The sequence below is a fragment of the Paenibacillus sp. 01L418 genome, from assembly GCF_056400045.1.
Genome location: NZ_JBFTSN010000006.1, coordinates 1 through 57,671 on the forward strand (window position 1 = coordinate 1; position 57,671 = coordinate 57,671).

A 57,671-nucleotide genomic window follows, 5' to 3' on the forward strand; every position below is an offset into this window, starting at 1 on the left:
CCATGTTGCCTACAAAGTGATTGAAACGGTTAATCACATCACTCATATCAAAAACTTTTAATTCTTCGCTGCGGCCTATGTAGCCGGCCATTTTTTGTTTTTCATTGGAGTCGACGGAACCGTCTGCTGCTGCTACAATCGCACAGCCAGCTACTACCGCATCTAGGAATTCTTTATTTTTAAATTTTTTGACCTGATCGGTTAGTCCTTGCTTACTTGTTTGCAGCCATGATTTGAAAGAGCTCATTTAGCTCAGCCTCCTAGAGTGAATTTAAATCTTATTATTCTATTGTAGATTTAATTGGGGTCATTTAGCAAATTTTGCGGTAAATTGTCTGTTTATGCTGTTAGATTAGATCGTTGAATGAAAAGGAAATAGGATGAACTATAGAATGAGAGACGATGTATTTTTGAAATCGATTATATTATACAAAAAACAACGCACATCATCTTAAAAATGACTCATATTATGAAATCGTTTTCAATTTTATACTTGTAAGTAATCTCGTCTACAGCTGTCCATTTCAATTAAGAAGGGATATGCCGTGAGACGACAATTATAGTTATGGGGAGGGTTTGGTTTGAAAAGAAAAATGTCGATGATGACGGCGATGCTGCTGGTCATATCGCTAATGACGAGCTTGCTTTCAGTAGGAGCAGCGCCTTTGGCGCAGTCAAATGGGGGATTGCCGACGTACTTGGACCCATCAAAAAGCGTGGATGCAAAGGCGGCGGATCTGCTTGCCCGGATGACACTAGAAGAGCGCGCAGGACAAATGATACAGCCAGAGAAATCGAATATTACGCCTGAGGAAGTGAAGCAATATTTTATCGGCTCGGTGCTTAGCGGCGGCGGTTCGTTCCCGAACGGCAAGCAGCAGGACAGCACGCGTGAAAATTGGCAGACGCTTATAGACGGCTATCAGAATGGCGCGCTTTCTACGCGTCTCGGGATTCCGCTGTTGTATGGCGTGGATGGAGTACACGGACATAACAATGTGAAGGGAGCAACCTTGTTCCCGCATAATATCGGTTTGGGTGCAGCGAATAATGCTGAGCTGGTGAAACAAATCGGCGCCGCGACAGCAAAGGAAATACGCGCAACCGGAGCAAATTGGGATTTTGCGCCGACGATTGCAGCCCCGCAGGATATTCGATGGGGCCGGACCTATGAAGGATACAGCGGCAATCAAGCGATATCCAAGGTGCTTGGTGCAGCATACATTCAAGGGCTGCAAGGAGAAACACCTGCGGAGCGCAGTCAGACGAAACATGTCGTTGGCGCTGCGAAGCATTTTTTAGGTGAAGGCTATACGGATAACGGCGTTAACCAAGGGAATGTAACGAAGTACACAGAGGATCAGCTTATTGCAAGTGATTTAGAGATGTACAAAGCTGCCGTTGATGCAGGTGTACAAACGGTAATGGCATCTTACCACAGCATTCAAGGCCTTAAGATGCATGCGAATAAGCGGCTTCTTACGGATGTGCTGAAGGGTGAGCTTGGATTTAAAGGTTTTGTTATTTCGGATTATAACGCGATTCAGCAAATCACGCGTGATCAAGACGGCAAAGCAGTCAGCGGCTTGAAAGATCAGCTGAAAGCGTCCGTTAATGCAGGCGTAGATATGTTCATGCTGACGGGTGACTGGAGAGCCAGCCTTGAGCATTTAATTAGTCTTGTTAAGGATGGCAGCATTACGGAAGAGCGTATCAATGATGCAGTCCTCCGTATTTTGAAGGTAAAAATTTCATCTGGCCTATTTGAGAATCCAAAGACAGATATGGATTTGGCAGGCTACTTCGGTGCATCTGAGCATCGTGCGCTTGCGCGTCAAGCTGCGGCGGAGTCGCTCGTTCTTCTGAAGAACGATGAGGTGAACGGTTCACCGATTATGTCTCAGCTGAAGGATATGGACAAAATCTTCGTAGCAGGTAAAAATGCGAACGATATCGGCAACCAATCTGGCGGCTGGTCGATTACTTGGCAGGGAGCATCCGGGGCGATTACGACCGGAACGACAATCTATGAAGGACTTAAAGAGGTTGCAGGAGCCGCGAAGACGGTAACGTACAACAAGCATGGCCGCGGCGCTGCTGGTTATGACGTAGCTATTGCTGTTGTAGGCGAAACGCCTTATGCAGAAACGAATGGAGATCGTACGAGCCTGAATCTCGACGAAGAGGATCTCGCAACGATTGCAAATATTCGTGCAGCTGATCCGAACATTCCACTCGTTGTTGTTCTTGTATCCGGACGCCCGCTTACGATAGCGGATCAACTGGGTGACTGGGATGCGCTTGTCGCAGCATGGCTTCCAGGTACGGAAGGTCAAGGCGTCGCTGATGTACTGATTGGGGGCAAACCGTTTAAAGGGAAAAACCCGATTAAATGGCCATTTTATGTAACGAATAATTATCCAATTATGACCGATGTCAGTCCGAATTTGCTGTTTCCTATCGGTTACGGCTTGACGAGCGGGCAGGCTACGCCTGATCTGCCGAGCAAACCTGTAGAACCAGAGAAGCCTTCACTGCCTATCCCGGGCAAGGTCGAGGCGGAAGCGTTCGATGCGAAGAGCAGCGGATTGAATACAGAGGACACGCAGGACATTGGCGGCGGCAAAAATATTGGCTGGACGTCCGGCGGCGCATGGCTGGATTATAGGGTGAAAGTGAGCGAACCCGGTACCTATAAAGCCGATTTCCGCTATGCTGGCAACGGCGGTGCAACGGGGATTAAGATTAAGAGCGAAGCGGGAGCGACGCTTGGTACGTTGAGCGTAGGCTCCACAGGAGGCTGGCAAAGCTGGCAAACGGCCACCGTCGAGAATATCGTGCTAAGCCAAGCAGGCATTCAAAAGCTGAGGCTTGAGTTTATTGCCGGAGACATTAATTTTAACTGGGTAGAGTTTACGCGTACAGGCGATGTTCCAGCTGGCGGCGGTGGCGGCACTGATCCAGGTAATGGAGGCGGCGAACAGCCAGTCCTTATTAGCGGAGCTGTTGAGGCATGGATCTCCAGTGAACGTGATGCGGGTGACCGCAAATGGTATTATGCGGATCGTTATCAAGCTGGCGATAAGAAGCTGGAGCAGCAGACGAATTTAGATATTACCCTTCCAGATAACAGCAAAGCGACAACGATTACGATAAATCCGGATAAAAAATATCAAACGATGCTAGGAATCGGTTCGTCCATGGAAGAAGCGACGATTCATAATCTTGTGAAAATGTCTCCGGAGAAGCAGACAGAGCTGCTTCGCCAATTGATCGACAAGGATAACGGCATCGGCATGAGCTTGATTCGCCTAACGATCGGAACCTCCGATTTTACAGCGCAAAAGTTTTATTCGTACGATGATTTGCCTGCCGGTGAAACGGACGTTGAGCTTAAGAAATTTTCCATTCAGAAGGATATTGATTTTGGCATTATTCCAACCGTCAAAAAGATACAAGCGATTAATCCCGATGTACAGTTTTTTGCATCGCCTTGGAGCCCTCCAGGCTGGATGAAAACAACGGGCAGCATGGTAAGAGGTCAAGTGAAGGAAGAATATCTTCCTGTGCTTGCAGATTATTATGTGAAATTTTTAGAGGCATACGCTGAGCATGGCATCTACTTTGAAGGCATGACGCTGCAAAATGAGCCGCTGCTCGAAATTGATTATCCAAGTACAGCGATGTCATGGCAGCAAGCGTCACGTCTAGCCAAGCTGCTGCGGGCAAAGCTAGATCAGAATAGCAATGCAAAAATCAAAAGTGTAAAGCTATGGATGTTCGACCACAATCCTGGCGATACGATGGCTTATCCAGCACAAATTCTGGGTAATTCCGTAGAAGGGGCTTACGATGCCATAGAAGGGACGGCGTTCCACGATTATGGCGGCGAGCTGTCCATGATGACGGAGCTTCAAAAGCTGTTCCCGCAGAAAAGCGTGTATTTAACGGAGCGTGCGGTATGGGGGACAACGGGCGCTGACCGAATCGCACAATATTTCCGCAACTATGCTAAAAGCTATAACAGCTGGGTTACGATGCTGGACAGCGATATTTCATCCCATCAATGGGTAGGTATTCCTGATCCGACCCCAGTCGTTCAGGATTCCTCGAATCCAGATCACTACTGGCTGCTGCCGGAGTATTATTTGATGGGGCAGTTTACGAAATTCGTGAAGCCTGGTTATGTGCGAATCGATAGCAATTACGGCTCGGCTGCGACAGTAACCAACGTTGCATTTGCAAGCCCAGACGGCAAAGAAATTGTAACGGTTGTCATCAACCAAACGAGTGACCCGCAGCCATTTAAAATTATAGTTGATGGACTTCAAATTGAACCGGTCATTCCAGCCAAATCAGCAGCAACCTATCGCTGGAATCGTACGCAAATAACAAACGTTCCAGCAACGATTGACGCTACGCGCTTCGCTTCAGCAGAAGGCGAGTTCCAGGTTAATCCGAACGGATACTTAGGTTCATTTGCACCAAATGGAACAGCTTCGTTCGATTATGTTGTAAATGTAGCAGAAGCAGGCGAGTATGAACTCGATCTGGCGATTGCAGGTTTCCAAACGGATGGTCTGGTTAGCTTTGAACTGGATGGCCAGCCGCTTGTGTCACTGCCGATCAATCAGACGACGTACCAGTGGGAGTACTTCGCTAATCGCCGCGAGCGCGTTATGCTTCCAGAGGGTGCGCATAAATTAACGATGAAAGTGAGTAAAAACGACTTCAATGTTAGAAGTATTGCGTTCACGAAGGCGGATAAGGCAGCTATTTCACTTCCCGCATCTATAGAGGCGAGTAAATTCACATCTGCCTTTAATGTACTCGTAAACGGCTCAGCGGTCAGCTATGCCGATCCGAATGATTGGATGGAATATGAGGTGCAGGTTCCAGCGGATGGAAACTACGGTATAACGTATCAATATTCCACGACCTATGACGGAGCGAAAGCAGAGCTTTCACTAGGAGGAAATGTACTGAAAATGACTGAGCTACCAAACAGCGAGAGCTGGGATGCTTGGGCAATGGCTTCAGATACAGTTGCTCTGACTGAAGGTGTTCATACGCTAAGAGTTCGAATCGTTGATCAAGGCTTCAACTTGAATGCCATTGCGGTTGGGCCTGCTATTATCGCAGATGCCTCAGCCGTAACAGAAGGTGCAGAGGCTGGAAGCCATATTTTTGTCCAGCTGCTTAACGACACGTATAAAGAGGAGCTGACTTCCTCCAATTGGTCCATCGACGGGTATGTCGGAACGGTTGTAGATAGCGTTTATCGTGTTGATGACCATATGGCTAAGCTTACCTTAGGAGGAGGGGCGACTAGAGACTATGACTCTGATCGTACCGTCACAGTAACAGCCAGCACATATGAAGCTGCTTCTGGAAGCACCGGTAAGACGATGAGCTCTAAAGTTATCATTAAGGCTATTGATGATGCGGAGTCGTTATCCTTGTCAGAGAGTCAGATTGCTTATGACGTAAATGGCAAAGAACTAATCGTTACCCTTGCTGGCGGTACATTCGTGCAGAGTCAACTTGGAGCGATAACCGTGTCGGGAGCGGCGACCTCGCAAGGAGGCGTATCACTGCGCTCGGCGGAGCTTCTCAGCCCTAATCGAGTGAAGCTTACGCTGAACTGGAGCGGAACCGTTTACTATAATGAATTGGAATTGCAGGTTAACGTTCCACTGCAAGCCTACGATGATTCAACAGGAGGTATGGCGTTAAACGCTAAGGCAGTGCTGCTTGGAACCGAAAATGTGAAGGAGCCAGTAAATCTTTTGTCCCTTGATTCATTGGATCAGTTCAATCGATTAAAAGGATTCGCAGTGTCTGGAACAGGAAGCGCGAGCAGGCTAACCCAAATTGATGCGGGCGATTATGCCGATTATTTGGTACACGTGCCAGCTACTGGTTCCTATGTTGCAACCTTTAAGGCTACATCTGGCGGCCAAGCTGTGAATGGCATCGTGCTGGAGGCGCAAGATGGCGCAGTTCGGAAAACGATTAACGTACCAAACCTTTACAACCAGGTCGTTGAAATGCGAATTGTCATTGATCTCGTTGAAGGCGACCAAAAGCTTCGTATTCTGGCTGGAGCATCCGGCTACGAGCTTAGAGGCATTAAATTCGAGCCTTATGTTGTACAGGTAATGGATCAGAGCGGTGTTATGAAAATTGAAGCGGAAAGCTACACCCATGCGGATGCGGCTGCTGTTCAAAGCAATATGGACGGACAAACGCTGTTATTCAAAAACGTAGGTTTTATCGCGGCAGCAGGCTCGCTTTATTTTGACGTTAATATCGCAAAATCGAGCTTCTACAAAGTGACCTACCGTTATGCAACGCCGCAAGCAGGCGTGAGTGGAACGTTGTCCGTGAATGGGCAAAAGTTGTCTACTACACCGCTAGGAGCAAGTGGTGGATGGGATAAATATGCAGAGGCTTCTGGCATTGTAGAGCTTGCAGAAGGCGTGCAAACGATTCAATTTACTAGCAATAATGATGGGGCAAACCTTGATTGGATCACGCTTGAGCAGACTGAAGCGGTTACGCAAATTACAGGTACCACAGCGCTTCCGACTGCTTCGCTGAAAGCTGGAGCCTACAAAGGAACCAAAACGGTTGCTTTAACGACTGCTACAGAAGGAGCAGCCATTTACTATACAACAGATGGATCGCTGCCTACCAGTACAAATGGGCAATTGTACAAAGGAGAGTTTAAGCTCTCGGAGCTGACAGTGCTCCGCACGATCGCGATTAAAGCAGGAATGAAGGACAGCTTTGTTGCACCATTTACGTATATCATTACACCAGGGGAAGAGCCAACAACAACACCAACGCCAACACCAACGCCAACACCAACGCCGACGTCACCAACGGGGCCAGCTGTAACGCCAGCTCCTACGACGCCTCCGAGTGGAAAGGGCACAATACCGGCACCAACTCCGGTCATTGACACGGCTAGCGGACTTGGTAAAACTGCGATAAGCCAGACGCTTATCGACGAAGCTTTGAAATCAGTAGAAGGAAATAATGGTACCGTTCAAACCATTACAATTAAAGTACCGAGTGTAAATGGAGCTAATGGCTACGAGGTGCAATTGCCTAAAGGGACAATTAGCGTGGCTAAGCTATCGGTACAGTATGAAATTCAGACAGGTACGGGTACGATTGTTGTACCAAGCCATATGTTGAAATCACTGCCTTCGGATGCGAAAAACGTGTCCATTGTGATTGCGAACATCGATAAAACAAAGCTTAGCGAAGATGCGAGAGCAGCCATCGGCAGCCGTCCTGCGATTGAGCTGAATCTCTTCGTTGACGGCGTTAAAGTGGTATGGAGCAATACAGAAGCTGCTGTAAACGTATCGCTTAGTTATACTCCAACAGCTGATGAGCTGGCGAGCAGCGAGCAAATTACAGTGTGGTATTTCGACGCAGCAGGTAAAGTGATTGCAGTGCCAAGCGGCAAGTATGATAAATCGCAAGGTGCTGTGCTTTTCACAGTAAATCATTTCAGTACGTATGGCGTAGTATTCGTAAGCAAAACGTTTGACGATCTTGGCAAATATCCTTGGGCGCAACAAGCGATTAAGGTTATGTCGGCAAAAGGCGTCATCAACGGCATATCGGATAAAGCATACGCTCCAGCTCAAAATGTGAAGCGGGCAGATTTTATTACCCTGCTCGTGAAAACTTTAGGTCTTAATGCTGCGTATGATAGTCAGTTTACCGATGTGGCAAAAGGTTCTTATTATTATGATGCGGTTGCCATTGCGAAGAAGCTTGGCGTAGTAACTGGCCGTGCGGACGGTGCATTTGATCCGAATGCCTCCATTACAAGGCAAGAAATGATCGCGATGACAGCAAGAGCGTTAAATATTTCTGGCAAGAAGCTGCAAGCAGGAAGCTCGGAGCAATTGCAATCGTTCACCGATTTGAAGCAGTTAGCAGCTTATGCAACGGACAGTGCTGCTCTTCTCGTAGCGAACGGCATTGTGAAGGGCGACGGCGCTAAGCTTAACCCGCTTGGTTATACAACCCGTGCGGAAGCAGCAGTTATTATGTATACCATTTACAACAAGTAATAAGATTGGGATGAGCGATGCGGCTCATTGAATGACAAGGAAGAAGCCTTCGAACTCACTGATAAAGTGGGAAAGAGGGCTTCTCTTTTTTTTGCCTATTCTATGAAATTTTTTTCAAAATAGTCGTATGCCGTTCTCACTATTAATCTAGCGAATAGGATGAGGGTATCAAACGGTAGGAGTTGATTATGTGTCATTTTATTTTAAGCTGCGCACGTACCTAGGGAGAGATGTAGAAGTTATTCTCTCTAATGGGGATGTGGTTGCGGGTGTGCTGCTGACGGTAGGCTTCTCATACATTGTGGTTCGAACCTTGAGTGTACCTGGATACGGTGGGACGGAAGATGTGTTGATACGTTTACGGGTCATCGAATATGTCCGGATTTTATAGGAATGGCTGTACGGATGATGGAAGAAGGCGTGACTATGTCGAGCGATTGACCGCGGATAAGGAAGTGCTGCCTCCTTTACAAAAAGGAAGAGATTTCTCCCAAACAGGCAATCGGCGCGGGGTTCACCAGCGCTTGTCAGTGATTATACCCGCTCAAAATGAGGAGCGGACAATAGGACGTGTCATCCAAGAAATAATATTGCTGTCGCCAGCTGAAATTATCGTAGTTGTTAATGGCTGCAATGATCGTACAGAGAGTATTGCTAGAGAGCTTGGCGCGTCGATCATTGTTTTTCAGGAGCCGCTCGGAACGGATGTAGGCAGAGCTATTGGCGCATATGCAGCCACTGGCGATGCGCTGCTGTTTGTGGATAGTGATTTTAATATCCCTTGGAAGGAGCTTGCTCCTTTTCCTAATGCGCTGCTAAGCGAATGTGATCTGGCTGTTAATAAGCTGGATCACCACCTCAGCATGCGCATGCCTTGGAGTGCCGTGACAACGCTGAAAATAGCACTGAATATGGCAGTTGGCCGCGAGGATCTGGCGAATGCTTCACTTGTACATGTTCCATTTGCGCTGAATAGGCGGGCGCTTAATGTTATTCATTGGTCCAATTTATTATGTCCGCCGAAAGCTTATGCGCTGGGACTGCTCGGGGGGTTAACCGTCAAGGCTGTTCACTGCGTAGAAGTTGATCGCTTAAACCGTTATCGTCCGAGCAAACACAGCAATGCCGGAGGAGACCATTCCATTGCAACGATGCAAATAATAGGGGATCATTTTGAGGCTCTGCATGCCATTCATAGGAGAGAGGGCAAGAAAGGAGAGATAGGGTGCAGCGGGAATTTGGAAAAGTAAGTATCGTTATTGCAAATTATAATCGTGCAGCATATCTCATTGAATGTTTGGACAGCTTGATGAGTCAAACGTATTTGAATAAAGAAATCATCATTGTAGATGACGCATCGACCGATAGGTCGCTGGATGTTATCGAGGCTTGGTGCGAAGCGAACGGAGTAGCGGGCACAGAATCTATCGTACTCGTTAGACTTCCTAGAAATATTGGGTTTTCTGGAGCTATTACGGCGGGTTTCTTCCACGCTCGCGGACAATATATCGCGGTACAGGATGCGGATGATTTCTCCCATCCGCAGCGTTTAGAGAAACAAGTAGCTTATCTTCAAAGCCATGCAGAGGTTGCACTGGTAGGAACGAGCTACGCTAGCTTTGATGAAGCCGAGAAGAGGCAGTATGTTCAGGAAAAATGGCTGCGTTTCGGTGATGATATTCATGATGTTTACCGCAGCGGCGGTCACTGTGTTTGCCATGGGACGATCATGTTTCGCGGCGATGCTTTTGACCAGATTGGCGGATTGAGCCGCCGAATTGTCGGGGCGGAGGATTATGAGTTCATCGTTAAATTTTTGAATAATAAAGCTCGTATTGCAAATATTCCTGAAATTCTTTATTACTATCGTCTGCATGCGAGCCAACGATCATTGGCTTTTTATGCGAAAAAGGAGTGAGGTGAAATGGCAGGCTCGCCGTTATCCGTCTTAATGGCTCTGGACAGTATGGATGCCGGTGGTACGGAAACACATGTATTAAGTCTAGCAAAAGCACTAATAAAAATAGGTCAAAGAGTGAGTATCATTGCCGCGGACGGCCCTATGCGGTTTCGGTTTGAGGATGCCGGGTGCCATGTATATTTGTTTGAATTCCAGCCAGCTGGAGCGTCAGTTCAAACGGAGCGAATCGTCAGGCTGCAGGAAATTATGCGAAGCGAGAAAGTGGATTGCGTTCATGTGCATCAGACTCCATCAGGTTTGTTTACGGCAAAGGCAGCTAATTTATTAGGAATTCCGTCTATATTTACCGTTCATGGCACCTATTATCCGCAGACTGCTCTAAAATCGCTGCTTGTTTACTCGGAATCGGTCATATGTGTAAGTGCTCCTCTTCAAAGCTGTATCACGCGGTTTGGATTTCCGTCTATCGTTGTCCCGAATGGCATCGATCTAGCGGAGTTTTATCCATCCAGCGGCGCAAAGCTTCGCTCAGACTTAGGTATTTCTGAAGATGCAATTGTACTTATGTATGCTAGCCGCTTGGCTTGGGGAAAGGCAACCGCATGTGATGTCCTGCTGCGGGCGATGAAGGATCTTTATCGTTATGGGTGGGATAAGCTTGAGCTTATCGTTGTCGGGGATGGCCCTAAATATAATGCAATTTCAGAACTTGCGGAATTTATTCAGGCGGAAAGCGGAAGACGGTTCATTCATATGGTTGGAAAACAATCTCAAATGCGAGAGTATTACAATGCTTCAGATATCGTTGTCGGTACGGGACGCGTTGCGCTGGAGGCAATGGCTTGCGAGAAGCCAGTGCTTGCCATTGGCAACCATGGCTATTTTGGCTGGGTAGAGCCGGGTAATTATGAGCAGGCTTGGCTTAACTATTTTGGAGACCACGGTTCGTCTGCCGCTTATTCCCGTTATTTGTTTGCAAGCGAGATTGCAGATGGATGCCGCAGGCTGGAGGGGCTGCGCGCTAATGGAATAGAGGGAAGACGTTGGGTGGAACGTGAGTTTCATATCGATCAATCCATTGATCAAATTATGAGCGTGTATCGTTCAGCAATTGGGGAGATTTAATGAAGGGCGGTACGGAATGAAAAGAATTTTGTATGTAGGCTGGTTAGGGTTTAACAATGTTGGTGATGAGTTAATGTGGCTATTGTTTCGCGACTTGTGTAGAGCTTATCTGCCTGAGAAAAAATATGATGTCATTCCGTCAATACCGGGCGTAGATATTCGGAATTCGGGTCCGTATGATGTTGTCGTGCTCGGCGGCGGCTCGCTGCTCATTCCAGGTTATATCGATGTTGCTTACCAAGCGGCTCGGAACCATAAAAAAGTAATGATTTGGGGCAGCGGTCATGATAGACAGGAGTTTCCTGTAATTGATGCCTCGGGAAAGGTCGCAGCCCATTTGGCCTACACCGGTGAGAACCTAGCAACGAATGAGAAATTAGCTGAGCTAGTGAAGATGTCAAAATATTGCGGTGTCCGAGGTCCGTTGTCCTATCAGTTTCTCGAGGATTCTGGCGTCCGAATGGAGCAGGCGATCATAAGCGGTGACCCGGCATTTCTGCTGCCTGCACCGTCGCCACGCAAGAATGGGCAGGCTAGCAGAACGATTGGTGTGAACTGGGGAACAGCTTATAATCGAATATTCGGTGGCAACGAGGAAAAGGTAGAGCAGCAATTGGTAGAGGCGCTGCGTATATTAATATCGCAGGGTTATCGCGTTAATATTTTCTCCGTTTGGGGTCCTGATAGAGAAGCTTGCAAGCGTCTATATTCGAAGCTGGGAAACCAGACGAATGTGGATCTTGATTTGGAGCTGTACCATCATGAGGATTTGATGGAGAAGCTTAAGTCCTATGCGCTGACGATCAATTTCAAATTGCATGCTAGTTACCTGTCAGCAGCGGCAGGCGTGCCGTTCGTAAGCCTTGGATATCGATTCAAATGCATAGACTTTGGCTGCTCGGTGGATCTTCAGGATTATGTGCTCTCCACCGGCGATACGGCACTTGGCAAAAGCATTCTGGACAGAGTAGCCAAAATTGAAAAAGAAACGGATATGATTCGCGAAAAGTTTTATTCACATCAGAGCCGTTATCGCGAGCTGCTGAAAAAGCCATTTCAAGAAGAACTGTTTTAAGGAAATAGCTGCAACAGCGTAAGAGGAGCTGCCCGAAGGTTTATTAACTTTCGGGGCAGCTCTTTTTTTAATAGACAAAGGATGGATATTATAGGAAGAAGGTTGACATCGAAAAATAGTTTATGATATATAAAAAGAAGGATTGGCACTCAAAGAGTTTGAGTGCTAAAATATAAGGTAGCGGTTTAATAAACGTTGAACAAGCCTTCCTGTTGCGTTACCTTTAGGCTTACTAATTATTGATGAATGGAAAGGGGATCTATCCATGTCCAAAAAACAGTTCAAAGCAGAATCGAAACGATTGCTGGAAATGATGATTAATTCCATTTATACGCAGCGCGAGATTTTTTTGAGAGAGCTTATCTCGAATGCCAGCGATGCGATCGACAAGCTATATTACAGAGCGCTAACTGACGACCAAATGGTATTTAACAAAGAGGATTATTATGTTAAAGTCGTTGCCGACAAGGCAAACCGAACATTAACGATCACCGATACAGGGATTGGCATGACGAAGGAAGAGCTGGAGAATAACCTTGGCGTTATTGCGAAGAGCGGATCTTTTGCCTTTAAGAAGGAAAATGAGCTTAAGGATGGACATAACATTATCGGCCAATTCGGGGTGGGCTTCTACTCTGCATTTATGGTGGCGGATGTGGTTACCGTTGTGACCAAAGCTCTTGGCAGCGATGAGGCGTTCAAATGGGAATCAACTGGCGCCGACGGCTACACGATTGAGTCATGCGAGAAGGACTCCGTTGGTACGGAAATTGTACTTAATATTAAGGAAAATACCGAAGATGATCAATACGATGAGTACTTGGAAGAGTACCGTTTGAAGTCGATCATCAAAAAATATTCGGATTTCATTCGCTACCCAATTAAGATGGATGTGAAGGGCCAACGGCCTAAAGCAGATGCAGAAAACGAGTTTGAGGAATATCAAGAAGAGCAAACCGTTAACAGCATGGTGCCGATCTGGCGTAAAAACAAAAATGAGCTGACATCGGAAGATTATGATCAGTTTTATTTTGAAAAACGTTACGGCTTCGACAAACCGATCAAGCATCTTCATATTAGTGCGGATGGCGCTGTTGTGTACAATGCGATTTTGTATATTCCGGAGAGCACACCTTTCGATTATTATACAAAAGAATATGAGAAGGGGCTGGAGCTTTATTCAAATGGCGTTCTAATTATGGATAAATGCTCAGACCTGCTGCCTGATTATTTCAGCTTCGTTAAAGGTATGGTTGATTCGGAGGATCTATCGCTCAACATTTCTCGTGAAATGCTGCAGCATGACCGTCAGCTGAAGCTGATTGCGAAGAACATCAACAGCAAGATCAAGAGCGCGCTGCTTGGCATATTGAAGGATGACAGAGAGAAGTATGAGTCATTCTACAAAGCATTCGGCAGACAGCTGAAATTCGGCGTATATAACGATTACGGCGTGAACAAAGAAGTGCTGCAAGACCTGCTTATGTTCCACTCCTCGAAAGAGAAGAAGCTAGTTACACTGGACGAGTATGTGTCAAGAATGAGCGAGGATCAAAAGTACATTTATTATGCTTCCGGTGAATCTATTGAGCGAATTGATAGACTTCCGCAAACCGAGCTGGTAACGGATAAAGGCTTTGAAATCTTGTACTTCACGGACGATATTGATGAATTTGCCATCAAGATGGTTGCGAAGTATAAGGATAAAGAATTCAAGTCGGTATCAAGCGGCGATCTTGGTATTGAAGAGGACGAGAAGGACAAGGAAACGGCCGAAGAGCAGGATGCCAATAAAGAGCTTTTCGAGCAGATGAAAGAAATTCTTAACGATAAAGTAAAAAGCGTAAAAGCTTCAAAACGCCTTAAAACACACCCTGTGTGCTTATCCACTGAAGGCGAAGTAACGATTGAAATGGAAAAAATATTGAATTCGATGCCGAACAATCAAGATGTAAAAGCAGACAAGGTGCTCGAAATTAACGTGAACCATGAAATTTTCCAATCGTTGAAGGATGCTGCTGGGCAGGATAAAGTGAAGCTGGCTCTTTATACAAGCCTGCTTTACAACCAAGCGCTTCTCATCGAAGGTTTGCCAATTCAAGATCCAGTTGCGTTTACGAACGATATTTGCAAAGTAATGGTTTAATAGAGCAAGCGACAAGCAAGCGTAAAAAGCCCGCACTGGATCATACCAGTACGGGCTTTTTTTTCTACGACAGCACGATTATCTAACGGAGTTTTCATTCCGTCTATCGAATTCATAAGGGAGACGAAGCTGATTTTAGAAATGGTGCTGCGCGATGTTGGATAAAGGGAGCACTGCCCCTGGCCCACATACTTTAGAATTAGGAAATTAAAGTCCTTGAAACAAAAAACTGCTAAGACCGCTGCCGAATGAGGCTGTGCGATCTTGCAGTTTTTTGTTTTTGTATATTGCTTAATTGATAGCTTATTTTTGCGGAGCCACATGAAATGGTAATCGCCTTCCGCGTATTGGAATTCCAACGAGGCGCGTGGTTTGCTTACGCAAAATATAATAAATCATGGTATTGATTATTATTCCGGATATAATAGCACTACAAGATAAGAAATAATTGAATAAGAATGCAGAAACAAATAAATAAACAAATAAATAAACAATATTCATTGCATGAATCAATGTGAAGCCGCAGAGGAGGGTTTATAGATGATACGGATAAAACGCCGGCTAAACTTAATTACGCTTATTTTGCTGCTCATGTGTATTATTATTGTTCCGGTTCTTATCCAAGGTTATATGTTGGGCAAAGGAGCGGTTAAGCAAGTGGAAACGTTATACGACAAATCGGTTTCGAGCAATATGGAGTCGCTCTCCATCAGCTTGGACTTTTATGTGAACCATATCGAGGATTATATTCGCACCTTGTCGCAGGATCAGGAATTACAGAGGCTGTTAAGTCGAAATAATAACGCTCCCATAAATGAACAGGCGGTCAGAGACCGGCTGAAGTCGTTCACTGCTGCGTATCGGTTAAGAGTGCCCTTATACGTACAAATTATTAACGATCAAGGGGAAGTATTCAGCAATAACGTTTTGCATGATACCGAGGTTGAGCGGTTGAAGCAAGTCGTGCAGCAGTTTAATTGGCCTTCGGAGAGGATACCTTATGATAATAACGTCATGTATCGCAATGTGGGCCCCAACTTTCACGATCTCTCGGAGGGGCAGAACGCTTTTTATTTCACTAAAAATATTGTACAAGGCAATTCGGTGCTAGGCCTCTTAAACGTAGAGGTCAACGAGAGCTTATTTCAGCGGCTGCTGCGCAAAATTCAACTGAACAGCTCAACCCTTGCATTCATAAGTCAGGAAGACGGCGAATTGCTCATTTCTAGCGAAGATGATGACGACCGCCTGAAGGAGCTATCCAGACAGGCGATATCGAAGGCGAAGGTGGACGGTGGGGGATATGAAAGCTTTCTGATTCAGTGGAACGGCCAAAGCTACTTTTGCTCCATCCAAAACATTCCCTTCTTAAGATGGTATTTAATTGCGCTAACGCCGGAAGAGCTTTTGGCAAGTCCCACTAAGCAATTGTGGAGCCATACGCTCACGGTAACCGTGTCGTCCATTCTTTTGATTTCACTTATCCTGTATATATTCACAAGAAAAGCGATGATACCTGTGCTGAATTTATCGAGGATGGTTCGGAAAATACGCTTTAATGATGCTGGGCAGGGGCAGGATGTCATTGGAAATTTCCAATACAAAGGCTTGGAGGAAATCGAAATTTTATTCTCGGGCATTCAGCAAATGCTAAGCCGGATTAATGAACAGATTGAGCGAATTAAAACGGATGAACGGGAAAAGTCGAGCCTGGAGCTCAATCTCTTGCTGTCCCAGATCAAGCCTCATTTCCTGCATAATTCGATTAATTCGATCCGTTGGATGGCGGAAATGAAGGGCGAGAAGATGATTGCCCAGACCCTTGTTAATTTAAGCAGCATGCTGAACTATACACTAAGCAAATCAAGAACCATATGGAGCACGGTCGGCGAGGAAATGGATTATGTCAAAAGCTATATTGCGTTTCAGGAAAAACGGATGTTCATCAAAATTGAAACGATATGGGATGTGCCGCATGAGGTGCAGGGTGCAAGAATATTGAAGCTGACGCTGCAGCCGATTGTCGAGAATGCAATCATGCATGGATTTACTAATCTTGATGGAATTACGCCACAGCTGACAATTACTTGCGCGATGGAAGCGGAGCAGGTACGGGTGGAGGTTATAGATAACGGAGTCGGAATTGAAGAAGGCTCCATTGCCGGTATGCTGATAACGGATTCCAATGAGTACGAGGATGAGGAACGAACCTCGGGGATCGGGCTTAAAAATGTGCATCGTCGCTTGCAGCTGGAGTATGGCGAGAGGTATGGCATCGAAATTCGAAGTGTAGTGGGTAAAGGGACGAACGTAACGCTTACCTTTCCCTATATCGATCATAATGGAGGAGATTCGGAATGAAAGTGATGATTATTGAAGACGATATGCTAGTTAGAATGGGGATCAAATCATTAATTCCTTGGTCTGAGATGGGGCTGGAGGTCGTCTGCGAAGCCAGAGACGGAGTTGAAGCTGTTGAGTTGTACGAGAGATTTCTGCCGGACATCGCACTTGTGGATATTTTGCTTCCCAGAATGAATGGGCTTGATTTTATTGAGAAGGTAAAGCCTTTAAATCCTGACGGGGAATTTGTTATTTTGACCTGCAACCAAGATTTCGAAACGGTTCGCAAATCGCTGCGCCTGGGCGTTCATGACTTTATTGTAAAATCCACAATGGAAATTGAGGAGCTTCAGCTCATTTTGAAGCAACTGACAGCCAAGATGAAAGCCAAGCTGCTGGAGCATCATTTTCAGGAGGAAGGGACGCCGGAAGCGGGTTCAAGATTCGTTCGTAAAGCCAGCTTATTAAGAGATTGGCTGCACGGCTTGTATAACAGTGAAGAGACAGAAGCGTTTGCCGAGAAGCTGGGAGAGTATAAATATTTTCTGCAAAAGGGAGAATATGAGGCATGGGTTGTGGCGTTAGATCCTTCTCAGGATGAATCCAAATTAACTTCTCAAGAAATCGTTAAAATAGGCCATTCGATTGACCATATGGCTGTTGAACTTTATCGCAGCAGGCTAATTGGGTTCGTGGAAAACATAAATGATAACCGATGGCATGTATTGGTAAGCAGCACGAATAGCTCGGATATCGACCCGAAGCTGTTGATCGACTCGGTTTCGCAGTATATGGGCCATACTCTATCCATTGCTGTGAGTAAAAGGTTTACAGACTGGCGGGAGTGGACCGTGTATGATCGTTTTGCTAGCGACCTGCTAAGCCTCAAATATTTTTGTGAAAATGACCACCTGTTTCAGGGCGAGCTGCCTGAAGCAACGCTTTCCGATGCCGTGTTTATTTGGAAAAAGGCGATAATGAACAAACTGTCCAGCTTTCAATACGAGCAGGCAGGAGATCTGCTGGCAAACCTCAAGCAGGTCGTCGGCCCGCCATATCCCAAACCAAACCTGCTGCACAATGTACTGGAGGATATTTTATTTCAGCTGAAGCAAATCTGCGAAATGTCGGGACGGCATCCATCGGAGACTTATTTCCAAAGATCTGAGCTGCTGGACTGCGTTTCATTAACGCAAGCGGTGCATTTGTTATACAACGCTATCCATGTGCTGCAGGAACCGGCATTCAAAGAGAAGAACGGCCATGAAAGAAAGAAGTTTGTTGAAGCCACCGAGATGTTTATTCAAGAGCACAGGTTTGATGAAATTAGTTTAAATGCCATCGCGATGCATCTTAAAGTAAGCCCTGTATATCTCAGCAGAATATATAAGGAAGAGAAAGGGATTTCTTTCAGCACCGCTGTTTTGACAGCCAAGGTGGAGCAGGCCGAAACGATGATCCGCAGCGGAATGACCTTAACTGAGGTTTCGGACAAGCTGGGCTACTTAAACTTAAGCTCGTTTACCCGCATGTTTAAGAAAATTAAGGGGATTGCACCCTCACACTATGCAGATGCTGAAAAGAATTAAAAGATGTTAACTGCGGCTTGAAAAATGATAAATGGTATCCTCTTCGGATATAAAGTGATAAATCAAATGGTTGGCTTAGGAGATTCATCTGCTTATGGAAAGCTTCTATACTAGGAAGCAAGACATCAACTAACGAAAGAAGGAAGGTTTCCATGAGAATGAGAAGATGGTCTGTTTTAAGTATAGCTTTAATGATGCTGGTTACAATGTCGCTTTCTGCATGTTCCAAGAATGAAAATGAAAGCGCTTCTACAGGTGGAGAAGGACAGGAGAAAGTCAACATTGTTTTCTGGAATTCAGGGTTTGCGACCATTGATGAAAATAACAAAGCGAAGAAAAAAGAAGACTTCTACATTTCTCAGGCTGTTGCCCGATATGAGAAGGCCCATCCCAATGTGAAGATTGATGTGCAGGACGTACCTTCCGGAGATGAGCTGTTTGCTAAATTCCAAACGGCCAGCATTGCCAAGAACGGTCCTGATTTAACGGTACTCTGGTCAGGTTCCTATATGCTTCGGTTTAAGCAATTTTTAGAGCCGATGGATAGTTACTTTTCAGGTGAAGAAAGATCCAGAATCGTGGGATGGAGCGCCACAACGGAAGACTTTACGGCCGATGGAAAAGCCTATGGCGTTCCATTTGGGACAGACGGAACTTTTCTTCTAGCGTATAACAAGAAAATTTTTGCGGATGCCGGAATCGATCCCATTGCCCAGCGCCCGAAAAATTTTCAACAATTTGTAGCTATGCTGGAGAAAGTGAAGACGAAGGATATTACACCGCTTGGTTTATTTAAAGACAGCTTCCTTCATGTACCGGACTATTGGATTGCTCAAACGGTGGATATTCCAGGCCTCGACAGCTTGGTCAAAGGCACAACCAATTTCTCCGATCCTAAGCTGGTGAATGTCATGAAGGGCTGGCGCGAGCTGTTCGAGAAAAACTTGGTCATTGCCGATGATTCAGTTCGACAACTGTTTATTCAAGAGCAGCTCGGCATGACGGTTGGAGCAAATGCGGACATCTTGAACTTCAGCAAGGAGATGGGCGACAAGGTCGGCTTTATGAAAATTCCAGACTTCAGCGAGGATGTCAAAATCCACGATGGCGGTCCTGGCGGGGTGGGCGCTGCGTTTGTGGTGACGAACTACTCGGAGCACAAGAAAGAAACGGCTGATTTCGTCAAATTCCTGATGAGCAAGGAAGAGCAAATCAATAAAATTAAGTCGGGCGAAGCACGTATTACAGTCGTCAACGATGTGGATGTGAACGAGTACGTATCCGATCCGCTAGTGAAAACGATGCAGGATATGGCCAATGAACCTAGCACTATTTTCTGGCCGGACAATGTTTACCCAGCGGAGCTGACAAGCGAGATGATGTCGCTGCAATCCCTGGTTTCCAGCGGGAAAATGACAGCAGAGGAATTTATGAAAAAAATCGACCAGAAACGCGATTCGCTTCTAAAAAATAAATAGGCGGTTAAGGAGCGGCCTTCATAGGAAAGGAGGTCGCTTCTACCAAAAGGCAAGGAGGAATAGAAGGATGGGTCTCAAGCAAGAACGATGGGTAGGTTTGTTCTCCTTGCTGCCGGCTTTTCTGTTACTAGCTGTATTCGTAGGTTATCCCATGTTTAACACGTTTTTTCATAGCTTTACGGAATGGGATGGAGTCACTTCTACGTTTGTTGGCTGGGATAATTTTAAGACGATCCTTAGTAATGGCGATTTGCCGCTTATGCTGCGTAACAATCTGATCTTTTTACTATCGGTACCTGGCATCTTGTTCATATCGCTTACGGTGTCGGTTCTGCTGCATGAGGAGGTTCCGGGGTGGCGCTTGTTTCGTTCGGTGTATTACTTGCCGGCGATCCTCTCCTCGGTCGTTATCGGTTTTTTGGCAAAATCAATGTTTACGAACAAAGGGATCGTGAATACGCTTCTGGAAAATGCCGGACTTGGCGCGTTTACGACGGATTGGCTGAATACGGTGCCGACCGAATTTATGATCTTGATTCTATGTTTTTACTGGCAGACGCTAGGCCAAGGAACGCTCATTTTTTTATCGGGGCTATCTTCGATCTCCAATGAATTGTTTGATGCGGCCAAAATAGACGGAGCCAATTGGCGTCAGCGATTAATGTACATCGTCATACCGTCGTTATATCCAGCGATATTTTACTTTACGATCGTCAATGTTATTTACGTTTTTGTCGGGCTGTTTGGCCTTGTTTATTCGATCACAGGCGGTGGGCCCGGTTACGAGACAACACCAATCGATTATATGATTTATATTCAAGCTTTCCGAAGCGGAAATATGGGCTATGCGAGCGCGCTGTCGGTTTTCTTGTTCTTCATTGTTATGTTCATTACCTGGATTCAGTTGAAAATATCCAAGCGCTTGGAGCAATAGGAGGACATTATGAAAACAGCCTCTAGAAGAATGGTTAGATTTCTGATTTTTATCGTGCTCGCTGTCATTGCCTTCATGGCGATGTATCCGTTGTTCTACATGGCTATCAGCAGTATGAAGCCGACGATAGAATATATCAAACATCCGATGGGTCTTCCAAAAACCTGGTATTTTGATAACTTCATCGCACTCATTTATCGCTTCTCTCTCGTTCGGTTGTTTGGCAATACGCTCGTCTACGTGGGACTTAGCTTAGTTGCTTCCCTAGCCTTGTCTATTCCGGCAGCCTATGCTTTTGCCAAATTAAAATTCAAATACCGCAACGGGTTTTATATTATTATGATCGCAACGATGACCATACCGGGTATTACTTTTATCATTCCAAACTATTTGTTGATGTCAAAGATCGGCTGGACCGACCATATCATATCCGTGGTGACCATCTGGTCTGTCTCGGCTATTCCGAGCACGGTCTTCTTACTCACTTCACTGATGAGAGCAATGCCCGATGAAGTGCTCGAAGCGATAAAAATAGACGGTGCCAAATATCATCAGGCGATGTTCAAAGTGATTTTGCCCATGAGCTTGCCGGGCGTGGTCACGGTATCGATCTTTAATGCGACGAACTGGTGGAACGATTTGTTAACCCCGCTGATCTATTTGCAATCGGATGGCTTAAAGACCGTAACCGTTGCGGTGGCGACTGTGCTCAATCGGTTCAGCTCAGACTACCCACTGTTATTGTCAGGGCTGTTGCTTGCTTCGCTGCCGCCCATTGCGATTTATATTATTTTTCAAAGCTATATTCGTAAAGGGCTGGTTATTGGAGCTGTTAAATAAACGATATCGAATGAGGATAGGAAAGGATGTCATCACATGAGTACGAAGCAAGGACGCCTCTTTTCAAAAGTAGCGATTATTACAGGAGCGGCATCAGGAATCGGTAAAGGAACGGCACTGCTCTTTGCTGAAGAAGGCGCGAGTCTTATCCTGGTCGACATCAACGAGGAGAAATTAAACGAGGTAGCTGCCGAAATTCGCCAAATGGGCGGAAGCTGCGAGATCGTATGCGGCAGCGTGGGCCTGATGAAGACGGCTGAAGATGCTGTGGCAAGCGCGGTCAACGCTTACGGCGGGCTTGATATCGTTTTTAACAATGCGGGCATTATGCCTGTTGGCGATATTTTGGATTATGAGGAAGAAACATGGGACGAAGTGCTGCAAGTTAACCTGAAGTCGATGTTCTTAATGTGTAAAAAAGCAATCCCTGAGATGCTCAAGCGAAATGGCGGCTCTATTATTAATACATCTTCAGTCATGGCCTCTTTAACGGAGCCTGGCTATACCGCTTACTCTGCTTCCAAGGCAGGCATTATTGGATTAACCAAAGAGATCGCCGTCTCCTATGCCGAGAAGGGCATCCGCTGCAATTCCATTTCGCCAGGCTGGGTGGAGACGGATATGAACGTCCGTCTCGCCGAAAGCATGGGCGGAATGGATAAATTGTACCCGATCATTAAACAGCAGCAGCCGCTCGGAAGAATGGCAACGACGCGCGAGGTTGCGTATGCCGTGTTATTCCTAGCTTCCGACGAATCTGTCGTCGTTAGCGGCTCTAATTTAAGTATTGACGGAGCAGCATCGGCTGCGATTTGATAACAAGCCCTCATTCAAAATCATTCACTCTCATATGGAGGTTATACCTATGGCTAAAATTAGTATTATCGGAGCAGGATCTGCCATGTTCTCTCTCAGCCTAATCAAGGACATCTGCTTGACCCCTTCTCTTGAAGGCAGTGTCGTCAGCTTTATGGATATCGATGAGCAGAGATTGGAAAGCGCATATTCCCTTTGCGAACGCTACGCTAAAGAAGCTAATATCCATCTGGTGCTGGAAAAAACGACGGACCGGAGAGAATCGCTAAGTGGAGCCGACTTCGTGGTGCTTGCTGCGCTGGTCGGAGGCCATCAGCGCTTGAAGGACGGATGGGATATAGCCCAGAAGCACGGTTATCGGTTTGGCGGAAGCCTGCATGTGATGCATGACGAAGGCTTTTGGATTAATTTCGATCAGCTGCGCCTGATGGAATCGGTTATGCTGGACATTTTGGAGATTTGTCCGGACGCTTGGTATATGCTCGTGTCCAACCCGGTCATGGCGGGCGTAACCTACTTGCAGCGCAAGTATCCGCAGGCCAAGCTGGCAGGCTTCTGCCATGGTTCTAACGGGGTAAAAGCTGTTGCTGAGGTCATTGGACTCGACCCGAATCATATTACGTATGAGATTCCAGGCGTGAATCACTTTATTTGGCTGACCGAGTTCCGATACAAAGGGGAAAATGCATTCCCTATTTTGGATCGTTGGATCGAAGAAAAATCGGCTGCTTACATCGAGAGCTGCGCTACCTGCGACTGGTTAGGTCCCAAAGCACTTGATCTCTATAAGAAATTTGGCGTTTTTCCGATTGGCGATACGGGAAATCCGGGCGGCGGCTCTTGGCCGGCTTGGCACCATGCGGATCAAGAAACGGAGCATCTCTATAAGGAAGACCCACAGGCTTGGTGGCGGGATCTTTACTTTGCGGGAGGTGCAGCTGGCGTAGAGAGAATCCGGAAGGTTTCTGAAAATACGACAGAAGCAGTTATGGATCATTTCCCGCCGGTGCATTCGTCAGAACCGATGATTCCTTTTATTGAAGCGATAGCATGTGATGTGCCTAGAGTGATGATCCTTAATATATTGAATGACAGCAACTACGTGCCGGGCATCCCGCTCGATTTTCAGGTGGAAATCCCTTGTTACGTCAGTGGAATCGGCGTTCAAGGCATTAAGACCAAAGGCTTGCCTAAGCCTCTGATTAACTTTGCGCTTCGCGATCGTGTCGCACCCGTAGAGATTGAGCTGCAGGCCTATGATAGCGGGAATTTTGAAGATCTTGTCCAGTTAATTATGATGGATCCGTGGACCCGTTCCGAGAAACAGGCTCGTGCGCTGCTGGATGATATTCTTGAACTGCCCAGCCTTGCTGCGATGAGACAGCACTTTAATTAAGGAGGCAGGCAGAATTGGCTATCGAACAGTTTGAGCTTTATGGGGAAACGGCAATAAGGGTACAAAATGAGGAGCTGGCGTTCACGCTGGTACCGGCTTGGGGAAGCAACCTATTATCTTTGCGATTAAAAAATAAAGATCTTGAATTGCTGCGATTTCCAGAAAGTCAGGAGATGTACAAGGCAGATCCTATCTTGTATGGCCTGCCGATCCTCTTTCCTCCCAATCGCATTGCCGATGGCAAGTTTGCATTTAATGGCAGGGACTATCAGTTTGATATTAATGATGCTGCTGAACACAATCACACCCATGGCTTATTATTTGATGCGCCATGGAAGATTTTACGGGCAGAGGCAGAAGGAGAGAGGATCGTACTGGAGACGATCATTCATTCCGATGAGCATGAAGCGATTTTAGCTCGGTTTCCACATTCATTTAGTGTTCAAATGAGTTACATCTTGGAGCGGGCAACGCTCACGATTAAAGCGACAATCAGCAGCCGGGATGCCGCGCCATTTCCTTGGGGACTCGGCTACCATACGACGTTTAATTATCCGTTTGATCCCTCAGGGGATCTGGCGCAGTGCCGATTTTCTCTGAATGCGGATAAGCAGTGGGTGCTGGACGAACGTTTCTTGCCAACCGGCGAACTAGTGGATATTCCTTATTTGGAGGAGCTGCGCGAGGGGAAAAGCTTAGTCGAGCACGCGCTGGACGATGCGTTTCAGACAGCGGGAACGGGAGCCAATGAAGCGGTGCTAACCGATCTGAATTCCGGCATTCGCGTTGTGTACAGCGCGGACGAGCAATTTAAGCATTGGGTGGTCTACAACCATGATGCATGGCAGGGTTATTTGTGCCCAGAGCCTTATACTTGGATAACGAATGCACCAAACTTGCAGCTTCCGCAGGAGCTGACGGGCTTCCGTGTTCTTCAGCCTGGCGAGCAAGTGACAACAACAACACGAATTCGGATTGAAGAGGTGATTTGAGCATGTCTTTGCGCAGTGACCGATGGTTTAAACACCCGTCAAAGGAAACGCGATTCCAGCATCTGTCGGCCATGAGGGCTAATGGGCATGTTCCCGAATCATTTGTAGGCAAGCCGATTATTGGCATCTTCAACTCATGGAGTGATTTAAATAGCTGTAATGCGCCCCATAAAGAATTAGTCGAATTTGTCAAACGTGGAGTGCTGCTTGCAGGAGGATACCCGCTTGAGATGCATACAATCACGACGCCTGCTGATTTTATGAAGCCTTCGGATCTGCCTTATCGCAATTTGATGGCGATGGACGTTGAAGAATCTATTCGGGCATTGCCAATTGACGGTGCAGTGCTGCTTTGCGAATGCGATAAGACAACACCCGCCCAGCTTATGGGTGCAGCCAGCAGCAATATTCCTTCGCTGCAGCTTGCTGCCGGACACCGGGCATCGGGTTCCTTTCGCGGGAAGAAAGTGAATTATGGGACGGATCTTTGGAAGCTGATGGATGATTACAATGCGGGCCTTATGACAGACGAGGAATGGAGCGAGCTGGAAAAATGCATTTCATGCACGCAGGGAGGATGTCCCGTCATGGGCACATCCTCTACCATGAAATGCCTATCGGAGATTCTCGGCATGATGCTGCCGGGCACTTCCACGATTCCGGCCACGCATGCCAGCCGTAAATGGGCAGCCGAAGAAACGGGCAAACGAATTGTTGCGATGGTTAGGGAAGAATTGACTCCGGCTCGTCTAATGACGGAAGCTGCATTCGATAATGCCATCAAGCTGCTGGCAGCGCTTGGCGGCTCTACCAATGCGGTTATCCACTTAACTGCGATTGCAGGGCGGCTCGGGATCCATATTCCCTTAAAGAGATATGAAGAAAGATCAAGTGAAATTCCGCTTTTGGTCAATCTTCAACCAAGTGGAGAGCACAGTATGGATGACTTTTTTGAAGCAGGCGGACTTGGCGCTGTGATCAGCAGGCTGCTGCCCCAGCTCGATGCGACCTGTCTGAGTGCACTGGGAACTACGATTGAAGAATGTTATCGCGATTATCTCGCTTACCGGGATGATGTTATTTATTCTCTGGCCGAACCTTATAAAGTGGAAGCGGGCATTGCTGTACTAACAGGTAATTTGGCGCCTTCGGGAGCTATTCTGAAACGAGCAGCTAGTTCCTTAATTAATCATCAACATAGAGGCCAAGCCATAGTATTCGATAGCTATGAAGAGATGTATGAAACCATTGATAGCGAGGAGTTGGAGGTCGATGAGACCTCCGTGTTAGTTCTGCGAAACTGCGGACCGGTGGGAGCAGGGATGCCCGAATGGGGAGCGCTGCCGATTCCGAAGAAGCTGTTAAAGCAGGGAATTCGGGATATGGTAAGGATCAGCGACGCCCGAATGAGTGGAACAAGCTTTGGTACGAATATTTTGCATGTTTCGCCGGAAGCCCAGCTTGGAGGGCCTATCGCTGCCATTCGAAGCGGGGACTGGATTGTGGTTGATCTGGATCACGGTACGATTAGCGTAGAGCTGACGGATGTGGAAATACGTGAGCGTCTGCGTGATTGGTCGCCTGTTCGTACGCATAAGCGAGGGTTTATGAAGCTGCATGCGGATCATGTATTGCAAGCCGACCAAGGCTGCGACCTTGATTTTTTGCGTCCAAATTCCAAAGAGGAAGTTAGTTTTATAGAACCAATCGTCGGAAGAGGCTAGTGGGAGTTAGTCATTCACATACATGGAATGCTTCGAGGGGGAAACAACGATGAACAAAGCTCAAGCCTTTGCGGCTAGTCTGGGCCTGCCGGACAAAGAGCAGTATCAGCTCGCGACAAGTGCTAAAAGATTTGAAGATGGAGCCCATTACCGTGTGGAAATCCCTTCGGTAGAGGGTCCTGCAATAATGGAGAGCGTTATTGCAGAAGCCAAACAATATGGACTAACGGTCAACCGCGTCTCTCAGGGCAGCGGAATTATGCTGTTAAGTGATTCAGAAATTGGTGATATGGTCCAAATAGGCATGGCGGAAGGGATGGAGGTATGCCTCTTCGTTGGGCCTCGCATGAGCTTTGATATCGGAGCCATGTCTCTTAGCAGCAGTGGAAAGCTGCTTGGCGGGCGGCATGCAGGAATGGATCAGCTGCTCTATGGATTGGAAGAAATATTTCGTGCGGCTGAATTAGGCATTCGAAGCGTTCTTGTGGCGGATGAAGGCTTATTATGGCTGATCAATCAAGCGAAAATCAAGGGTCAGCTGCCAGCTGATTTGGTCGTTAAAATTTCAGCGCTGATGAGTCCGACCAATCCGGTAAATGCTCGGATTTTTACGGAGCTTGGCGGCACTACCTTGAATTTGCCGGGTGATATTACTCTGCCGCAGCTGTCATCGATTCGAACCGTGGTTGATGCTCCGATTGATCTCTATATTGAGTCGCCGGATGATTTAGGAGGTTTTATCCGCAACTATGAAATCCCGGAAATTGTAAGAATCGCTTCGCCGGTTTATCTGAAATTCGGTCTTCGAAATGCAGCTAGCGTGTATCCAGCGGGTATTCACAACAAGGAGCTGGCCATCGCCCAGTGCAGGGAGAAAGTGCGCAGAGCTCATTTGGGCATTCAAGTTCTCGACAGGTATCATTCGTCTGCCATTCAATCCGACAGTTTTGCCGAGGGGTTGGGAATTCCTTCAGTGAGCTAAAGCGATAACCCTAGGGATGGAGTGAATAGAGAAATGACTATAGAGCAGACTTATTTGAATTTTATTGATGGAAAATGGAGCGTATCCGCAACCGGAAGGTTGACGGAAAGCATTAATCCTGCGAATTCGTCTGAGATCGTCGGATATGTGCAAGATTCCAACGAAGCGGATCTTGAGCTTGCGGTGAGCGCCGCTAATCGTGCCAAAGAAGCATGGCGCAGGCTTTCGGGCGCGGCCCGGGGCGATTATCTGTTCAAGGCTGCTAACCATCTAGAGGCAAGACTGGAAGAGATAGCTGAAACCATGATGCGCGAGATGGGCAAGACCCTTGCGGAATGTAAAGGTGAAACGGCTCGTGGAGTTGCTATTCTTCGTTATTATGCGGGGGAAGGCATGCGGAAGACAGGTGACGTTATACCTTCAACTGACCCTGAGGCGATCATGTTCACAACTAGAGTGCCTCTAGGCGTTGTGGGTGTTATAACGCCGTGGAATTTTCCGGTTGCGATCCCGATGTGGAAAATGGCACCGGCGCTTATTTATGGCAATACGATTGTCATAAAGCCAGCCATTGAAACGTCGATTACGGCGGCAAAGCTGCTTGCATGCTTTGAGGAAGCAGGCTTTCCGTCTGGCGTTGTCAATATGGTCACAGGTGACGGTGCTCTAATTGGTGGCGGTATTGCCAATCATTCCAATATTCAAGGTATTACCTTTACGGGTTCCAATAAAGTAGGGAAGCAGATTGGCCAAGCGGCTCTTTCGCGTGGAGCCAAGTATCAATTGGAGATGGGCGGGAAAAATCCGCTTATCGTCGCTGAAGATGCTAACCTCGATCTTGCGGTAGAAGCAGCGATTAGCGGTGGTTTGAAATCCACGGGACAAAAATGTACGGCTACGAGCAGGATCCTCGTGCAAGCCTCGATTTATGAAGCTTTCCGGGCGAAGCTGCTGGATCAAGTCAAACAATTGAAGCTGGGAAATGGGAAGGATTCCACCACATGGATGGGGCCTTGTGCCAATGAAAAGCAGCGTAATACCGTTCTTTCCTACATTAATAAGGGAATCGCGGAAGGGGCTAGCCTCCTCTATGGCGGAAGCATACCGGAGGATGAGGAATTGTCGAATGGCTATTACGTGCAACCGACCGTCTTCGAAAAGGTAACCGTGGATATGACGATAGCCAAGGAGGAAATTTTTGGTCCGGTACTGGCGCTCATACCTTTTGTGGACTTGAAGGAAGCGTTAGCGCTGGCCAATGACGTGAAATATGGACTGAGTGCCTCTATTTATACACAAAATATTAGCCATATTCTGACCTTTATCTCTGATATGGATGCAGGCTTGGTACGCATAAATGCGGAAACGGCAGGTGTGGAGCTGCAGGCACCATTTGGCGGAATGAAGCAATCCAGCTCGCATTCGAGAGAGCAGGGACAAGCGGCAATCGAATTTTTCACCTCAATTAAAACCGTTTTTTTGAAAGCTTAATGTAAATAGGAAAACAAGAAAGTCCCAGTGAAGCAAGAGCTCACTGGGACTTTTTAACTCAACTTTCGCAGCTTGAAATCAGTAGTAGCGGAGAAGGTTGCTATAAGCTGACGTCGTAGTTTTTTTGTTATGCGGCACACGGCTTGAGTCAACCCGCATTGTAGTTTTTTTGATATTGCCGAGGCGTAAGCCCGGTCCACTTCTTAAAAGTTGAGCTAAAGTGACGTTCCTCCTGATAGCCGACCAGCTTGGAAACCGCATAAATTTTATAGCTTTGACGCAACAGCTCCTTCGATTGCTCTACGCGGTATTGATGCAAATAATCAAGAAAGTTAACGCCAAGCTCTTGCTTGAACAATGAGCTTAAATAGGAATTGCTGACGAAGGTTTCCTTGGCAGCAAGCTCTAGTGTGAGATTTGTATTGTACTTTTGCTTAATCAGCTCAATGGTAGCATGCACGGTACGATGCAGTGACTTCTGGTTCGATACAGCCTCGACGATGCTTTGCACGATTTTTTGCAGGACGACGGAGCAATCATCAAGCGTCTCCATGTTAGGGATTTGCTCGATCCAGTTCACGAAGCTGTCCTGCCATTCGATAGAGGCAACTTTGCGCTCTTGGGCGAATTTTTGCAGCTCTAGAATAAGACTTGTGGAGCGCAGATGAACCTCAGCTTTGGAATAGCTCGAATTGTTCCGAATATGAGACATGCTCGCTTCAATGGCATCAACTGCCTGCTCATAATGCTCATTCTGCAAAGCGAGAAGCAGGTCTTTCTCGAGTCGATACAAATAGGCATCGTCTAGAATGGAGCTTTTGGCAGCGGTTTGCTTACCAGCCTCGGCATGAAAAAATATACCGCCTCTTCCTTGATAGAATCTGGCTTCCATCGCTTCAATCGCTTGCTGGTAACCAATATGCGCATAATCAACCGAAGCAGCAGCAGAGCTGATTGATATGCTGATCGAGAGCTTCAGATAAGCTTCAAGATTAAGCTGGAGCTCCTTCATAGCACCTTCAATCGCCTCGTTGGTCGTGTTTTCTGGATAATTTCCGATCCATAACATCTCGTCGCCATGCCGAAATACCTCAAGCTTGCCATCGTACAACGGCCGAAGGGTTTCACCTGCAATATTCAGCAGCGCATAACGTATAAGCTCTAAATCACGTTTGGATGCGGTGACGTTCTGCGCCTTGTTGGAGTCAATGCGGATCAGACCGACTTGAATGGGGCCGCACGAGAGCGTCATGTCCACTTCACTCATTACGCTGAATCGATCCTCCAGAGGCATGAGCGGATGCTGAACCCATTGCGATAAAATCTGATTTTTGAGCAGATGAAGGTTGCGATTCCAGCTGCGGTTAAGGGCATTTAAAGCTTTATCTTCATTTTCGGATTGTTCAATTTTTTGCTTTAAGTCCATAATTACACGAATAATATCATGCGGCATACAAGGCTTTAAGAGGTAGTCGGAAACGCCAAGCTTGATCGCTTCCTTGGCATATTCAAACTCATTGTAGCCGGTCAGCAGCACAGAATGAAATTCATGGCCGGCTGCTTTGGCTTCACGAATAAGGTCAAGACCGTTTAGAAAAGGCATACGGATATCGGTCAGCAGCAAATCAGGGGGATTGTTATGAATCATTTCCAAAGCCTGTTTGCCATTCTCCGCTTCTCCGGCAATCTCAATGCCATACAGCTTCCAGTCGACAAGTGTAAGAATGCCTTCTCGGAACGATTGCTCATCCTCTGCAACGATCATTTTAAGCACCATTTCCATTGCCTCCTTGTTTAATTCGCAGTTGCACCCTCGTGCCTAAGCCTTCCTTGCTTACGATCTCGAATTCTGCCTGTTCATAAAATAAAGCGAGCCTTTCCTTGATGTTAGCCAGTGCCATCCCAGAGTGAGCGTCATCCGTTTGCAAGTTGCGCATTGGCTCCTCTACGGTTGGTTGATTAAGAAGGTATACCTGTTTCTCCGGCATGCCTGGTCCGTTATCGGTGACTTCTAGAATAATAAGAGAGTCCTCTGTATAAGCCTTGATGTGAATATGTCCATTTCCGCCTGAGGGCTCGATGGCATGGATAATCGCATTCTCGACGAGCGGCTGCAGGAGCAGCTTAGGCATACGAAAGTGCTCAATTGAGGGCTCCAAATCAATCTCAAAATTAAACCTCGTCGTAAATCGTTTCTTTTGCAAAAATAAATAGTTTCGTACCAGCTCGATCTCGTGCTTCAGCTCTACAAAATCGTTGCCGCTATTCAGGCTTAGTCGGAACACTTGGGAGAGTGAGAGGACCATCTCGGATATTTCTTTATCCCCCTTCTGCACGGCGCTCCAGTTTATCATATTTAAAGTGTTGTATAGAAAATGTGGATTAATTTGCGATTGCAGCGCCTTCAGCTCGGCTTCCTTCTGCTTCAGTCGCGAAGCATATACGTCATCAATTAAGGTTTTAATTCGTCCAACCATCGTATTGTACAAATGGCCGAGTCTGCCGATCTCATCGTTACCGTTGAAGTGTACCCTCTGCGTAAAATCCCCCGTTTGGAGCGCCCTCATGGAGAACATCAGCTTTTTCATCGGATTCGTAATAATGCGGGCAATGACCCAAGAGACAATAATCGTGATGAGCGTAACGATCGCCATGATCGAGAAGGTGACGGAACCAATATGCTTCAATTCGAGCACCAGCTTGCTGCGATCTTGGATAACGACAGTTCGCCAGCCGGTAATATCCGATAAGGAATCTGAAACGATATAATGATCGTTTTCCTTAAGCAGCGCTAATCCTTCTGCGGGTTCGATGGCAGCTGTATCCATCTGATCGAATACGGGCAGCATTGTTATCGGTTTGCCAATCATGCGCAAATCAGTTGAGGCGAGTATGGTGCCTTGATCGTTCATTACAAACTGTGTAGCTTCCTCATCGTCATGATATAAGGATTTGCTTAGCTTATCTGCGTCCATCCCTATAATTAAAAGGCCGCTTCGAACATAGTTGTAAAAGTTTTTGTACGGCTTCACTAAAACGATCTTATGATGGGTGTCACCAAGCAGAATGCCATCCGAAGGGTAAAACATATCCCAAATTTGTCCTGATTCTGTATTTGCGAGCCTCTCATAGTAACGCGTTTTCATAAAACGCTCAAGGCTGATAGCGCTTGCAATACCGGTCTGTGTAATCGCAAACGGCTGAGCGGGCACATCATCCTTCGTAGAGGGATAAAGCACTAGCGATTGGATCGTTTCGCCGGTAACCATAAGCGGCAGCAAATTTTTGAACACTTGATCACGGCGCTGCTGCGTGTCGCCATTCATAACCATGCTTTGAACGGTCGGATTTAGAAACAAGTAATTAGAGAAGCTTAACGTGTTTTTGGCAAAATAGTCGAGTTGATCCTTTGTCTTGATCGCCATGTTCATTTGAGATTGATGAAGCTTATCTACCACTTCTCCCGAGGCAATGTAATATGAATACAGCCCGGTAATCCCAACGGTTGCAATCAGAAGGGGAATGACTAAGGTAAGCAGTTTCCGTTGCAGCGTAATATGTCGAAAGGGAGTAAAAAAGGATCGCATCATGTTCACCTGTAGCATTCAGATTTGTGACTTCAGTATACCAAGAAATAAATCCAGTTAGGCTGATTTTGGGAATGATCCAAAAAATGAGGCATCTATTCTTAAATTTGGATCATATTTTGTCGCAGATATAACACGTTATAATGGGGACAGAACAGGGAACGCCTGCTCAAATAAAAAAAGGTGGGGTAGCGATGAGAAAAATATGGATTTCGCTAGTAGCAATAATGATGGTTTTTACAGTAGCGGCATGCTCCGGCAATAATGGAAAAAACGGAAGCAGCGAAGCGACGAATAGTCCAACTAATGCAGCAAAAGAAACGGAAGCGCCGAAAGAGAAGGAGCCGGAGCAGGTAACGCTTAAGTTTTTCACAGCGCTGGCTGACCGCTCTAACGGAGCAGGTAAAATCGAGCAAGCAATCATTGATAGTTATATGGCAGAAAATCCAAATGTGAAAATAGAAGTAGAAGCGCTTCAAGATGAGCCTTATAAAGCGAAAATTAAAGTATATGCATCAACAGATGCAGTACCTGACATTATCCAGGCGTGGGGCCAAACTTCTTTTATTAAACCTTTGATCGATAACAACATGCTGCTTGAGTTAAATGAAGCGGATTTTGAGAGCAGCAACTTTGTACCAGGTGCAAAAGATGGATTCTCCCAAGACGGCAAGCTATACGGATTGCCGCGCGGTACAGATTTCTTGGTTATCTACTATAACAAGAAAATTTTTGACGACAATAACTTAACGGTTCCAACAACAACGGCAGAATTGCTTGAAGTATCCAAGCAGCTGAGAGCAAAAGGCATTAACCCGCTTGCAACGAACGCAATGGAAGGCTGGTCACTGCCAATCTGGTTTGAGTATGCAGCACAGCGCCACACAGGCAATTTTGACAAAATGGATGCGGTATTGAAGGGTGAAGCTAAATTCTCCGGCGACGCTGACTTCCTTGCAGCAGCACAAGACATCGCTGCACTGGCAGAGAACAAAGCACTTGCAGATGGCTTCATGACAGCAGATTACGGTACTTCCCGCAACTTGTTCGGGCAAGGCCAAGCGGCAATGTTCGTGATGGGTAACTGGGAAGCAGGTCTTGCAACAGACGAGAACTTCCCTGAAGATTTCCGCAATAACGTAGGAGCGATCTCTTACCCGGCTTCTGATAAAGGTAAAGCAACAGATGTAGCTGCATGGTATGGCGGCGGTTACTCCGTATCGAAAACATCGAAGCACCCTGAAGCAGCAGTCGCTTTCTTGCAATATTTCTTCAAGCCTGAGAACTGGGCGAAGCAAGTATGGCAAACAGGATCAGGCACTCCGGCTCAGAAGTTTGATCAATTCCTGACAGGCAACGAAACAGCGCTTCAAAAACAATTGGTTGGCATTTTCAGCGCAATGACTTCTTCCAGCGGTACACCGGTACATGATAACGGTACGGATGAATTCAAGACAAAAGTAATGGAAGCTCACCAAAAGCTGTTTGGAAAACAAATTACACCTGAGCAGTTCTTAACAGAAATGGACGCAGCTGTCGGTGTTCTGAAGTAAACAAATGAGCTAGTTAGCTGATGGGGCAGCCGAATTCATTCGGTCTGCCCCGCCTTCTACCAAAGAGAGAGCGGGGAGAACCATGCACAAACTGATGAGCAATCGCATCACCATTTTTTGGCTAGTCGCACCGGGTTTTATGCTGTTTCTCTTCATGGTTTGCTTTCCTATCACTATGAGTGCATATTACGGTACGACGAATTGGACAGGAATCGGTGCTTACGAGTTCGTTGGACTCGAGAATTACCAAAAGATTTTGTTTCATGACAGCGTTTTTTGGCGTTCATTGCTTAATGCCCTACTGCTGCTTGCAGCTACGCTTCTGATTCAACACCCGATTGCGCTTTTGTTCTCCATATTTGTGATGCATGCAGGAAAGCTAGAGAAATGGTTTCGGGCTATCTTTTTTATACCAGCAGTGATTTCAATCGTTGTTACTTCGAAAATGTGGGTAAGCGTATTTCATCCGAACTTTGGGATGTTAAATAAATTGCTTGAAGGCGTTGGTCTAAGCACCTGGAAACAGGATTGGCTGGGCGATTCAAATATTGCCATTTGGTGCATTATCGTTGTGGTCATGTGGCAAGGCTTTGGTTATGCGCTTCTGCTTTATTACGCCGGTCTTCAAGGCATACCAAAGGATCTTTATGAGGCGGCAGAGCTTGATGGAGCTGGAAGAGTGAAGCTGTATACGCGCGTTATCATTCCACTTCTCTCGCCAATGGTTCGAGTTGCAGTCGTCATCGCGGTTACGGCTTGCTTGAAGCAGATGGAAACCGTATTCCTCATGACGAATGGAGGACCTGCCAATACGACACAGTTTATTGGTAATTACCTTTATAAAACGGCGTTTTCCTCGTCGCTGTACGGCTATGGAAACGCAATATCCGTTGTGTTCGTTATCATTTGTCTCATTATTACGGTAGCGATGAACAAAGCGTTCAAAAAAGATGTTGGTGAGTTTTAATACACACCCTTGTATATGCACATTTGGTATATGAATTATTTTAGGAGGCATGCCCGTGGAAGCTCTTGCAGCTAAGACCAATCGCCAAGCGAAAAACGGCAAGAAGAAGGACGCCGCATCGCCCGCATTAAAGGTCATTCTTCATCTCGTTTTATGGGTCGTAGCGCTTCTGCAAATTTTTCCGCTCATTTGGCTCATCAATTATTCCTTTCTGAAGAGCGGAGATTTTTTTGGCAGCGGTATATTAAAATGGCCCAAAACATTTGAATGGAATAACTATGTGAATGCATTCAATTACGGGAGCGTTCCAAAGTTTCTATTAAACAGTGTTTTTATTACGACTGTAACGATCTTGGTTGCTGCTTTTCTGGCGCTTATGCTCGGGTACGCGTTCACGCGGATGGAATGGAAGCTGCGCGGTCCTGCGATGGCGTTCATTATGCTCGGTATGATCGTACCGATTCATGCGACCTTGCTGCCGAACTTTATTTTGTTCGACAAGCTGAATCTCATTGATAATCCTTTGTCCTTGATCCTTCCTTACATTGCTTTTTCGCTGCCAATAAGTTTGCTCATTATTTCGGGTTTTCTTGAAACCATTCCGAAGAGCATAGAGGAGTCGGCGGTTATGGATGGCTGTTCGGTCTATGGCGTTATTTTCCGAATTATTATGCCGATGACGAAACCTGCCATTGCGACGGTTTGTATTATGAACTTCATCAGCTGGTGGAATGAATTCATTATGGCCAATACGTTTCTAACATCCGAGACTTTCAAGACGCTGCCATTTTCCATTATGAAGTTTACCGGTCAGTACTCATCCAATTATGGCGCACAGTTCGCGGTAATGACCATCATCGCTTTGCCGACAGTTATTATCTATTTATTGTTTACAGAGCAAATGTCACGCGGAATTACGGCTGGTGCAGTTAAGGGTTAAATGAGGAGAGTATAAGGAGGCTGAGGAAGCGTGCAAACACCTGTTACGGCAAATGCAGCAGTAAAGAGCTCGCGAAGAGAGAAACCGCTGTGGCGGCGGTTTCTTGCGCAATGGCAAGTACAGCTCATGATATTTCCAGCACTGATCTTTATACTCGTTTTTAATTATTTTCCGATGTACGGTGTCTTGATGGCATTTCAGGACTACAGCTTATTTAAAGGTTTTTTTGGCAGCACATGGGCGGGTTTTAAACATTTCGAAATGTTTTTTAACTCGCCGGATTTTTATAGAGTCATTCGGAATACGATTGTGATCAGCTTGCTTAAGCTGGTCATTAACTTTCCGGCTCCGATTCTGCTTGCCCTGATGCTAAACGAAGTAAGAAACATGGCTTTCAAAAGAATCATTCAAACGATTAGTTATTTGCCTCACTTCTTGTCATGGGTTATCGTGTCTGGCTTTACGATCTCCATATTGTCCGTGGATAACGGCAGCTTAAATATTTCACTGCAAGCGCTTGGTCTTATTGATAAGCCGATTAATTTCTTGTCGTTGCCCGAATATTTCTGGGGAATTATCGTGACGACGAATTTGTGGAAGGAAATCGGATTTGCAACGATTGTTTATCTAGCAGCTATCGCTGGCGTGAATCCCAGCTTGTATGAAGCGGCTTCTATTGATGGTGCCAGCAAATTTAAACAAATATTTTTAATAACGCTTCCATCGATTACTCCTGTTATTATTATTTTTCTAATTCTGAACATCGGAAGTTTATTGAATGCAGGGTTTGATGATTTGCTCTTGCTCGGCAGGAGTGCAATGCTTCGAGACGTGGCGGACGTCATCGATACGTATGCTTACCGGGTAGGCATTATTAATAATCGCTTCTCGTATGCGGCGGCAGTTGGTCTGTTTAAAGCGATTATAAGTGTAGGCTTGCTGACGATGGCAAACTACATGGCTAGGAGAGCAGGTTCAAGCCTATGGTAATTCAGCGAACTTCTATTAATATTCAGAAAAGTGGTGAAGCCTAGTGAAGCTGAGCAGCAGCGATAAAGTATTGCAGGTTTGGATTTATATTTTACTAGTGCTACTTGGACTCGCTACGCTGTACCCGTTCTGGAACTCCGCGGTGATCTCCTTTAACGAAGGGCTCGACACGGCAAAAGGCGGAATAACGTTATGGCCAAGGGTGTTCACGATTGATAATTATAGAATCGTATTTCAAAATAACCGGATTATTGATGCGTTCCTAATCTCGGTGTCCCGTACCGTTGTCGGCACGTTGATCTCTATTTTCTTAACGGCCATCTTCGCTTATGGCTTGTCCGTTAAAGGCGTTATCGGCAAAAAGTATTATATGATCTTTGCGATTATTACGATGTATTTCAGCGGGGGGCTTATTCCCTTTTACCTGCTGAACCGCGAGCTTGGCTTAATGGATACGTTCTGGGTTATGGTCATTCCGACAGCGGTAAGCGTGTGGAATATGATTATATTCCGTACCTTCTTTATGGGGCTGCCTGATGGACTAGAGGAATCTGCGAAGATCGATGGAGCCAGTACGTTTGGGATCTTTTTCAAAATCGTATTGCCTTTATCTGGACCTGTATTGGCAACGCTTTCACTATTTACGGCTGTCTATCACTGGAATGACTGGTTTACAGCTACGATTTTTATTAATGACGCTAAGCTATATCCGATTCAAACTTTACTGCAGCAAATTATGAACTCCAACACGATGAGCGAGCAGCTCTCGATCGCTTCACAAGGAAGCGGCGCTGCCTCAGATGCGTTAAGCAGAATGCAGAGTGTGACGAGCAAATCCTTAACGATGGCTACGATGATGGTAGCGACGATCCCTATCGTTTTGGTGTATCCGTTCGTACAGCGTTTTTTCGTAAAAGGCGTAATGATCGGCTCCTTAAAGGAGTAATGCGGGTATTCGACCTTAGCGCTTTGGTGTTGGGTATGAGTATGTATAAAAATTGGGAGGTTTACGAACATGAAAGGAAAAAAGCTGTTAACTGTGCTTATGACCGCTGGTCTTGCCGGTACTGTGCTTCTAGCTGGCTGCTCCAGCAACGACGGCGGAAAATCAAGCAATTCGGGCAATACAGGTAAGGAAGGGACGAATAAAACAGAGACTAGCAATGGATTTGTTTTGGGAGAAACACCGGTAAACTTTTCTTATTATGTTCATTATGATTGGTGGACTACGGAGCCGTGGGGTGCTAATCCGAATAGTAAATGGGTACAAGATAATCTAAAAGTAACCGTAGAGCCTATTCAATCCGGCGGCGCTGCAGCGCAAAAGCTGAGCACGATGATTGCGTCGAAGGAGCTTCCAGGTGCAATTATGATGGATCGGGGACCTGAAGTAGAACGATTGAGAGCTGCGGGAGCACTTGTTCCGCTGGATGATTATATCGACAAATATCCGAACCTGAAGAAATGGGCAGGCGAAGAGACGCTAAACATGCTCCGCTCGAGCGACGGCAAAATCTATCAATTCCCGAACTGGTATACAGCAGCGCCTACGGGCAACGGCGGCTGGTTTGTGAACAAGAAAATTTATGCAGACCTTGGCTCACCGAAGCTTGAAACAATCGATGATTTGTATGCTTACTTAAAGCAGGTCAAAGATAAATATCCGGACGTGATTCCATTAGAGGTAGGCGGCAACGGCTCGGGCGTTGAGGTCATGTTCCCTAGCTTCCAGGAGGGTGCAAACGGTGCGTTCCATTCCATGAAAGCATATCCTAACGGAGATAAGTTTGATACGATTTACAACAACGAAGCTTGGAAAGAAACGATGCTGTTCGCAAGCAAACTATTTAGAGAAGGACTTATGACACAGGATGCGATGACTCAAAAGGATGATCAGGTAAAAGAGAAGCTTGCAACGGGCAGAGTAGCTGTATTTGTTGGCGGTAATGCGACTAATGTGGGACGCGAAGGCCATAACGCATTAAAAGCAAAAGATCCAAATGCAGGTTATGAATTTATTTGGCCAATTGCTAAATCAGGATTGGATAAAAACAAAATTTATCCAAACGGTTATAACGCACTAGGCTGGAACGTTAACGTCATTACAACAAGCGCTAAAAATCCAGAAGGTATTTTTGCGTATTTGGATTGGATGACGGGCGAGGAAGGCACTCGTATCATGTTCTTCGGGCCAAAAGGCTTGTATTGGGATGAATTTGATGCGGATGGCGCACCGATCCCGAACGACAAATGGTTCAGCACGTCGCAAGAAGAGAAGGACAAAGATAAGCTGGAAGCCTATGTATGGGCAGGAAACGCAACCTTTGTAGATACGAGCAAGCAAAAGATCGAGCAAACGCTGCCGGAAGAACAACGCAACTGGGGTTCATTGGCACAGCTTAACATTGCATGGAAAACATCGATGAATATGACGCAATTCAATAACATTGATCCGGCTCCAGAAACGGATGAAGGAATCATTAATCAGCAAGTGACGGAAACAGCTAACGAGTATTTCGGAAAAATTCTGTTCGCGAAAAGCGATGCAGAGGTGCTTAGCTTGATCGAGGAAGCGAAAAAGACTACAACCTCGCTTGGCTTCGATAAAGTTAACGAATACCGTACAGCAAGATGGCAAGAAAACCTTGCTTTGATTAACGGCAAGTAATTGTTGTAAATGAGCGTGCTCCGGTGGGCTGCTCCTAGGTAGGATTCTACCTAGGAGCGGCCTTCTTTTTGTTGTTGTAAGAACGAATGGGTTTCTACAACAGTATTTCACACGTTCGCCTCCACCGAAATGAAGCTGTAAGCACGTATACGTTCTTACACCGGACAAACTGAGGTTACTTTGTGACTGTAAGCACACATAGGTTCCTATAGCAGTGTTTCGCACGTTCGCCAACGCCGAAAAGAAGCTGTAAGCACGTATACGGTCTTACACCGGACAAACTGAGGTTACTTTGCAGCTGTAAGCGCAAATAGGTTCTTACAGCAGTGTTTCGCACGTTCGCCGACGCCGAAAAGAAGCTGTAAGCACGTATATGTTCTTACAGCGGACAAACTGAGGTTACTTTGTGACTGTAAGCGCAAATAGGTTCTTACAGCAGTGGTTTGCACGTTCGCCGACGCCGGAATGAAGCTGTAAGCACGCATACGTTCTTACACCGGACAAACTAAGGTTACTTTGCAGCTGTATGCGCAAATAGGTTCCTATAGCAGTGTTTCGCACGTTCGCCTACGCCGGAATGAAGCTGTAAGCACGCATACGTTCTTAAACTAGACAAACTAAGGTTACTTTGTGACTGTAAGCACAAATAGGTTCTTACAGCAGTGTTTCGCACGTTCGCTAACGCCGAAAAGAAGCTGAAAGCACGCATACGTTCTTACAGCGGACAAACTGAGGTTACTTTGTGGCTGTAAGCACAAATAGGTTCTTACAGCAGTGGCTCGCACGTTCGCCTACGCCGAAAAGAAGCAGTAAGCACGTATACGTTCTTACACCGGACAAACTGAGGTTACTTTGCAGCTGTAAGCGCAAATAGGTTTTTACAGCAATGGTTCGCACGTTCGCCTACGCCGAAATGAAGCTGTAAGCACGTATACGTTCTTACACCGGGCAAACTGAGGTTACTTTGCAGCTGTAAGCGCAAATAGGTTCTTACAGCAGTGGTTTGCATGTTCGCCAACGCCGAAAAGAAGCTGTAAGCACGTATACGTTCTTACAGCGGACAAACTGAGGTTACTTTGTGACTGTAAGCACACATAGGTTCTTACAGCAGTGGTTCGCACGTTCGCCGACGCCGAAAAGAAGCTGTAAGCACGTATACGTTCTTACACCGGACAAACTGAGGTTACTTTGCAGCTGTAAGCACACATAGGTTCTTACAGCAATGGTTCGCACGTTCGCCGACGCCGAAAAGAAGCTGTAAGCACGCATTGATGCTTACAATTCACAAATATAATTCACATGCAATAGCCCTTTCGAGTCATGTTTTTACCCTCCCTATCGAGGGAGAATAGGAGATAGAAAAAAAGTAATATAACCTATGGAAGCCGAGGCGAATGATGTGGAAGAGGATTTGGCTAAGAAAAAATCATTTTGGTTGTTTGTGGCTTGGGCTACAGCAGTTTTGGCGACGGCGGGAAGCTTGTATTTGAGTGAGGTTATGCATTTTGCACCATGCAGCTTATGCTGGTTCCAGCGAATATTCATGTATCCATTGGCACTCATACTAGGCATAGCCTACTCTAAGGGAGATGAAGGCATCGTATCGTACGCACTGCCTTTAGTTGTAATTGGTGGGGGCTTCTCGCTTTATCATACGGTGCTGCAAAAGCTGCCGCATGATTCTCCGCTTGCTGCGTGCGGCCCCGTTTCTTGTCAGGGAGACTATTTGAACTGGTTTGGATTTATTACCATTCCAATGCTGGCTCTCGTGGCGTTTTTGATCATTTTGACGGCGCTGCTTCGCTTGAAGAAGCTTAATAAACAGTCATAATTTCATGGAAAAGGCAGCTGAGCAGCTCAAAAAAATTGAGTGCACAGCTGCCTTTATTGCCATTGTTTATAAAGCTAAGCGCATATCGTCGCAGGATCATTTCTCTAACGAACTGTATTATGCTTATTATGATGAAAACTACTTTTCTTTCATTTTAACGAACCGTATTAGCACTATAGGCTGATTTATAGGGTGTCATGAGTCAATTTTCTCAAAATAAAGATTCTGGTATTCGTTACAATTTTAATTCATAACAAATGGTTTAATTAAGACCTACTAGGTTCGTTAGCTATACGGATGATAAGGGGAGAACATCGTTCTGCCCAAGCTCCATCAGAAAAAAAGCAGGAGCTGTTCCAAGCGTAGATCAATCTACGCCTAGAACAGCTCCGTTTATGCCTCGGCTTAAAGTTGTTTCAAAAACTCAACAATCGTCAGAAGTCCCTTGTCAAAGTTCTCAAGGTTGAAATGCTCATTAGGAGCATGCAGATTTTCGTCTGGAAGTCCGAAGCCCATCATGACGACAGGAGCGCCTAATACACGGGAGAATGTCTCGACAATTGGAATCGAGCCGCCATCCTTCGTGAAGAGCGCGCGAGTGCCATATACTTTTTCGTAAGCATCGGCTGCCTTTTGGAGCATTGGATTTGATGGGTCCATGTCGAAGGCACGAGCTTTTTCGCCGCGTTTTATAATTAGCTTTGCACCGGACTGAACATGCGATTCCAGATGAGTTACAATACGCTCTAGTATTTGAGCCGGGTCCTGATCGCCAACTAGACGACAAGTGATTTTGGCGTGAGCTTCTTTTGGAATGACCGTTTTCGAACCTTCGCCTTGAAACCCGCCATAAACGCCATTTAGTTCAAGAGTTGGCCTTGCACCTGTTCGCTCAACAAAGGAATATCCTTCTTCCCCGTATAAGGCGTCAAGTTCGAGATTTTTTCTTAATTCTTCTTCATTATGATTTTGCTTTAGGAACTCTTCACGCATAGCAGCGGAAAGCTCTGGCACACCTTCATAGAAACCTTCGATTGAAACTCTGCCTTGATCATCATGCAATGAGCTCAGCAAGGAAATCATGGCGTGAAGGGCGTTCGGAACACCGCCGCCGAATGAACCCGAATGCAGATCGGTATTGGCAGTAAGTATCGTTACTTCAAGGGAGCACAGTCCGCGCAGCCCAGTAGAAATAGCAGGTTTTCCTTTTTCAAGAAGCGATGTATCTGAGATGACAATGACGTCAGCCTTCAGCTTATCTGCATTCGTCTCCATAAAGGTCGGCAGATTAGGGCTTGAAATTTCTTCCTCGCCTTCAATACAAAACTTAACGTTGACTGGAAGCGCATTTTCTTGGTTCAGAAGCGCCTCAACCGCCTTTACATGCAGGAAAAGCTGGCCTTTATCATCGGTTGCACCACGAGCATATAATTTGCCATCGCGGATGGTTGGCTCAAAAGGAGGAGTCTCCCAAAGGTTAAGAGGATCTACAGGCTGCACGTCATAATGGCCATAGATAAGTACTGTCGGTTTGCCTGGTGCATGGATATGCTCGGCGTACACGATGGGATGCCCAGCTGTAGGATGGATCTCCACATTCTCAAGACCAGCCTTCTCTAATTTGGCTGCAACCCATTTGGCTGCTTCGTTCATGTTGTTTTTATGAGTGGATAAAGCTGAAATACTCGGGATCGTCAAAAACTGCTTCAGCTCATCCAAATGTTGTTCTCTTAGGTTCTGAAAATAGGATTCATAGCTCATTGGATAGTTGCTCCTTACATTTGGTATAGACTAAGTATACGTCTACAAGTGAATAAGTAAAACAGCTGCAAAATTTAATTCGTGTATTGCGGGCAGCAATCTGCAGAAATAGTGGAAAGCAATCCGATATCTGCGTTTATAAATAATTAGTATCCAGCAAAGAAATAAATTGTTTGGCCGCAGGGGAAAGATGCTTATTCCTATGATAGACATAACTAATTCCTCTATTGAATTTTACTCCTTTAATGTTCACCTTCACCAATAAGCCGCTTTTGATCTCCTGTTGAATAGCAAAGCTAGAAACAATAGATACCCCAAGCTCATGAATAACCCCTTGTTTAATTCCTTCTAAATTGCTAATTTCCATTTGTGTAGGAAACTCAAGCCCGTACTCAGCAAATTTTTTCTCTAAGTAAATGCGTGTTGCTGATTTATCGGGTTTAATAATTAACGTTTCGTTGACCAAATCTTCGAGTGTGCACTCTTGTTTATGAGCAAGCGGGTGCAAGGGGTTCACAATTAAGACAAGCTCATCCTCGTAAAAGGTTTTACGCTGAAAACGGGATTCATCGATTTCAATACGATCAGAAATAATTAAAAACTCTACTTTATTGGATTCCAACATATGAACAAGGTGATTTGAAGCTGTAATGTTCATGTTTATTTTAATCTGCGGAAATTTTTTGGTATAACCTCTAAGGATCATAGGAAGCAAATAAACGCCTACAAAATTGCTCGCACCAAACGATAAAGTTCCGTATGACAAGTCTTCCAGCTGCTTAATATGGTCTTTGGCTGTATGAAGCAGGTTAATAATTTGCTCTGCGTATGGCTTGAAATTTTCTCCCTGTTTCGTTAAATAAAGCTTCTTGCCAATTCGATCAAATAGAGGAACGCCAAGCTCTTCTTCTATACTTTGAATTTGCATGCTTACCGATGGTTGTGAGCAGTAGAGAAGTTCCGCTGCTTCTGTAAAGTTTAAGCATTCTGTTAGCGTAATAAAGGTCTGAAGTTTATTGATATTCATTTCCACGACACCTTTCGACTTATCATTTAAAAATAATCTATAACGAAACGTTATGGTTATTCAAAGTTAATCAAATTGTATTATATTTTCTGGTTTTATAAAATGAAAACGGTAACATTATTAGTTTGAGGAGGATGCAAGATGAGTGAAGTCTCGCGAGATGTAGAGAATGAGACTAAAAAGCCGCCTATGAAGAAAAAAGGGAAGCTTGAAGAAGGGATGCAAAGATTTGGTATTCCACTTGCACTTATTGTGGGGCTGCTTTTGTTCTTTATGCCTACACCGGAAGGCATGAGCTTAGAAGCCCAAAGAGCAATTGCAATATTTACAGGAGCATTGATTTTATGGATTACGACTCCGCTGCCTATTTACTTAACATCTATCATCGCTATTTTGCTTCTTCCATTAGTAGGAGCAGTTGAAGATCAAGAAGTGGCATTCGGTACGTTAGGATTTGATGTGATCTGGCTGATGGTTTCCGCATTCATCCTCACTTCCGCCATGATAAAATCAAATTTGGGTAGACGCTTATCCTTATGGATGGTCACGCAGTTTGGTAAAACGCCAAAAAAGACATTGTTTTTATTAATCGTTATTAATTTTATTTTAGCTTTTTTTGTTCCTTCAACTACAGCAAGAGCTACGCTCATGGTGCCAATATGCTTGATTTTATTAGAGGTGTATAAAGTGCTGCCGGGTGAGAGCAATCTTGGAAAAGTAATGATGCTTCAAGGCGTGCAAGCAGATGCGCTTGCTACCTCAGGTGTTATGACAGCTACTTCTGGCAATATCATAGCTGTTGGTTTCATTAATGAACAAGCGGGCGGCGATATTGGTTATATGGATTGGCTTCTCGCCTCTATGCCAACTGCAATTATTACGATGATGATTACTTTCTTCATTGGTTTAAAGCTCTTCTCCATCAAAAGTGAATCCCACTTCGATCATGCGAGGGATACGTTAAAAAATGAGTTGTTAAAATTAGGTTCCTTCTCTTTAGATGAGAAAAAGGCAGTAACGATATTCCTCCTTACGGTGGCATTATGGGCTACAGGAGATTACCATAGCGCTTGGTTTGGCTTTGAACTCAGTACGGAACAGACAGCTGTACTCGCTGCACTTCTCTGTTTGCTTCCAAGGGTAGGTTTGTTGACCTGGAAAGAAACGAACATCAAATGGGAGCTCATGATTTTTGCAGCAGGCGCTTATGCAGTAGGGAATGCATTGGATAAATCCGGCGGCGCAGAATGGATTATTGGAAAAGTAGTCGCTGCGCTCGGATTGGAGAGCATGAATCATGTTTGGGTATATGTCGTTGTCGTATTCCTTAGCATGTACAGTCATCTTATATTTACGAGTAAAACAGTGAGGGTCACTATATTAATACCAGCATTCATCGCTTTAGCGAAAACGCTCGGCATGGACCCTGTGCCTCTTGCATTAGCAGCAGCTATGACCATGACCTATACCATTACACTTCCGCCGCATTCGAAGGTAAATACGATCTATTTTGGAACAGGGTACTTCTCCGTGTTGGATCAAGTGAAATATGCGGTAGTTACTTGTTTTGTCGGAGCATGCGTAATTAGCTTGGCGATCTTTACTTGGTTTAAAGTAATCGGAATATAGAGAGAGCAGGAGGGAGCCATATTGAACAGAAAAGTTATTTTAGCTATTGCAGATGGAATAGGGGATCTTCCACATCCTTTGCTTGAAAACAAAACGCCATTGGAATATGCAGATACACCTAATCTAGATAGATTAGCTTCTACGGGGGTTACAGGCATCATGGATTTGATTAGCCCTGGCATTCCAGTAGGCACCGATATGGGGCATCTAATTTTGTTTGGCTATCAGCCTCATCATTATCCGGGACGCGGGCCAATTGAGGCTTTAGGAATTAACATGAATGTTCTTCCGGGCGATATCGTGCTGAGGTGCAACTTTGCTGCAGTGGATGAGAATGGGATTGTCGTTGATCGCAGGGCAGGACGGATACGCAATGGAACAGAAGATCTTGCTGACGCGATTAACGGGTTAGAAATAATGGGAGTGAGCATATATTTCAAACCGGCTACAGAGCATCGTGCTGTACTTATATTAAGAGGAACTGGGCTCAGTGATCAAATCAGCGATTCAGATCCGAAAGCGCCAAACGATGGCTGCCCATATCATACTATAGTCTCTCTTGATTCCTCGGCGGAGTCCAAACGAACAGCTATGGTTCTAAATTTGTTTCTTCATAAAGCGCATGTCATCTTATCCAATCATTCTGTTAATGTAGAGCGTATGAAACAAGGGGAATTAGCAGCTAATTTTATTCTCACGCGTGGAGCTGGACAGATGATTCAGCTTGATCCCATAACCGATGCTCTTCATATGAAGGGAAGCTGTATTGCTGGAGAGAGTACCGTACTTGGCGTTGCCAAATTGGCTGGCTTTAAACCGGTAACAGATAGTAGAATGACAGGAAATATGGATACGGACGTTGTACTAAAAGCTAAGCTGGCACTTGAAGAAATTTCTGAAAATGATTTTGTATTAGTGCATCTAAAAGCACCCGACGTTAAGGGGCATGATAATAAACCGTTTGAAAAAGCAAAAGCGATTGAATTGTTTGATCAAATGGTAGGAATTATAGCGCAGGGAATATCTGAAGATGTATATTTGGCTGTGGCGGCTGATCATTCTACCCCTTGTGAAATCGGTGAGCATACCGGCGATCCCGTGCCTATTTTAATCAATGGCCCTAGTATTCGAATAGATCGAACCAAACAATATAATGAATTAGATTGTGCGTATGGAGGATTAGGGCGTCTAACTGGACATGGGTTTATTCAAACATTGCACGGATTAATTGGACGAGTGAAAAAGCAGGGTAATTAGGGTAGGAAGAGAAGATCAATCTTGTTCACAAAAGCAAGGCGAAGCGATAGTTATAATTTAATCATAAAGGTCAAGCCACGTTTCCGAAACGTGGCTTTCTTTTTCTTTTAATGGGTTGATGTCGATATTTGACAAATGAAAGACGATTTTGTCACTACATGGTAATATTAGGCTTAAGAACGATAAGGAGGTAACTATTCGTAATATAGCAACTTATTTTTTTGAGATTTCGGACTTGTTAAGGGGTGAGTGGTATGTATATACTGCGCAAAATTACAGAGAAAAAGAAAAATAAAATCAGTTTGGCTACGCTTTTAATCGGATTAGTATCGATTTCAGTTCTACTTACGTTATCGATATTGCTTTTTGTATCTTATGAATACAAGAAACAATCATTATATGAAACAACGCTAACTCTAAATCTTTCAACCGCTTCTAAGATGAGTCAAACGATGGATTCTCTCTTTATATCCATGCGCAGCAGCCTCAAAAATGCTGCTTCTTTTTATTCAGTGGTTAATGCGGCAGATGCGGACTATCTTGATCTCATCCGTAAAAGCAGCAACTATTTTAACTCGATTATGGTCGTAGATGAATCAGGCGTGATTAGGAATATTTCTCCTTCTTCTATTGGGGCTAAAGGGGAGAACATTGTTACGGATGCAGCGATTGAGGCATTTAAAGGTAAAAAACCATATATATCAAAACCATTCATGAGCCCATCTACGAAACAGCTTATCGTATTTATCAGTGAGCCTTTATATGACGAAAAAGGAATCTATCGCGGTTTTATTGGCGGGAGCATCTATTTGCAAAAAGATAATGTCCTAAACATGATTTTTGGAAATTACGGTCTTAATGAAAGCGGATCGAGCTTATATGTTGTAGGCTCTGATGGAAGTCTTCTTTACGATCCTAATATCATTCAAATTGGCAAAAATATTAGCTCCTATCCGATTGTTCAGCAGCTCAAGCAAGGAAAAAGCGGGTATACACTTACGAAAACAGATGGGATTTCTTTATTGGCTGGGTATTCCTATGTGCCGGAAAATGAATGGGGAATTGTAGTATATTCCGAAATGAGTACGATTAAAGCACAACTTAATATCCAAATCCGACAGATTTTGCTTTATTCGCTTTTACCATTTATTCTATTAATGCTCGCTACGATTTGGTTTGCTCACCGACTAGCAAGGCCATTTGTTATGCTTGCCAATATCGTGGGCAACATGGGGAACAAGGAACAAAAGCTCCTTACGATGGATCAGCACTGGAATCGCGAAGCGGATGTGCTAACCAAAACGGTAGTGCTTGCTTTGAATGGCATACAATTGAAAACAGATCAGCTAACCCAGGCGGCAATGACGGATGCATTAACGGGCTTAAGCAACCGAAGAAGCTTAGAAAAAACGATGAAGCAATGGATAGAGGAGCAAAAAAACTATTCCATCATCGTACTGGATATTGATCGATTCAAGCTGGTTAATGATACGTACGGACATCAAGAAGGGGACAGAGTACTTCAGCATTTGTCGAAAATCGTCATGGCTACGATAAGGCCAGGAGACTTATGCAGTCGCTATGGAGGCGAGGAGTTTGTTGTTCTGCTGCCCTATACTAATGTGCATGATGCTTATGAGGTTGCTGAACGCATTCGGGAATCGATGGAAAACAGTGAGAATCACTTAAAGCATAGGATTACCATTTCACTTGGCATTGCTCATTTTCCATCACAATCAAGAAACGCGGATGAGCTGTTTGTACTGGCAGATCAAGCCTTGTATAAGGCTAAGAATACGGGAAGAAACCGGACGATGATCGCGGAAGTGAAAAATGAGTATTTGTGTTCATTTAATAGAAATAATTAGATTAAGAGCACGCCATGAATGAATGTATTTAAGAGGGTGAAGATATGATTTCAATAGGCCTTGCAGGATGGGGCGATCATGACCAGCTGTATGTTCCAGTTAGCAAAGCGGGCAGCAAGCTGCGGCAGTATGCAAAACATTTTCCTGTTGTAGAGGTAGACAGCACTTTTTATGCCATACAATCTAAAGAGCGATTCAGCAAATGGCTGGCGGATACGCCGGAATCCCTTCACTTCGTCATTAAAGCTTATCAAGGGATGACCGGACATCAGCGCGGACCTGCCGTGCCGGCTTCGGAGACAAATGAAATGTTCGGTGCATTTCGGCAAATGCTGGAGCCCGTAATGGAGACAGGCCGATTGACGGCAGTCTTGTTCCAGTATCCGCCGTGGTTTGATTGTACAGCAGCCAATGTGCGAATTCTGCGGGAGACAAAAGCAAGGATGAATGGCATTCCTTGCGCGCTGGAATTCCGTCATCAAAGCTGGTTTACACAGGAGTACTGTGAGAAAACGCTGGATTTTATGAGGCAGGAGCAGTGGATGCACAGTGTTTGTGATGAGCCGCAGGCAGGAATAGGCTCCATACCGATCGTTCTCACAGCAACCGATGCACAATCAACTATTGTGAGGTTCCATGGACGCAATGTGTCTGGCTGGAATCAAGCCAGTGCACCGAATTGGCGCGAAGTTCGGTATTTATATCGCTATAGCGAGGAAGAGCTGCAAGATTGGGCGAATAAGCTGCGGCTGCTGGAACAGCAGAGCGAGCATATTTACGTCATTTTTAATAACAATTCCGGAGGGGACGCAGCAGACAACGCGAAGCGGATGATGGAGATACTGGGACTGACTCGCCCGAACGGCGAAAGTCCGAATGAGCCGCCGCCCCCGATTATCGAGCAGTTGGATTTATTTTAGATTGACGAATATAATTTAGTAAATACAAAATCATCCAATTAATGTAATGGGAGGCTTGATATGAACCAGAGATGGAGCGTGAAGAGAACAGTTGTAAGTTTCAGCTTGTTCATTCTTATCGCATTGGTTTTATCCGTAATTATTTGGTATCGAATAACGGACCCGTTAGTAAATAACGGACTTCAACGAATCAATAATCATGATGGAAAGGTAGTAGAGTATGTCGTTGAGCTCAGCAATGAAGGGTTTCAGAAAATCGACATTAATAAGGTCAGCGTGAATGGTGAAGATCGCTCGAATGACGTCCAACTAGGCATCTCTTATGATTCTACTCATATGGTGCAGGTCCTTCCGAATTCAGATCCGGCTACTCAGTTTATGAAACTATCGGCCTCTTCTATTTATCCAGCGCTTTCTCGGGGTGAGATTCAAGCAGCACTAGAGAAAAAAGAACATACACCAATGCAATACGGCCTCCGAATTCGCTATGAACATCAACCCATACAGAATGTAACGATCACGTACAAATATTTAGGTTTTACGAAAACGAAAAGTATAACCAATTGGTTTGAGTCCGATTCTCTACAATAAGTGAGTACAACTTTATTCTCCACTTTAATAAAAATTGAATACGCTGAGTAGGCGGGGGGACTGTTTATGAGAACGATCAATGTGTATCACTATGACGCATTCAGCAATATTCCAAACATGGGAAACCCTGCAGGAGTCGTATTTAATGGTGATGATCTCTCCGAAGAGCAAATGCTGACCATCGCAGAAAAAGTAGGCTTCAATGAGACGGCATTTCCGCTGAAATCGGATATGGCTGATCTTCGAATTCGTTATTTTACGCCAGGTCATGAAATAAATCTTTGTGGACATGCAACGATGGCAACCATTTATGCGCTGCAAACGAAAGGGCTGCTGGAACATCCGTCAGCATTCACGATTGAAACAAAAGCTGGAGTATTGCCGATAAAAATCGATTTTGATGCAAATGGTGAACCTCTTATTACGATGCGGCAAGCCGCTCCTCAATTTCAGCCATTCCATGGTTCTTTATTGGAGCTGGCTCATTCTATGGGCATCGAAGAAAGTGAGATCGAGACGGAGCTCCCCACTGTGTATGGAAGTACCGGTGCGTGGACCTTATTAATTCCTATAAAAAGCCTGAGTACTTTCAGTAAAATGAAGCCAAACAATTCGTTGTTTCCGCATATTTTAAAAGAAATGCCAAGGGCGTCCATCCATCCGTTTTGTTTAGAAACATACGATGTGAATGCACAGATGCATGCCCGTCATTTCTCATCGCCATTTTCAGGAACGATTGAAGATCCCGTAACAGGTACGGCTTCTGGTGTAATGGGTGCATACTACGCGAAGTACATAGATAACAACTCGGAAAAATCAATTCATCTTGTCGTTGAACAAGGGCAAGAGATTGGCCGCAATGGCAGAGTTGGTGTATCTGTAACAAGGAATAATGATCAGCTCGATATCGAGATTACTGGCAACGCTATTTATGTTCATGAATTTGAGATATAACTACCTAACGCAGCAGTGATAGATTGAGGGTGCATTTAATAGATGTATAAACATATAATATTTGATTTTGACGGCACACTAGTAGATTCAACGTCGGAAATAATGATGGTTTATAACGAATTAGCAGTAAAATATAATTTTAAAAAAGTAAATCATGAAGAATACAAATTATTAAACCATCTATCATTAAAAGAACGGTTTAAAGCTTTAAACGTTCCGATGTATAAGTTCCTTTTGATTAGAAAAATAGGAAAGGAATTTAAGGAGCGCTATAAACAGCATCTTAACTCGATATTATTTATTGATCAGATGAGAGAAGTGGTAAATGCACTTCAAAGTGAAGGTTATAAAATCGCAATCATTACATCGAACTCTGCAGCGAATGTCTCTGATTTTTTACATACTCAAAATTTCAAGGGTATCCATGAAGTTCGATCGTCAAATGGACTATTTGGAAAACATCAAACGCTAAAAAAATATTTAAAATATAATCAATTAAATTGTGAAGATGTAATTTATATCGGTGATGAAACAAGAGATATTATTGCATGTAAGAAATGCGAAATCGATGTCATTGCAGTGTCTTGGGGATTGGATACAAAAGAATCATTGCTGGCACAGAGTCCGAATTATTTAGTCGATCAACCGCATGAAATTAGGGAGATCTTAATAAAATAGAAGAAAAAATTATTGAATATTTTAAACAAGATAAGGAAATTCAAGTATGAGAATCGTCCAATCCATAACGATATTATAAATTTAAATTCGAGGTGAAGCGATGTTTAATCCAGCGGTCTTCTTCTATTAGTTGTGCCGGCATTTATGGCTTAAGAGCCAAAATCTAACCCGTCACAACGGGGATGAAGATGTTTGATGAGAAGGAAATGACAGCTTGGGGAAATGAACAAAGTTACGCTAGAGAACATGTGAAAATTCACAAAAACCCTAGAAGAGCGAAGTTAAGAGACTTCCGCAAAGGAATAAAGGGCGTTCACTATAACAAAGAGGTCAAAGAAGTAAGGAAATCAGACTATCGTAAGTATAGAATACAAATGAAATGCCTTCTTCGAGGCGAGCATTACGAATTGCTGCGAGGCTATCAACGAACAGGTGGACGGATTACTTGGTAGGTCGATAAATAACAGACATTAAACTAGGAGGAGATGAGAATCTCCTCTGATTTGCATGCTTACTGCCATGTATATCCATAGGTTACTTATAGGTTACTAAGTAAAAAGAAATTGCGTACTTCATATTTGTATATCGTTGTACTATTATTAGACATGAAAGGCTTAAGCAGATGAATAAACAAATGATTCAGATATTTGTGGAAGCGTTATCATGATAGTAACCAACCAAGCTATACCATTTTAAATTACGATAAAACTGACGAGGTGAACGAAATGAGAGTTGTTGTGACAGGGGCTGCGGGCAATGGAGGTCAGGCCGTATGCAAAGCATTGGCCCAAGCTGGTTATACCGTTCGGATGGCAGACGTTATGCCCCCTCAGTCTGATGATTTGAAGCAGCTTGAGTTTGTTAGATGTGACATTAGGACGCCAGGCGATGTACAGCGTGCGGTGGAGGGCATGGATGCCGTTGTTCACCTGGCAGCATGGCACTGTGCACACAATCCGCCAGTTAGTGATGAAACTATTTTTTCTGTTAATGTCGATGGTACTTTTTATCTATTAGAAGCATGCAAGCAAGCGGGTATAAAAGCGATTGTCTATGCCTCCTCGATGGCATTCGGATGGGGCTCGGTTTATGGAGTAAGCAAAGTCATCGGGGAAGACCTCTGCAAGGCTTATCATGAAATGACAGGCGCATCGATTGCAATGCTGCGTTATCATGAATTTATTCCTCGGCCATATTTAGAGTTTGGGGAACGATTACTTCGCAATGGGGTAGATAGACGAGATGTGGCGGCAGCTACAGTGGCATCGGTCAAAGCAGCTTTGGAAAAGAAGATTGGGCTATTTCGCACAATTGTACATACCAATCATCATATGCCGCAAGAGGTTGTTCAAAACTTCAGCGAGCTTGGCGCAGAATGGTGTGAGACACAAGTGCCGGGCGCAAGCCGCCTGTTGAAGAAGTATGAGTTGACGCTGCCAAAACAAGTTGAGCAGCATGATCTATCAGAGGCAGAGGAGATGCTTGGATGGAAACCGGCATATGGTTTTCTTGAGTTTTTGAGAGACTTAAAGAGTAGAGATGAAAAAGGGATCGACGTTGCTAATCTATGGGTTCCTTCGGAAATTCCAGCGTTAAATGAATAGGTTGAATAGTGAAAAGCAGCGCTGTCTGAGGATAGCGCTTGAATAAGCAAATGCCATATTTAGGCGTACAAGAGGTGGTCCCTGCAAGCACGGGCCATCTTTTTTTATGATTTTTTTAATTTCATGACATTTTCATTTATTTGGCGTATTATAATGAGCGTGCTTAACCATAGCGAAAAAAAGGAGTTGAGTTCTGTAATGGATAGTCGAAGTAGCGCCGAACCCGAGCCAAGCTTGTTGCAGGGGGAAGTCATGAACAAACCAATCTTCAGAAGATTGATTACTGAACTGAAGGTCAACTCTTTTGTATGGCAGGGGCATTTCTGGCTTCCTCATTAATCTGAGGAGGTTGTAACCATGTTGAATATTTATATTACTGACGAGCACGGAATACTGAAAGAAACGGATGAGATTACTTCAGGATGCTGGGTCAATCTTGTAGCACCAACGGAGCAAGAAATGAATCTAGTAGCTGCTAAAGCACAAATTCCTTTGGATTTTATAAAGGATCCATTAGATGAAGAAGAACGGTCAAGGATTGAAAATGATAATAGCAATGTGCTTATCGTTGTAAATCTGCCATTGGTTTCGACGGATGACAAGGGTATTCCCATGTATGATACGATTCCACTAGGGATGATTATTGCGGACGATTGTTTTATTACAGTGTGTCTAAAAGACAATCCGATTTTTCACGTTTTTGCACAAAATAAAATAAAACAATTTTACACGTACAAAAAAACTAGGTTTTCATTTCAAATTTTATATTTAATAGCGACTTCATATTTGAAGTACCTTAAGCAAATTATTAAAATGACAGACGAAATAGAGAAAAAATTGCATCAGTCGATGAAAAATAAAGAACTATTTTCCTTATTGAATATGGAGAAAAGCTTGGTCTATTTTACAACCTCATTAAAGTCCAACAACATCGTCATGCAGAAAATGTTGAAAAGCAAATACATGAAAATGTATGAGGATGACCAAGAATTGCTAGAGGATGTCATTGTAGAAAACCAACAGGCTATTGAAATGTCTGAAACGCATACGACGATATTAAGCGGTATGATGGATGCTTTCGCTTCGGTCATTTCCAACAATCTGAATATTGTTATGAAGTTTTTGACATCGATTACGATTATTTTATCGCTGCCTACGATGGTCGCAAGCTTCTATGGGATGAACGTTAAAATTCCGTTTCAGGATTACCCTCATGCCTTTTTTATCGCGATGACCATTTCCGTTATTTTATCGAGTGTCACTGCCGTTATCTTCTGGAAGAAGAGGTTCTTCTAAACTATAGCTGCTTTAAATGAAGTAGAGGCTGTTCTAAACGTAGATTTATCTACTTTTAGAACAGCCTCTTTTGGGGTTAGATGAGCTTATTTAATGAACTGGAAGCAGCGAATCAATGAATTCACTAATCTGCTGGTGATATTCATCCCAGAGATAGTCTTTATTCTCAATGATTAGTTTTGGGATGTCCCACGCATTAACAGTTGCACGGACAAAGGACTGACTCCGTGACCACACCTCTGCAGCTTGTTTGAAATCCTCATCTGTATGCAGGGAGACAGGACCCCATTCATTTCCTCTTACGCTGCAAATAAACCGCCATTGTTTCTCAACATCCACTTGATAATAGTAAATAAGGCTAGGTGCCAGTGGTGCCAGTATCTGCTGTAGGGAAGAAGAGAAAACGAGAAGCTTCTGTTTATCCATGCCCATGAGATGAGCGACACTAATGGTGTCTTGAAGAAACACACTTTCAATAATAATGACTTCATGGGCACTGTGTAGCTCAGCTTGAACAAAGTCAAGATAACGAGTGGTGAGAAGCTGTATGAACTGATCTGCTTCTGCTTCATTTGTGAAAGAACTGAACTCCGGTCCTTGTAAGAGCAGGGGATGTAGTGCTTCCTCTTCTAAAAAACACCTTGCTGCTACTTGTTTTGAATTTAGTTTATCTAAAATGGATTTAGCTGTTGTCGTTTTTCCAGAGCCAGGAATACCGTCAATAATAATTAATCTTTTTTGTTTACTCATGTATAGATCCTCCCTAAATTTAAAATGAATAAGGACGGATCATTCTTGGTTTCAGACAGCAAAAATTGAAATTAGCGTTCATTTTCACTTGTTATACCTCCAAACGTTTGGATTCTAACATTAGATTCGCTTCGTTTAATTCATTTCCCTTTTTCTGGTGAGGCTCATTTCACTAGGAATGTTAATTCAACCTTGCTTTGAGTGTATGAGACCAAAGCTTGTGAATTTCTGCTGCAGAACAGTTGAATGCATCTTCAAAATCGAGTGGATTTCTGATGATTTTATTAAGGGCGTCAATGCCATAGTGTTGTAAAACAAATTCAGAGAGCGTATAAGAAAACTGAAACCCCTTTTTTTCATCAAATTCCCATGTGTTATCTTCTAAATCCTCAAAAGTAGGAATTTGGCTGTGTTTCACAAGCTCTGCTATTGAAGAATCGATGTATTCCTTTGTCATGAGACCAGCTTCGTATCCGCCTAGTCCTTGGTATAACCATTTTGGAGCGGCAGGGTTAATATCTGTCACCAACCAAATCGTATAGAGATGGAGTGTTGATTTAAGAATGGATTGATACGTATGTTCTGGACCTGGATGGAGCGGAGAAGCAATTTTTATCGTATTATTCTCAATTACACCCATAAACCAATTGGGCGCATCTGGCTCACCAACCGCATGATGGAAGGATTGAAGATCTGGATAAATTTCTATTGATATTTTTTTTGAAGGTTGATGTCTTAATTGCGTACAAATACGATCAACGCTGGTTTTCAGATGATTGATGATATCTTGATACACCTTGCTATCCTGCTCGGATGCACCCTTAAGCTCATTTTTACTAATAACAGTAATATAGTCGATTACAGACATAAAGCTTCGAACCTCCTCGTCATTGTGCAATTCTTTTCTTAACTTTTCTAAAGCTCTGTACAGGCGATTTTTGACTGCGCTTAATTTCATCTGAGTAATCTCGGACACCTCTTTCAAAGTGCAGCCGACATCATAATGGAGCGAAATGATTTCACGATCAATCTCGCTTAATTGTTCTAAAGCTAAGGTGATATCGATTCGTATCTCTACATTTTTGGTGAATTCAAAAGATATAAAACGATTTTCTAAGTGGTTTAAGTCTACATAGGTTTCGCAATTACGATCTTTTCTTCGGAGTTCATTTTTTAAATTGTTGTTCGCAATATGGCATATCCAAGTGAATAGACTAGAATCACCACGAAAACTATTGATGTGCTCCATAGCCTTCATAAATGTTAGCTGTGTTAAATCCTCTGCAGTCTGAATGTCGACCTTCAGCGAGAGAAATCTTCTAATTCTATCGTAATATAGCGTGAAAATGTCCTCGAATTTGTCGTGGGCCCCTGACATCAAGTGAACCTCCCCCTGTCTTCACGTTTATTAGACACCAGGGAGATGGAAAAAGCCACAGCAAAATGTATTATTTATGGATTGAATTTTTTGTTAGTGCTTAAAGGAAAACCTCCCGTTAATTCGATAAATAAATGGCTTTTTGCCCCATTAGCAGGAAATTCTCCTGCTATATTCGTCAAATAGGCCCATTTGGTGAGGATATGCTGAAAATAACAGGAGTTTTTCCATCTAGTGGCTTTGAGAGCAAATAATCGTTTTAATTAGCGGGAGTATTTCCTGTTAAACGGCTTAGCAGCTGCTAAGTTACCTCAGATAGGAACGCCAAAAAACAAAGGAGCAGCCATCTCGGCTGCTCCTTTGTTTTGCGAATCCATTGTTTGAACTTCCACCCACCATCAATACTTCAGCTTCAATAAATTGCGTTCCGCAATGAAGGTCGTTGTATTAAACAGCAGCAGGACATCCTCA

44 protein-coding genes (1 of these 44 running past the window's edge) are annotated in these 57,671 nt (G+C 44.7%); 36 read left to right on the plus strand and 8 right to left on the minus strand.

Going from position 1 to position 57,671, the window contains the following annotated elements:
- Positions 1-247: tellurite resistance TerB family protein (locus tag AC1DSE_RS01630; protein WP_477527347.1), on the minus strand; the 247-nt coding region annotated here is incomplete at its 3' end.
- 334 nt (positions 248-581) lie between these two features.
- On the opposite strand from AC1DSE_RS01630, the gene AC1DSE_RS01635 reads away from it, so the two are divergent.
- From AC1DSE_RS01635 to gucD, 18 genes are all read left to right on the plus strand, one after another.
- On the plus strand, positions 582-8,099 hold the full coding sequence (locus AC1DSE_RS01635) for a glycoside hydrolase family 3 N-terminal domain-containing protein (RefSeq protein WP_477509934.1): 7,518 nt from the start codon (positions 582-584) through the stop codon (positions 8,097-8,099).
- Between the two features lie 190 nt (positions 8,100-8,289).
- Positions 8,290-8,490 (plus strand): hypothetical protein, encoded by a 201-nt coding sequence (locus tag AC1DSE_RS01640; RefSeq protein ID WP_076267366.1) that lies wholly within the window; start codon positions 8,290-8,292, stop codon positions 8,488-8,490.
- Positions 8,474-9,349: a glycosyltransferase family 2 protein gene (locus AC1DSE_RS01645; protein ID WP_477509933.1), complete on the plus strand. Its 876-nt coding sequence runs from the start codon at positions 8,474-8,476 to the stop codon at positions 9,347-9,349. Before AC1DSE_RS01640 ends, AC1DSE_RS01645 begins: the two co-directional genes overlap by 17 nt.
- Positions 9,325-10,017: a glycosyltransferase family 2 protein gene (locus AC1DSE_RS01650; protein WP_477509932.1), complete on the plus strand. Its 693-nt coding sequence runs from the start codon at positions 9,325-9,327 to the stop codon at positions 10,015-10,017. The genes AC1DSE_RS01645 and AC1DSE_RS01650 overlap by 25 nt, the downstream gene beginning before the upstream one ends.
- A gap of 6 nt (positions 10,018-10,023) precedes the next feature.
- On the plus strand, positions 10,024-11,145 hold the full coding sequence (locus tag AC1DSE_RS01655) for a glycosyltransferase (protein ID WP_477509931.1): 1,122 nt from the start codon (positions 10,024-10,026) through the stop codon (positions 11,143-11,145).
- 16 nt (positions 11,146-11,161) lie between these two features.
- Positions 11,162-12,220 (plus strand): polysaccharide pyruvyl transferase family protein, encoded by a 1,059-nt coding sequence (locus tag AC1DSE_RS01660; RefSeq protein WP_477509930.1) that lies wholly within the window; start codon positions 11,162-11,164, stop codon positions 12,218-12,220.
- Between the two features lie 265 nt (positions 12,221-12,485).
- Positions 12,486-14,366: a molecular chaperone HtpG gene (gene htpG / locus AC1DSE_RS01665; RefSeq protein WP_477509929.1), complete on the plus strand. Its 1,881-nt coding sequence runs from the start codon at positions 12,486-12,488 to the stop codon at positions 14,364-14,366.
- Positions 14,367-14,906: 540 nt separating this feature from the next.
- A complete protein-coding gene (locus tag AC1DSE_RS01670) occupies positions 14,907-16,727 on the plus strand; it encodes a cache domain-containing sensor histidine kinase (protein ID WP_477509928.1) in 1,821 nt (606 codons plus the stop codon).
- Positions 16,724-18,298 carry a response regulator transcription factor gene (locus AC1DSE_RS01675; RefSeq protein ID WP_477509927.1) on the plus strand — a complete coding sequence of 525 codons (1,575 nt, stop codon included), beginning with the start codon at positions 16,724-16,726 and terminating at the stop codon, positions 18,296-18,298. The genes AC1DSE_RS01670 and AC1DSE_RS01675 overlap by 4 nt, the downstream gene beginning before the upstream one ends.
- A gap of 152 nt (positions 18,299-18,450) precedes the next feature.
- A complete protein-coding gene (locus tag AC1DSE_RS01680) occupies positions 18,451-19,776 on the plus strand; it encodes an ABC transporter substrate-binding protein (protein WP_477509926.1) in 1,326 nt (441 codons plus the stop codon).
- A gap of 67 nt (positions 19,777-19,843) precedes the next feature.
- The gene (locus tag AC1DSE_RS01685; protein WP_083681827.1) at positions 19,844-20,710 is read left to right on the plus strand and encodes a carbohydrate ABC transporter permease; all 867 of its coding nucleotides are present in this window, start codon (positions 19,844-19,846) and stop codon (positions 20,708-20,710) included.
- A gap of 9 nt (positions 20,711-20,719) precedes the next feature.
- Entirely contained in the window at positions 20,720-21,550 is an 831-nt protein-coding gene (locus AC1DSE_RS01690; RefSeq protein ID WP_339205068.1) for a carbohydrate ABC transporter permease, read from the plus strand.
- 36 nt (positions 21,551-21,586) lie between these two features.
- Positions 21,587-22,366, plus strand: a complete 780-nt coding sequence (locus AC1DSE_RS01695) for an SDR family NAD(P)-dependent oxidoreductase (protein WP_477509925.1) — start codon at positions 21,587-21,589, stop codon at positions 22,364-22,366.
- 49 nt (positions 22,367-22,415) lie between these two features.
- Entirely contained in the window at positions 22,416-23,762 is a 1,347-nt protein-coding gene (locus AC1DSE_RS01700; protein WP_477509924.1) for a family 4 glycosyl hydrolase, read from the plus strand.
- Between the two features lie 14 nt (positions 23,763-23,776).
- Complete coding sequence (locus AC1DSE_RS01705; protein ID WP_441885087.1) at positions 23,777-24,754, plus strand: aldose 1-epimerase; 978 nt, start codon at positions 23,777-23,779, stop codon at positions 24,752-24,754.
- A 2-nt stretch (positions 24,755-24,756) separates the two neighbouring features.
- Positions 24,757-26,478 carry a dihydroxy-acid dehydratase gene (locus AC1DSE_RS01710; protein WP_477509923.1) on the plus strand — a complete coding sequence of 574 codons (1,722 nt, stop codon included), beginning with the start codon at positions 24,757-24,759 and terminating at the stop codon, positions 26,476-26,478.
- 49 nt (positions 26,479-26,527) lie between these two features.
- On the plus strand, positions 26,528-27,460 hold the full coding sequence (locus AC1DSE_RS01715; RefSeq protein ID WP_477509922.1) for a hypothetical protein: 933 nt from the start codon (positions 26,528-26,530) through the stop codon (positions 27,458-27,460).
- Positions 27,461-27,493: 33 nt separating this feature from the next.
- Positions 27,494-28,951 carry an alpha-ketoglutaric semialdehyde dehydrogenase GucD gene (gene gucD, locus AC1DSE_RS01720; RefSeq protein ID WP_477509921.1) on the plus strand — a complete coding sequence of 486 codons (1,458 nt, stop codon included), beginning with the start codon at positions 27,494-27,496 and terminating at the stop codon, positions 28,949-28,951.
- Between the two features lie 148 nt (positions 28,952-29,099).
- Here gucD and AC1DSE_RS01725 read toward each other — a convergent pair whose 3' ends face one another.
- Both AC1DSE_RS01725 and AC1DSE_RS01730 read right to left on the minus strand, forming a co-directional pair.
- On the minus strand, positions 29,100-30,728 hold the full coding sequence (locus AC1DSE_RS01725; protein ID WP_477509920.1) for a response regulator: 1,629 nt from the start codon (positions 30,726-30,728) through the stop codon (positions 29,100-29,102).
- Positions 30,718-32,541: a sensor histidine kinase gene (locus AC1DSE_RS01730; protein ID WP_477509919.1), complete on the minus strand. Its 1,824-nt coding sequence runs from the start codon at positions 32,539-32,541 to the stop codon at positions 30,718-30,720. Before AC1DSE_RS01730 ends, AC1DSE_RS01725 begins: the two co-directional genes overlap by 11 nt.
- 191 nt (positions 32,542-32,732) lie before the next feature.
- On the opposite strand from AC1DSE_RS01730, the gene AC1DSE_RS01735 reads away from it, so the two are divergent.
- The 7 genes from AC1DSE_RS01735 to AC1DSE_RS01765 all read left to right on the plus strand — a co-directional run bounded on the left by AC1DSE_RS01735 (position 32,733) and on the right by AC1DSE_RS01765 (position 41,487).
- Positions 32,733-34,091: an ABC transporter substrate-binding protein gene (locus AC1DSE_RS01735; protein ID WP_339205059.1), complete on the plus strand. Its 1,359-nt coding sequence runs from the start codon at positions 32,733-32,735 to the stop codon at positions 34,089-34,091.
- An 82-nt stretch (positions 34,092-34,173) separates the two neighbouring features.
- Positions 34,174-35,058 (plus strand): carbohydrate ABC transporter permease, encoded by an 885-nt coding sequence (locus AC1DSE_RS01740; protein WP_477509918.1) that lies wholly within the window; start codon positions 34,174-34,176, stop codon positions 35,056-35,058.
- 55 nt (positions 35,059-35,113) lie between these two features.
- Positions 35,114-35,998 (plus strand): carbohydrate ABC transporter permease, encoded by an 885-nt coding sequence (locus AC1DSE_RS01745; RefSeq protein WP_441885103.1) that lies wholly within the window; start codon positions 35,114-35,116, stop codon positions 35,996-35,998.
- Positions 35,999-36,124: 126 nt separating this feature from the next.
- The gene (locus tag AC1DSE_RS01750; protein ID WP_083681842.1) at positions 36,125-36,988 is read left to right on the plus strand and encodes an ABC transporter permease; all 864 of its coding nucleotides are present in this window, start codon (positions 36,125-36,127) and stop codon (positions 36,986-36,988) included.
- A gap of 43 nt (positions 36,989-37,031) precedes the next feature.
- The gene (locus AC1DSE_RS01755; RefSeq protein WP_076267345.1) at positions 37,032-37,934 is read left to right on the plus strand and encodes a carbohydrate ABC transporter permease; all 903 of its coding nucleotides are present in this window, start codon (positions 37,032-37,034) and stop codon (positions 37,932-37,934) included.
- 69 nt (positions 37,935-38,003) lie between these two features.
- Positions 38,004-39,656: an extracellular solute-binding protein gene (locus AC1DSE_RS01760; RefSeq protein ID WP_475444365.1), complete on the plus strand. Its 1,653-nt coding sequence runs from the start codon at positions 38,004-38,006 to the stop codon at positions 39,654-39,656.
- A 1,378-nt stretch (positions 39,657-41,034) separates the two neighbouring features.
- Entirely contained in the window at positions 41,035-41,487 is a 453-nt protein-coding gene (locus tag AC1DSE_RS01765; RefSeq protein WP_339205055.1) for a disulfide oxidoreductase, read from the plus strand.
- Between the two features lie 405 nt (positions 41,488-41,892).
- Here AC1DSE_RS01765 and AC1DSE_RS01770 read toward each other — a convergent pair whose 3' ends face one another.
- Entirely contained in the window at positions 41,893-43,248 is a 1,356-nt protein-coding gene (locus AC1DSE_RS01770; protein WP_477509916.1) for a dipeptidase, read from the minus strand.
- Between the two features lie 136 nt (positions 43,249-43,384).
- The gene (locus AC1DSE_RS01775; protein ID WP_475444362.1) at positions 43,385-44,275 is read right to left on the minus strand and encodes a LysR substrate-binding domain-containing protein; all 891 of its coding nucleotides are present in this window, start codon (positions 44,273-44,275) and stop codon (positions 43,385-43,387) included.
- 141 nt (positions 44,276-44,416) lie between these two features.
- Here AC1DSE_RS01775 and AC1DSE_RS01780 point away from each other — a divergent pair, with 141 nt between their 5' ends.
- The 11 genes from AC1DSE_RS01780 to AC1DSE_RS01830 all read left to right on the plus strand — a co-directional run bounded on the left by AC1DSE_RS01780 (position 44,417) and on the right by AC1DSE_RS01830 (position 55,072).
- Positions 44,417-45,904 carry an SLC13 family permease gene (locus tag AC1DSE_RS01780; protein ID WP_477509915.1) on the plus strand — a complete coding sequence of 496 codons (1,488 nt, stop codon included), beginning with the start codon at positions 44,417-44,419 and terminating at the stop codon, positions 45,902-45,904.
- A 21-nt stretch (positions 45,905-45,925) separates the two neighbouring features.
- Complete coding sequence (gene apgM, locus AC1DSE_RS01785) at positions 45,926-47,161, plus strand: 2,3-bisphosphoglycerate-independent phosphoglycerate mutase (RefSeq protein WP_477509914.1); 1,236 nt, start codon at positions 45,926-45,928, stop codon at positions 47,159-47,161.
- A gap of 254 nt (positions 47,162-47,415) precedes the next feature.
- On the plus strand, positions 47,416-49,029 hold the full coding sequence (locus tag AC1DSE_RS01790; protein ID WP_477509913.1) for a sensor domain-containing diguanylate cyclase: 1,614 nt from the start codon (positions 47,416-47,418) through the stop codon (positions 49,027-49,029).
- Positions 49,030-49,073: 44 nt separating this feature from the next.
- Positions 49,074-49,949 carry a DUF72 domain-containing protein gene (locus tag AC1DSE_RS01795; protein WP_477509912.1) on the plus strand — a complete coding sequence of 292 codons (876 nt, stop codon included), beginning with the start codon at positions 49,074-49,076 and terminating at the stop codon, positions 49,947-49,949.
- A gap of 60 nt (positions 49,950-50,009) precedes the next feature.
- Positions 50,010-50,540 (plus strand): hypothetical protein, encoded by a 531-nt coding sequence (locus AC1DSE_RS01800; protein WP_477509911.1) that lies wholly within the window; start codon positions 50,010-50,012, stop codon positions 50,538-50,540.
- A 66-nt stretch (positions 50,541-50,606) separates the two neighbouring features.
- Positions 50,607-51,494: a PhzF family phenazine biosynthesis isomerase gene (locus tag AC1DSE_RS01805; RefSeq protein ID WP_477509910.1), complete on the plus strand. Its 888-nt coding sequence runs from the start codon at positions 50,607-50,609 to the stop codon at positions 51,492-51,494.
- Positions 51,495-51,536: 42 nt separating this feature from the next.
- Positions 51,537-52,172: an HAD-IA family hydrolase gene (locus tag AC1DSE_RS01810; RefSeq protein WP_477509909.1), complete on the plus strand. Its 636-nt coding sequence runs from the start codon at positions 51,537-51,539 to the stop codon at positions 52,170-52,172.
- 188 nt (positions 52,173-52,360) lie between these two features.
- Complete coding sequence (locus tag AC1DSE_RS01815) at positions 52,361-52,624, plus strand: hypothetical protein (RefSeq protein ID WP_477509908.1); 264 nt, start codon at positions 52,361-52,363, stop codon at positions 52,622-52,624.
- Between the two features lie 273 nt (positions 52,625-52,897).
- Entirely contained in the window at positions 52,898-53,776 is an 879-nt protein-coding gene (locus AC1DSE_RS01820) for an NAD-dependent epimerase/dehydratase family protein (protein ID WP_477509907.1), read from the plus strand.
- A gap of 198 nt (positions 53,777-53,974) precedes the next feature.
- Positions 53,975-54,115: a hypothetical protein gene (locus tag AC1DSE_RS01825; RefSeq protein ID WP_179089775.1), complete on the plus strand. Its 141-nt coding sequence runs from the start codon at positions 53,975-53,977 to the stop codon at positions 54,113-54,115.
- An 18-nt stretch (positions 54,116-54,133) separates the two neighbouring features.
- Positions 54,134-55,072 (plus strand): magnesium transporter CorA family protein, encoded by a 939-nt coding sequence (locus tag AC1DSE_RS01830; protein WP_076267332.1) that lies wholly within the window; start codon positions 54,134-54,136, stop codon positions 55,070-55,072.
- A gap of 90 nt (positions 55,073-55,162) precedes the next feature.
- Here the strand turns inward: AC1DSE_RS01830 and AC1DSE_RS01835 are convergent, their stop codons facing one another.
- The 3 genes from AC1DSE_RS01835 to AC1DSE_RS01845 form a co-directional block, all read right to left on the minus strand.
- Positions 55,163-55,822 (minus strand): P-loop NTPase family protein, encoded by a 660-nt coding sequence (locus AC1DSE_RS01835; RefSeq protein ID WP_477509906.1) that lies wholly within the window; start codon positions 55,820-55,822, stop codon positions 55,163-55,165.
- A gap of 181 nt (positions 55,823-56,003) precedes the next feature.
- A complete protein-coding gene (locus tag AC1DSE_RS01840) occupies positions 56,004-57,200 on the minus strand; it encodes an RNA polymerase sigma factor (protein WP_477527348.1) in 1,197 nt (398 codons plus the stop codon).
- A gap of 398 nt (positions 57,201-57,598) precedes the next feature.
- A protein-coding gene (locus tag AC1DSE_RS01845) for a DHHW family protein (RefSeq protein WP_477509904.1) crosses the window boundary here: on the minus strand, positions 57,599-57,671 show its 3' portion. 1,076 nt of this gene lie beyond the right edge of the window; 73 of the gene's 1,149 nt are visible here — the last part of the coding sequence; its start codon lies off the right edge, out of view; its stop codon occupies positions 57,599-57,601.

Excerpts from the sequence above, each read along its gene's own strand:
- AC1DSE_RS01645 (WP_477509933.1), top strand. The coding sequence starts at position 8,474 with ATGTCCGGATTTTATAGGAATGGCTGTACGGATGATGGAAGAAGGCGT.
- AC1DSE_RS01655 (WP_477509931.1), top strand. The coding sequence starts at position 10,024 with ATGGCAGGCTCGCCGTTATCCGTCTTAATGGCTCTGGACAGTATGGAT.
- AC1DSE_RS01660 (WP_477509930.1), top strand. The coding sequence starts at position 11,162 with ATGAAAAGAATTTTGTATGTAGGCTGGTTAGGGTTTAACAATGTTGGT.
- htpG (WP_477509929.1), top strand. The coding sequence starts at position 12,486 with ATGTCCAAAAAACAGTTCAAAGCAGAATCGAAACGATTGCTGGAAATG.
- AC1DSE_RS01670 (WP_477509928.1), top strand. The coding sequence starts at position 14,907 with ATGATACGGATAAAACGCCGGCTAAACTTAATTACGCTTATTTTGCTG.
- AC1DSE_RS01675 (WP_477509927.1), top strand. The coding sequence starts at position 16,724 with ATGAAAGTGATGATTATTGAAGACGATATGCTAGTTAGAATGGGGATC.
- AC1DSE_RS01680 (WP_477509926.1), top strand. The coding sequence starts at position 18,451 with ATGAGAATGAGAAGATGGTCTGTTTTAAGTATAGCTTTAATGATGCTG.
- AC1DSE_RS01685 (WP_083681827.1), top strand. The coding sequence starts at position 19,844 with ATGGGTCTCAAGCAAGAACGATGGGTAGGTTTGTTCTCCTTGCTGCCG.
- AC1DSE_RS01690 (WP_339205068.1), top strand. The coding sequence starts at position 20,720 with ATGAAAACAGCCTCTAGAAGAATGGTTAGATTTCTGATTTTTATCGTG.
- AC1DSE_RS01695 (WP_477509925.1), top strand. The coding sequence starts at position 21,587 with ATGAGTACGAAGCAAGGACGCCTCTTTTCAAAAGTAGCGATTATTACA.
- AC1DSE_RS01700 (WP_477509924.1), top strand. The coding sequence starts at position 22,416 with ATGGCTAAAATTAGTATTATCGGAGCAGGATCTGCCATGTTCTCTCTC.
- AC1DSE_RS01710 (WP_477509923.1), top strand. The coding sequence starts at position 24,757 with ATGTCTTTGCGCAGTGACCGATGGTTTAAACACCCGTCAAAGGAAACG.
- AC1DSE_RS01715 (WP_477509922.1), top strand. The coding sequence starts at position 26,528 with ATGAACAAAGCTCAAGCCTTTGCGGCTAGTCTGGGCCTGCCGGACAAA.
- gucD (WP_477509921.1), top strand. The coding sequence starts at position 27,494 with ATGACTATAGAGCAGACTTATTTGAATTTTATTGATGGAAAATGGAGC.
- AC1DSE_RS01725 (WP_477509920.1), bottom strand. The coding sequence starts at position 30,728 with ATGGTGCTTAAAATGATCGTTGCAGAGGATGAGCAATCGTTCCGAGAA.
- AC1DSE_RS01730 (WP_477509919.1), bottom strand. The coding sequence starts at position 32,541 with ATGATGCGATCCTTTTTTACTCCCTTTCGACATATTACGCTGCAACGG.
- AC1DSE_RS01735 (WP_339205059.1), top strand. The coding sequence starts at position 32,733 with ATGAGAAAAATATGGATTTCGCTAGTAGCAATAATGATGGTTTTTACA.
- AC1DSE_RS01740 (WP_477509918.1), top strand. The coding sequence starts at position 34,174 with ATGCACAAACTGATGAGCAATCGCATCACCATTTTTTGGCTAGTCGCA.
- AC1DSE_RS01750 (WP_083681842.1), top strand. The coding sequence starts at position 36,125 with ATGATATTTCCAGCACTGATCTTTATACTCGTTTTTAATTATTTTCCG.
- AC1DSE_RS01760 (WP_475444365.1), top strand. The coding sequence starts at position 38,004 with ATGAAAGGAAAAAAGCTGTTAACTGTGCTTATGACCGCTGGTCTTGCC.
- AC1DSE_RS01765 (WP_339205055.1), top strand. The coding sequence starts at position 41,035 with ATGGAAGCCGAGGCGAATGATGTGGAAGAGGATTTGGCTAAGAAAAAA.
- AC1DSE_RS01770 (WP_477509916.1), bottom strand. The coding sequence starts at position 43,248 with ATGAGCTATGAATCCTATTTTCAGAACCTAAGAGAACAACATTTGGAT.
- AC1DSE_RS01775 (WP_475444362.1), bottom strand. The coding sequence starts at position 44,275 with ATGAATATCAATAAACTTCAGACCTTTATTACGCTAACAGAATGCTTA.
- AC1DSE_RS01780 (WP_477509915.1), top strand. The coding sequence starts at position 44,417 with ATGAGTGAAGTCTCGCGAGATGTAGAGAATGAGACTAAAAAGCCGCCT.
- AC1DSE_RS01790 (WP_477509913.1), top strand. The coding sequence starts at position 47,416 with ATGTATATACTGCGCAAAATTACAGAGAAAAAGAAAAATAAAATCAGT.
- AC1DSE_RS01795 (WP_477509912.1), top strand. The coding sequence starts at position 49,074 with ATGATTTCAATAGGCCTTGCAGGATGGGGCGATCATGACCAGCTGTAT.
- AC1DSE_RS01800 (WP_477509911.1), top strand. The coding sequence starts at position 50,010 with ATGAACCAGAGATGGAGCGTGAAGAGAACAGTTGTAAGTTTCAGCTTG.
- AC1DSE_RS01805 (WP_477509910.1), top strand. The coding sequence starts at position 50,607 with ATGAGAACGATCAATGTGTATCACTATGACGCATTCAGCAATATTCCA.
- AC1DSE_RS01810 (WP_477509909.1), top strand. The coding sequence starts at position 51,537 with ATGTATAAACATATAATATTTGATTTTGACGGCACACTAGTAGATTCA.
- AC1DSE_RS01815 (WP_477509908.1), top strand. The coding sequence starts at position 52,361 with ATGTTTGATGAGAAGGAAATGACAGCTTGGGGAAATGAACAAAGTTAC.
- AC1DSE_RS01820 (WP_477509907.1), top strand. The coding sequence starts at position 52,898 with ATGAGAGTTGTTGTGACAGGGGCTGCGGGCAATGGAGGTCAGGCCGTA.
- AC1DSE_RS01825 (WP_179089775.1), top strand. The coding sequence starts at position 53,975 with ATGGATAGTCGAAGTAGCGCCGAACCCGAGCCAAGCTTGTTGCAGGGG.
- AC1DSE_RS01830 (WP_076267332.1), top strand. The coding sequence starts at position 54,134 with ATGTTGAATATTTATATTACTGACGAGCACGGAATACTGAAAGAAACG.
- AC1DSE_RS01835 (WP_477509906.1), bottom strand. The coding sequence starts at position 55,822 with ATGAGTAAACAAAAAAGATTAATTATTATTGACGGTATTCCTGGCTCT.
- AC1DSE_RS01840 (WP_477527348.1), bottom strand. The coding sequence starts at position 57,200 with ATGTCAGGGGCCCACGACAAATTCGAGGACATTTTCACGCTATATTAC.